The organism is Kaistella polysaccharea, assembly GCF_020410745.1.
GTDB classification, from domain to species: Bacteria; Bacteroidota; Bacteroidia; order Flavobacteriales; family Weeksellaceae; genus Kaistella; species Kaistella polysaccharea.
Map to the genome: position 1 here is coordinate 1,787,817 of NZ_CP084528.1, position 57,671 is coordinate 1,845,487.

Annotated in this window: 58 protein-coding genes and 4 tRNA genes (2 of these 62 cut by a window edge); 36 read left to right on the top strand and 26 right to left on the bottom strand. The window is 36.4% G+C overall.

The features are described from left to right. Together scpA and LC814_RS08365 are read left to right on the top strand one after the other, a co-directional pair. Positions 1–710, top strand: the 3' portion of a protein-coding gene (gene scpA / locus LC814_RS08360; RefSeq protein ID WP_226063486.1) for a methylmalonyl-CoA mutase. Its footprint begins 1,408 nt before the window's first position; 710 of the gene's 2,118 nt are visible here — the last part of the coding sequence; its start codon lies beyond the left edge, outside the window; the stop codon is at positions 708–710. Between the two features lie 17 nt (positions 711–727). Beyond that, positions 728–1,351, top strand: coding sequence for a hypothetical protein (locus LC814_RS08365; protein ID WP_226063487.1), 624 nt, complete (start codon positions 728–730; stop codon positions 1,349–1,351). Here the strand turns inward: LC814_RS08365 and LC814_RS08370 are convergent. From LC814_RS08370 to LC814_RS08395, 6 genes are all read right to left on the bottom strand, one after another. After that, positions 1,331–1,852, bottom strand: a complete 522-nt coding sequence (locus LC814_RS08370) for a hypothetical protein (protein ID WP_226063488.1) — start codon at positions 1,850–1,852, stop codon at positions 1,331–1,333. The two genes, LC814_RS08365 and LC814_RS08370, sit on opposite strands and share 21 nt — an antisense overlap. Positions 1,853–2,287: 435 nt before the next feature. Further along, positions 2,288–3,607, bottom strand: coding sequence for a Fe-S cluster assembly protein SufD (sufD, locus tag LC814_RS08375; protein ID WP_226063489.1), 1,320 nt, complete (start codon positions 3,605–3,607; stop codon positions 2,288–2,290). A gap of 51 nt (positions 3,608–3,658) precedes the next feature. Next, positions 3,659–4,063, bottom strand: a complete 405-nt coding sequence (locus LC814_RS08380; protein WP_226065792.1) for a four helix bundle protein — start codon at positions 4,061–4,063, stop codon at positions 3,659–3,661. A gap of 30 nt (positions 4,064–4,093) precedes the next feature. Continuing rightward, entirely contained in the window at positions 4,094–4,837 is a 744-nt protein-coding gene (sufC, locus tag LC814_RS08385; RefSeq protein ID WP_226063490.1) for a Fe-S cluster assembly ATPase SufC, read from the bottom strand. 124 nt (positions 4,838–4,961) lie between these two features. After that, positions 4,962–6,413 (bottom strand): Fe-S cluster assembly protein SufB, encoded by a 1,452-nt coding sequence (gene sufB / locus LC814_RS08390; RefSeq protein ID WP_226063491.1) that lies wholly within the window; start codon positions 6,411–6,413, stop codon positions 4,962–4,964. 18 nt (positions 6,414–6,431) lie between these two features. After that, the gene (locus LC814_RS08395; RefSeq protein WP_226063492.1) at positions 6,432–6,761 is read right to left on the bottom strand and encodes a HesB/IscA family protein; all 330 of its coding nucleotides are present in this window, start codon (positions 6,759–6,761) and stop codon (positions 6,432–6,434) included. A gap of 146 nt (positions 6,762–6,907) precedes the next feature. Here LC814_RS08395 and LC814_RS08400 point away from each other — a divergent pair, with 146 nt between their 5' ends. Next, positions 6,908–7,708, top strand: a complete 801-nt coding sequence (locus LC814_RS08400) for a GLPGLI family protein (protein WP_226063493.1) — start codon at positions 6,908–6,910, stop codon at positions 7,706–7,708. A 48-nt stretch (positions 7,709–7,756) separates the two neighbouring features. Here LC814_RS08400 and LC814_RS08405 read toward each other — a convergent pair whose 3' ends face one another. Further along, positions 7,757–8,521: a murein L,D-transpeptidase catalytic domain family protein gene (locus LC814_RS08405; protein ID WP_226063494.1), complete on the bottom strand. Its 765-nt coding sequence runs from the start codon at positions 8,519–8,521 to the stop codon at positions 7,757–7,759. Between the two features lie 142 nt (positions 8,522–8,663). On the opposite strand from LC814_RS08405, the gene LC814_RS08410 reads away from it, so the two are divergent. The 3 genes from LC814_RS08410 to LC814_RS08420 all read left to right on the top strand — a co-directional run bounded on the left by LC814_RS08410 (position 8,664) and on the right by LC814_RS08420 (position 12,271). Next, on the top strand, positions 8,664–9,035 hold the full coding sequence (locus tag LC814_RS08410; RefSeq protein WP_226063495.1) for a hypothetical protein: 372 nt from the start codon (positions 8,664–8,666) through the stop codon (positions 9,033–9,035). A 68-nt stretch (positions 9,036–9,103) separates the two neighbouring features. After that, positions 9,104–11,761 carry a TonB-dependent receptor domain-containing protein gene (locus LC814_RS08415; RefSeq protein WP_226063496.1) on the top strand — a complete coding sequence of 886 codons (2,658 nt, stop codon included), beginning with the start codon at positions 9,104–9,106 and terminating at the stop codon, positions 11,759–11,761. A 33-nt stretch (positions 11,762–11,794) separates the two neighbouring features. Next, a complete protein-coding gene (locus tag LC814_RS08420; protein WP_226063497.1) occupies positions 11,795–12,271 on the top strand; it encodes a hypothetical protein in 477 nt (158 codons plus the stop codon). Between the two features lie 198 nt (positions 12,272–12,469). On the opposite strand, the gene LC814_RS08425 is transcribed toward LC814_RS08420, so the two are convergent. Beyond that, complete coding sequence (locus LC814_RS08425; RefSeq protein WP_226063498.1) at positions 12,470–12,652, bottom strand: CPXCG motif-containing cysteine-rich protein; 183 nt, start codon at positions 12,650–12,652, stop codon at positions 12,470–12,472. A 168-nt stretch (positions 12,653–12,820) separates the two neighbouring features. Continuing rightward, a complete protein-coding gene (gene msrB, locus LC814_RS08430; protein ID WP_375373391.1) occupies positions 12,821–13,279 on the bottom strand; it encodes a peptide-methionine (R)-S-oxide reductase MsrB in 459 nt (152 codons plus the stop codon). 175 nt (positions 13,280–13,454) lie between these two features. On the opposite strand from msrB, the gene LC814_RS08435 reads away from it, so the two are divergent. Further along, positions 13,455–14,699: a DUF445 domain-containing protein gene (locus tag LC814_RS08435; RefSeq protein WP_226063499.1), complete on the top strand. Its 1,245-nt coding sequence runs from the start codon at positions 13,455–13,457 to the stop codon at positions 14,697–14,699. A gap of 178 nt (positions 14,700–14,877) precedes the next feature. Here LC814_RS08435 and LC814_RS08440 read toward each other — a convergent pair whose 3' ends face one another. Beyond that, positions 14,878–15,885: a quinone-dependent dihydroorotate dehydrogenase gene (locus LC814_RS08440; RefSeq protein ID WP_226063500.1), complete on the bottom strand. Its 1,008-nt coding sequence runs from the start codon at positions 15,883–15,885 to the stop codon at positions 14,878–14,880. 223 nt (positions 15,886–16,108) lie between these two features. Here LC814_RS08440 and LC814_RS08445 point away from each other — a divergent pair, with 223 nt between their 5' ends. The 6 genes from LC814_RS08445 to LC814_RS08470 all read left to right on the top strand — a co-directional run bounded on the left by LC814_RS08445 (position 16,109) and on the right by LC814_RS08470 (position 23,564). Further along, positions 16,109–17,800 (top strand): TrkH family potassium uptake protein, encoded by a 1,692-nt coding sequence (locus LC814_RS08445; RefSeq protein ID WP_226063501.1) that lies wholly within the window; start codon positions 16,109–16,111, stop codon positions 17,798–17,800. Positions 17,801–17,812: 12 nt separating this feature from the next. Then, the gene (locus LC814_RS08450; protein ID WP_226063502.1) at positions 17,813–18,499 is read left to right on the top strand and encodes a potassium channel family protein; all 687 of its coding nucleotides are present in this window, start codon (positions 17,813–17,815) and stop codon (positions 18,497–18,499) included. A 61-nt stretch (positions 18,500–18,560) separates the two neighbouring features. Then, positions 18,561–19,052 carry a hypothetical protein gene (locus LC814_RS08455; protein WP_226063503.1) on the top strand — a complete coding sequence of 164 codons (492 nt, stop codon included), beginning with the start codon at positions 18,561–18,563 and terminating at the stop codon, positions 19,050–19,052. A gap of 216 nt (positions 19,053–19,268) precedes the next feature. Further along, the gene (locus tag LC814_RS08460; RefSeq protein WP_226063504.1) at positions 19,269–20,810 is read left to right on the top strand and encodes a glycine--tRNA ligase; all 1,542 of its coding nucleotides are present in this window, start codon (positions 19,269–19,271) and stop codon (positions 20,808–20,810) included. 103 nt (positions 20,811–20,913) lie between these two features. Next, a complete protein-coding gene (locus LC814_RS08465) occupies positions 20,914–22,053 on the top strand; it encodes a serine hydrolase domain-containing protein (RefSeq protein WP_226063505.1) in 1,140 nt (379 codons plus the stop codon). A 290-nt stretch (positions 22,054–22,343) separates the two neighbouring features. Further along, a complete protein-coding gene (locus tag LC814_RS08470) occupies positions 22,344–23,564 on the top strand; it encodes an aminotransferase class V-fold PLP-dependent enzyme (RefSeq protein ID WP_226063506.1) in 1,221 nt (406 codons plus the stop codon). Between the two features lie 4 nt (positions 23,565–23,568). Here the strand turns inward: LC814_RS08470 and bcp are convergent, their stop codons facing one another. Further along, positions 23,569–24,021 carry a thioredoxin-dependent thiol peroxidase gene (gene bcp / locus LC814_RS08475; protein ID WP_226063507.1) on the bottom strand — a complete coding sequence of 151 codons (453 nt, stop codon included), beginning with the start codon at positions 24,019–24,021 and terminating at the stop codon, positions 23,569–23,571. Positions 24,022–24,053: 32 nt separating this feature from the next. On the opposite strand from bcp, the gene nth reads away from it, so the two are divergent. Continuing rightward, a complete protein-coding gene (gene nth, locus LC814_RS08480; protein WP_226063508.1) occupies positions 24,054–24,671 on the top strand; it encodes an endonuclease III in 618 nt (205 codons plus the stop codon). Positions 24,672–24,674: 3 nt separating this feature from the next. On the opposite strand, the gene LC814_RS08485 is transcribed toward nth, so the two are convergent. The 3 genes from LC814_RS08485 to LC814_RS08495 form a co-directional block, all read right to left on the bottom strand. After that, complete coding sequence (locus LC814_RS08485) at positions 24,675–25,064, bottom strand: response regulator (protein WP_226063509.1); 390 nt, start codon at positions 25,062–25,064, stop codon at positions 24,675–24,677. Between the two features lie 7 nt (positions 25,065–25,071). After that, the gene (locus LC814_RS08490) at positions 25,072–27,321 is read right to left on the bottom strand and encodes a PAS domain S-box protein (RefSeq protein ID WP_226063510.1); all 2,250 of its coding nucleotides are present in this window, start codon (positions 27,319–27,321) and stop codon (positions 25,072–25,074) included. Positions 27,322–27,517: 196 nt separating this feature from the next. Next, on the bottom strand, positions 27,518–29,311 hold the full coding sequence (locus LC814_RS08495) for a DUF885 domain-containing protein (RefSeq protein WP_226063511.1): 1,794 nt from the start codon (positions 29,309–29,311) through the stop codon (positions 27,518–27,520). Between the two features lie 177 nt (positions 29,312–29,488). On the opposite strand from LC814_RS08495, the gene LC814_RS08500 reads away from it, so the two are divergent. The 12 genes from LC814_RS08500 to LC814_RS08555 all read left to right on the top strand — a co-directional run bounded on the left by LC814_RS08500 (position 29,489) and on the right by LC814_RS08555 (position 36,227). After that, the gene (locus tag LC814_RS08500; protein WP_226063512.1) at positions 29,489–29,950 is read left to right on the top strand and encodes a hypothetical protein; all 462 of its coding nucleotides are present in this window, start codon (positions 29,489–29,491) and stop codon (positions 29,948–29,950) included. 90 nt (positions 29,951–30,040) lie between these two features. Beyond that, positions 30,041–30,721 (top strand): MotA/TolQ/ExbB proton channel family protein, encoded by a 681-nt coding sequence (locus tag LC814_RS08505; protein ID WP_226063513.1) that lies wholly within the window; start codon positions 30,041–30,043, stop codon positions 30,719–30,721. After that, entirely contained in the window at positions 30,721–31,119 is a 399-nt protein-coding gene (locus LC814_RS08510) for an ExbD/TolR family protein (protein ID WP_226063514.1), read from the top strand. Before LC814_RS08505 ends, LC814_RS08510 begins: the two co-directional genes overlap by 1 nt. A gap of 32 nt (positions 31,120–31,151) precedes the next feature. Beyond that, positions 31,152–31,991: a ferric siderophore ABC transporter substrate-binding protein gene (locus LC814_RS08515; protein ID WP_226063515.1), complete on the top strand. Its 840-nt coding sequence runs from the start codon at positions 31,152–31,154 to the stop codon at positions 31,989–31,991. A gap of 30 nt (positions 31,992–32,021) precedes the next feature. Next, on the top strand, positions 32,022–33,260 hold the full coding sequence (locus LC814_RS08520) for a bifunctional folylpolyglutamate synthase/dihydrofolate synthase (protein ID WP_226063516.1): 1,239 nt from the start codon (positions 32,022–32,024) through the stop codon (positions 33,258–33,260). A 49-nt stretch (positions 33,261–33,309) separates the two neighbouring features. Next, positions 33,310–33,384, top strand: a tRNA-Val gene (locus LC814_RS08525). Positions 33,385–33,429: 45 nt separating this feature from the next. After that, positions 33,430–33,504: transfer RNA gene (locus LC814_RS08530), tRNA-Val, on the top strand. 41 nt (positions 33,505–33,545) lie between these two features. Then, positions 33,546–33,788 carry a GIY-YIG nuclease family protein gene (locus LC814_RS08535; RefSeq protein WP_226063517.1) on the top strand — a complete coding sequence of 81 codons (243 nt, stop codon included), beginning with the start codon at positions 33,546–33,548 and terminating at the stop codon, positions 33,786–33,788. A gap of 112 nt (positions 33,789–33,900) precedes the next feature. After that, positions 33,901–33,975 (top strand) — tRNA-Val (locus tag LC814_RS08540). A 41-nt stretch (positions 33,976–34,016) separates the two neighbouring features. Further along, entirely contained in the window at positions 34,017–34,259 is a 243-nt protein-coding gene (locus LC814_RS08545) for a GIY-YIG nuclease family protein (protein WP_226063517.1), read from the top strand. A gap of 112 nt (positions 34,260–34,371) precedes the next feature. Then, a tRNA-Val gene (locus LC814_RS08550) sits at positions 34,372–34,446 on the top strand. Positions 34,447–34,691: 245 nt separating this feature from the next. Beyond that, entirely contained in the window at positions 34,692–36,227 is a 1,536-nt protein-coding gene (locus tag LC814_RS08555) for a YifB family Mg chelatase-like AAA ATPase (protein ID WP_226063518.1), read from the top strand. Between the two features lie 42 nt (positions 36,228–36,269). On the opposite strand, the gene LC814_RS08560 is transcribed toward LC814_RS08555, so the two are convergent. After that, on the bottom strand, positions 36,270–37,046 hold the full coding sequence (locus LC814_RS08560) for a DUF4382 domain-containing protein (protein WP_226063519.1): 777 nt from the start codon (positions 37,044–37,046) through the stop codon (positions 36,270–36,272). A 158-nt stretch (positions 37,047–37,204) separates the two neighbouring features. Next, entirely contained in the window at positions 37,205–38,314 is a 1,110-nt protein-coding gene (locus LC814_RS08565; RefSeq protein WP_226063520.1) for a DUF3078 domain-containing protein, read from the bottom strand. Between the two features lie 149 nt (positions 38,315–38,463). Here LC814_RS08565 and LC814_RS08570 point away from each other — a divergent pair, with 149 nt between their 5' ends. From LC814_RS08570 to gdhA, 3 genes are all read left to right on the top strand, one after another. Continuing rightward, positions 38,464–39,234, top strand: a complete 771-nt coding sequence (locus LC814_RS08570) for a rhomboid family intramembrane serine protease (protein WP_226063521.1) — start codon at positions 38,464–38,466, stop codon at positions 39,232–39,234. Positions 39,235–39,262: 28 nt separating this feature from the next. After that, positions 39,263–40,372, top strand: coding sequence for a DNA-processing protein DprA (dprA, locus tag LC814_RS08575; protein WP_226063522.1), 1,110 nt, complete (start codon positions 39,263–39,265; stop codon positions 40,370–40,372). Between the two features lie 183 nt (positions 40,373–40,555). After that, positions 40,556–41,914, top strand: a complete 1,359-nt coding sequence (gdhA, locus tag LC814_RS08580) for an NADP-specific glutamate dehydrogenase (protein WP_226063523.1) — start codon at positions 40,556–40,558, stop codon at positions 41,912–41,914. A 158-nt stretch (positions 41,915–42,072) separates the two neighbouring features. On the opposite strand, the gene LC814_RS08585 is transcribed toward gdhA, so the two are convergent. After that, on the bottom strand, positions 42,073–42,567 hold the full coding sequence (locus tag LC814_RS08585; protein WP_226063524.1) for a YkgJ family cysteine cluster protein: 495 nt from the start codon (positions 42,565–42,567) through the stop codon (positions 42,073–42,075). A 216-nt stretch (positions 42,568–42,783) separates the two neighbouring features. Between LC814_RS08585 and LC814_RS08590 the strand changes: the two genes are divergently transcribed. Continuing rightward, complete coding sequence (locus tag LC814_RS08590; protein ID WP_226063525.1) at positions 42,784–43,167, top strand: group III truncated hemoglobin; 384 nt, start codon at positions 42,784–42,786, stop codon at positions 43,165–43,167. A 53-nt stretch (positions 43,168–43,220) separates the two neighbouring features. Here LC814_RS08590 and LC814_RS08595 read toward each other — a convergent pair whose 3' ends face one another. The 4 genes from LC814_RS08595 to LC814_RS08610 all read right to left on the bottom strand — a co-directional run bounded on the left by LC814_RS08595 (position 43,221) and on the right by LC814_RS08610 (position 46,648). Beyond that, entirely contained in the window at positions 43,221–43,931 is a 711-nt protein-coding gene (locus LC814_RS08595) for a DNA alkylation repair protein (RefSeq protein WP_226063526.1), read from the bottom strand. After that, complete coding sequence (locus tag LC814_RS08600) at positions 43,932–44,846, bottom strand: glutaminase (RefSeq protein ID WP_226065796.1); 915 nt, start codon at positions 44,844–44,846, stop codon at positions 43,932–43,934. A gap of 41 nt (positions 44,847–44,887) precedes the next feature. Further along, positions 44,888–46,114 carry a GTPase HflX gene (gene hflX / locus LC814_RS08605; protein WP_226063527.1) on the bottom strand — a complete coding sequence of 409 codons (1,227 nt, stop codon included), beginning with the start codon at positions 46,112–46,114 and terminating at the stop codon, positions 44,888–44,890. Positions 46,115–46,213: 99 nt separating this feature from the next. Continuing rightward, positions 46,214–46,648, bottom strand: coding sequence for an META domain-containing protein (locus LC814_RS08610; protein WP_226063528.1), 435 nt, complete (start codon positions 46,646–46,648; stop codon positions 46,214–46,216). Positions 46,649–46,736: 88 nt separating this feature from the next. Between LC814_RS08610 and LC814_RS08615 the strand changes: the two genes are divergently transcribed. Beyond that, positions 46,737–47,264, top strand: a complete 528-nt coding sequence (locus LC814_RS08615) for a GNAT family N-acetyltransferase (protein WP_226063529.1) — start codon at positions 46,737–46,739, stop codon at positions 47,262–47,264. A gap of 50 nt (positions 47,265–47,314) precedes the next feature. Here LC814_RS08615 and hemE read toward each other — a convergent pair whose 3' ends face one another. From hemE to hemA, 4 genes are read right to left on the bottom strand one after another with little or no spacing between them, the layout of a single operon-like run. Further along, positions 47,315–48,343, bottom strand: a complete 1,029-nt coding sequence (gene hemE, locus LC814_RS08620) for a uroporphyrinogen decarboxylase (RefSeq protein ID WP_226063530.1) — start codon at positions 48,341–48,343, stop codon at positions 47,315–47,317. 36 nt (positions 48,344–48,379) lie between these two features. Then, positions 48,380–49,066, bottom strand: coding sequence for a uroporphyrinogen-III synthase (locus LC814_RS08625; RefSeq protein ID WP_226063531.1), 687 nt, complete (start codon positions 49,064–49,066; stop codon positions 48,380–48,382). Between the two features lie 39 nt (positions 49,067–49,105). Further along, on the bottom strand, positions 49,106–50,029 hold the full coding sequence (gene hemC, locus LC814_RS08630; protein ID WP_375373392.1) for a hydroxymethylbilane synthase: 924 nt from the start codon (positions 50,027–50,029) through the stop codon (positions 49,106–49,108). Then, on the bottom strand, positions 50,007–51,281 hold the full coding sequence (hemA, locus tag LC814_RS08635; RefSeq protein ID WP_226063533.1) for a glutamyl-tRNA reductase: 1,275 nt from the start codon (positions 51,279–51,281) through the stop codon (positions 50,007–50,009). The genes hemC and hemA overlap by 23 nt, the downstream gene beginning before the upstream one ends. Positions 51,282–51,532: 251 nt before the next feature. Here hemA and LC814_RS08640 point away from each other — a divergent pair, with 251 nt between their 5' ends. From LC814_RS08640 to rodA, 5 genes are read left to right on the top strand one after another with little or no spacing between them, the layout of a single operon-like run. Continuing rightward, complete coding sequence (locus tag LC814_RS08640) at positions 51,533–52,558, top strand: rod shape-determining protein (RefSeq protein ID WP_039342263.1); 1,026 nt, start codon at positions 51,533–51,535, stop codon at positions 52,556–52,558. Positions 52,559–52,581: 23 nt separating this feature from the next. Next, positions 52,582–53,433 (top strand): rod shape-determining protein MreC, encoded by an 852-nt coding sequence (gene mreC, locus LC814_RS08645; RefSeq protein ID WP_226063534.1) that lies wholly within the window; start codon positions 52,582–52,584, stop codon positions 53,431–53,433. After that, entirely contained in the window at positions 53,430–53,936 is a 507-nt protein-coding gene (locus tag LC814_RS08650) for a rod shape-determining protein MreD (protein ID WP_226063535.1), read from the top strand. The genes mreC and LC814_RS08650 overlap by 4 nt, the downstream gene beginning before the upstream one ends. After that, positions 53,933–55,948: a penicillin-binding transpeptidase domain-containing protein gene (locus LC814_RS08655; RefSeq protein WP_226063536.1), complete on the top strand. Its 2,016-nt coding sequence runs from the start codon at positions 53,933–53,935 to the stop codon at positions 55,946–55,948. Before LC814_RS08650 ends, LC814_RS08655 begins: the two co-directional genes overlap by 4 nt. Next, the gene (rodA, locus tag LC814_RS08660; RefSeq protein WP_226063537.1) at positions 55,945–57,174 is read left to right on the top strand and encodes a rod shape-determining protein RodA; all 1,230 of its coding nucleotides are present in this window, start codon (positions 55,945–55,947) and stop codon (positions 57,172–57,174) included. Before LC814_RS08655 ends, rodA begins: the two co-directional genes overlap by 4 nt. A 235-nt stretch (positions 57,175–57,409) precedes the next feature. Here rodA and LC814_RS08665 read toward each other — a convergent pair whose 3' ends face one another. Further along, positions 57,410–57,671: the 3' end of a C40 family peptidase gene (locus LC814_RS08665; RefSeq protein WP_226063538.1), read on the bottom strand. The gene runs 428 nt beyond the window's last position; 262 of the gene's 690 nt are visible here — the last part of the coding sequence; its start codon lies off the right edge, out of view; it ends in the stop codon at positions 57,410–57,412.

Genomic DNA, 57,671 nt, shown 5'->3' on the forward strand with positions numbered 1-57,671 from the left:
ATAATTCTGAAGTTCGACGTAAACAAATCGAAAGATTACATCAAATTAAAAGCGAAAGAAATCCGGAAGCGGTTACAGAAATTTTAGAAAAACTAAAAGAATTCGCAAAATCCGGAGAAGGAAATCTTTTAGAAATCTGCATTGAAGCTGCTCGCAGAAGAGTGACACTTGGAGAAATGAGCGACGCAATGGAAGAAAGTTTCGGAAGGTACAAAGCCAATATCAGAACCATACAAGGAGTTTACGCCATGAATGCAAGCAAAAATGAATATTTCCCGAAAGCACTTGCTTTAACTGAAAAATTTGAAGAGCTCGAGGGAAGAAGACCAAGAATCATGGTCGTTAAAATGGGACAAGATGGTCACGATCGTGGTGCAAAAGTAGTCGCAACAGCCTTTGCAGATATGGGATTTGATGTTGACGTTGCTCCGTTATTTCAAACCCCAGAAGAAGTGGCGAAACAAGCCGTAGAAAATGACATTCACATTTTGGGCGTTTCTTCTTTAGCGGCCGGACATAAATTTTTGGTACCGCAAGTAGTTGCCGAATTGAAGAAACTCGGTGCAGATGACATTACGATTGTAGTTGGTGGCGTGATTCCAAAACAGGATTATGAGTTTCTTTATGAAAATGGAGCTCATTATATTTTTGGTCCAGGAACCAATTTACCGAAATCTGCATGTGAGATTTTGGAAGGATTTCTGAAATAACTTCAATTCCTCAACTGTTGATAAGAAGTACAATCTTTTTAATTTTAATATTTCTACTTTTTTCCTGCAAGAAAAAGGATGAGACTCTAGATTTAAAATATGAAGTTTTAAATCAACTGATTGATGAAGATATTGTAAATGACAAAGTCTTCAGAGATGCTAATAGTTATTTATATAAAATTTTAAAACCTTCTGACATAGCCTTCAAAGTAAAAGTTACCAATTACGACGAACCTCCACCTCCTGCAAGTTCTAGTGGAACTATCTATTTACCTGAAGATGGCATCTTTAGCAAGGAAGATTTAAAACATATCAAAATTCAATTAAAAACGAATTCGAATTTTGTTTTAGATACAGCTAGAATAATCTCCAAAGTTGATTTTATTAATGAAGAGAAATTATATAAAATCCGAGAGAACTATAAGTCAGCTGACGATTATTGGATGCAATTCAGAAGAGAATTTGGTAACAAATGTATAAGATCATATTCAATCCCTTATTTCAATAAAGAGAAGGATATCTGCATTGTGATTACTTCAATGTCGTGCGGACCACTGGAAGGAGGAGGGAGTACAGCTATTTTTAAAAAAATTAATGGGAAATGGAAAGTCATTCAAACACTAGATCAGTGGGTGAGTTAATGAATTAATTAAGTTCTCAACTTCAACTGTCGGATCTAAATATTTCTTTTGCAATTCAGAATCCTCACCCATTCTCTTATAATATTCCAAAGCTTTTTCACCGAAGAATTTTTTATGGAAATCTGAAACCTCGGGAACGAGCGGAAATTCTTGATGGAAAAGCATTTCGTAATAGGCCTGAAACTCTCTTTCGTTTTTATCTTCTACTAAGGTTTCCGGGGCTTTTTGCCGAACATGTAACATTTCGTGCGCAACCATGTTTGCAACCAAATTCAGATCGAAATCAAAAAGGTTTCGGGGAATCATGACCATTTGTTTTTCACCCAGTGCTCCATCAGTGGTTAATAGCATTTTGTTCGGCTCTAATTCCGGACGAAAACCGAAACCTGCGAAGTTTTCACTCTCTAATCCAAAAGTTTCAATGAGAAAATGCGCGGCATCGAAAATTTGGTCGTGTTCTTTGTAGGCGTTTAGATGGTCTTTGATATGTTTTAGATTCATATTTTAAAGATATGAGTTTTTGGTACAATCAATATTTATAGTAAATTTATTTTCACGCAAAGACGCAAAGGAATTACAAATACACTGTGAAAAAATTACGGTCGCAAAGGCGTTTCACTTAGCAAAGGCACGAGTTTATAACACACTTTTATCGTGTAAAGAAATACAGGTTTGGATTAGGCTGAATTTTGTTTCAAACAAAAAAAAACGGGCTTCAGCCCGTTTCTTTTATTGATTTGGTTTTATAACCAAATGTTGTTTTTCATTCCCAGTTGCGACCCGACTTGAGTGGAGCTCTTTTTAATTGGTGGCTGAGCTTGTCGAAGTCAGCAATTAAAAAAGCGGGAATCCTTCGACAAGCTCAGGATAAACTCCGGCGGAAAAGTCGCCAAAAAAAATAAAAAATTAACTTTCGACGTAGTCAAATTTGTCGCCCTAAAATATATCTTCAAACTCCATATCTACTTCCAATTTTTCTGCCAGAAGTTTGGAGATTTTAACTCGAAGTGGTTCAATATCGATATTTTCCATGGCATCATTTGCGAAGGCGAACAATAACATTGCCTGCGCTTCTTTCTTGGAAATTCCACGGGCGCGAAGGTAAAACAAAGCGTCTTCATTCAACTGACCAACCGTACAACCGTGCGAACATTTCACATCATCTGCGAAAATCTCCAATTGCGGCTTGCTGTCAATCGAGGCTCCTTCGTCGAGCAAAATATTGTTATTTTGCTGATAAGCATTGGTTTTCTGAGCGATTTTATCTACATAAACTTTACCGTTGAAAACCCCGTGAGATTTGCCTTTGTAAATTCCTTTGTAGTTTTGGTAACTCTCGCAATTTGGCGTTTTGTGGTGAACTGCGGTATGATGATCGACCAGTTGTTCGTCGTCGATAATCGTGATTCCGTTCATGAACGAGTTGATATTCTCGCCGTTATGAATAAAATCTAAGTTGTTACGCACCAATTTTCCACCGAACGAAAACGTGTTGACCGTCGTTAAACTGTCACGCTCCTGTTTTGCAAAAGTGTGATCCATCATATAAGACGTGTTGCTGTCATTTTGCACTTTATGCCAATCTGCTTTTGCATTTTGGTAAGTGAAAATTTCAGTAACTGAATTGGTGAACACGTAAGTTTCATCGAAGTTATGATGACTTTCAATCACTTCAATCTTAGCACCTTCTTCTGCAATCAGTAGATTACGGGTATTATAGAATGTGTTTTCGTCTTGATTTTGAGAGATGTAGAACACGTGAATTGGTTTTTCAATCACGACATTTTTTGGAACTTTCAAGAAAAATCCCATCTTGCAATAAGCCGTATTCAAATTGGTGAACGCTAAATTTTGATCAGCGAGCGTATTGAAATAATGTTCGAAAACATCTTTATGTTTTGGATCATTTAGAGCATAATTAAAAGAAAGAAGTTCTACATTTTCAATTGAAATTTTTGATAATTCTTTGTGTAACTGTCCATTAATAAAGACAATCCAGTCAAAATTTTCTTCGCCCAAATGCAGTTCTGCAATCTGTTCTTTCGAAATCGTATGCGCTTCTTTCGGGAAGAAATTATAATTCCTCTCGGTGATTTCTCTTAAGTTCGTGTATTTATATTCCTCGTCTTTTTTAGTTGGAAAGCCGAAATGAAAAAACTTTTTCAAGGCAGCATTTCGAGTCTCATCCAGAAAACGGTGTTGAAGCGTGTCTAAAAAAGCAGCGTGGTTGTTTTGTATATTTTCTAATAGAGCCATTATTATATTTGATATTTGAAGTTTGACATTTGAAATTTTTATGCTCAAACATCATTCATTTTCTTTATTCCTATTAAATTTATTCCCTTTATGTTCCGAATTTTTCAGATAATTAATAAATCCTGATAGCATCTTTGACATATTGACTGCTTCATCCTTAAGCATTAAAAAAGTACTTTCGTCTAAATAATTTCGATCAAATGCTCTAATTAATTGAGAACGAACTTCTCCTGCAGAACCTTTCGACATAGTAAGAAAATTCGCAAATTCTTTGTTTCCTTCCCTTTCAAAACCTTCAGCAATATTATCCATCACAGAAGCAGAAGAGCGATCGATTTGATTTTGATCATGTTTTTGAAATTTGTTATTTTTAAGACAATGCTTGTCTATATTTTGACAAAGTATTCTTGATTTTTGCCAAATTTCTAAATCTTCGAAGTTTTTTATCGTTGGCATAATATCAAATTTCAAACATCAAATTTCAAATTAATTAAGTAGCCAATCGTATCCTTTGTCTTCCAATTCTAAAGCAAGCGATTTATCACCGGTTTTGATGATTTTTCCGTCGGCTAAAACATGTACAAAATCTGGCTCGATATAATCTAAAAGTCTCTGGTAGTGAGTGATTAACAAAACAGCGTTTCCTTCTTTTCTGAAAGAATTTACTCCATCTGCAACAATTCTCAAAGCGTCAATATCTAATCCTGAATCGGTTTCATCAAGAATCGCCAACTTGGGATTCAACATCATCATCTGGAAGATTTCATTTCGTTTTTTCTCACCTCCAGAAAATCCTTCGTTTAATGAACGGTTCAGAAACTCTCTTTTAATGTTTAATTTTTCCGAATTTTCTTTAACCAAAGCCAACATTTCTTTTGCCGACATATTTTCTAGACCTTTTGCTTTTCGGTTTTCGTTGATGGCTGCTTTGATAAAGTTAGTTACGGTAACTCCGGGAATCTCTACCGGATACTGGAACGAAAGGAAAATTCCTTCATGTGCTCTTTCTTCGGGAGCATCTTCAACGATGTCTTTTCCTTCGAAAAGGATTTCACCATCAGTTACTTCGTATTCTTCTTTTCCTGCGATCACAGAAGCAAGAGTTGATTTTCCGGCTCCGTTTGGTCCCATGATGGCGTGAACTTCACCTGGATTTATTTGTAGGTTGATCCCTTTTAAGATCTCTGCTCCGTCTTGGATTCTAGCGTGTAAGTTGTTAATTTTTAACATAATATGAAATGAGGTAATTAGATAAATTAAAAGTTAATTACTTCCTGTTTTTTTTACTGTTATGATATATAAATTCTTTAAAAAAAGAAGTTTTGAAATGAATGTTTAAATGGAACAATCCATTTTATCCAACACTTCCTTCTAGAGATATTTCTAATAATTTCTGTGCTTCGATGGCAAATTCCATTGGTAATTTATTCAATACTTCTTTTCCGAAACCGTTGACAATCAATGCAATTGCTTTTTCTGTACTGATTCCTCTTTGGTTACAATAAAAGATTTGATCTTCACCAATTTTAGAAGTAGTTGCTTCGTGCTCTAATTGTGCCGTCGGATTTTTAACTTCGATATACGGGAAAGTATGTGCACCACATTCATTACCCATTAATAAAGAATCACATTGTGAAAAGTTACGCGCTCCTTTTGCAGAAGGCATCATTTTCACTAATCCTCTATAAGAGTTGTTTGATTTTCCAGCGGAGATTCCTTTAGAAATAATCGTTGATTTTGTATTCTTTCCGATGTGAATCATCTTAGTTCCGGTATCAGCATATTGATGATGATTAGTTACCGCGATAGAGTAAAATTCTCCAACTGAATTATCACCTTTCAAAATACAGCTTGGATATTTCCAAGTTACGGCTGAACCAGTTTCAACTTGTGTCCATGAGATTTTTGCGTTTTTCTCACAAATTCCTCTTTTTGTTACGAAATTGAAAACTCCACCCTTACCTTCTGAATCTCCAGGATACCAGTTTTGTACAGTTGAGTATTTAATTTCAGCATTATCCATAGCAAACAATTCTACCACAGCAGCATGCAATTGATTTTCATCTCTTGCCGGCGCAGTACAGCCTTCTAAGTACGATACATAACTTCCTTCATCAGCAATGAGTAAAGTTCTTTCAAACTGTCCACTTCCTGATTTGTTTATTCTAAAGTATGTTGAAAGTTCCATCGGACATTTAATGCCTTTTGGAATGTAGCAGAAACTTCCGTCTGAAAACACGGCTGAGTTTAAAGCGGCATAGTAGTTATCTCCTCTGGGAACAACTTTACCAATATATTTACGAACCAGTTCCGGATAATCTCTGATTGCTTCAGAAATGGCACAGAAAATAATTCCTTTATCTTTTAACGTTTTTTGGAACGTAGTTTTTACAGAAACTGAATCGATTACGATATCCATTGCGACTCCTGAAAGTCTTTTCTGCTCCTCGATATTAATTCCCAATTTAGCAAAGGTCTTCAATAATTCTGGATCCACCTCATCTAGACTTGCCAATTCTGGTTTTACGGTTGGTGCCGAATAATAACGAATTGATTGAAAGTCAGGCTTTTCGTAAGTAACATTGGCCCAATCAGGCTCTTCCATTTTCAGCCAGATTCTGTACGATTCCAAACGCCATTCGGTCATCCATTCCGGTTCTTCTTTTTTAGCCGAAATCATTCTTATGATTTCTTCTGATAAACCATTAGGAAAGTCGTCGTATTCAATATCCGTGGTAAAGCCGTATTCGTATTTTTGATTTTCAAGATCGACCCTAAGATCGTCTTCTGTATATTTTGTAGCCATTTTAAAAAATTAAAAATTTTACAGTGAGAAACTCTCACCGCAACCGCAAGTTCTATTTGCATTGGGATTATTAAATATAAATCCCTTTCCATTCAAACCTCCAGAGTATTCTAAGACAGTGCCTGCGAGATAGAGAATTGATTTTTTATCGATAATAATTTTAATCCCATTATCCTCGAAAACCTGGTCTGAATCGGCCTTTTCGTTATCAAATTTTAGAACATATTCTAATCCTGAACAACCGCCACTTTTTACGCCGACTCTTATATAATCCTCAAAAGGTTTAAAACCTTCTTCAGTCATTAACTGAATGGCTTTTTCTTTTGCGTGATCGCTTACTTTTATCATTGTTTTTATTTAGAATCATTTTAGATTGCAAAATTACTAATAATAAAATGAAAATCAAATTTGGTCATGTATATTTGTCTATTCATCTTATAGACTTGTGTATTTAACTATTGCAAGCCAAAAGCATCAAAAATCAAATTTCGAAAATGAAAAAATTAGGACTTCTTTTTTTGGGTTTAGCAACTCAAATAATCTTCGCCCAGGCCAACCGTTTTGTTTACCAGGTAACCATGAAGACAGACTCTACGGATAAGACCATACAAAAATCGGAACTTGCAAACCTAGATGTTTCGGCCGGGAATTCTATTTTCTATGCAGAGAATCGCTTAAAAACAGACTCTATTTTCGCTAGAATGCGCCAAACTGGAATTTATAATTTCAGTCAAGACCAAAGGCAGGCCTTGAGAAGCAATATTGATTTTATCGTAGAAAAAGATTATAAAACCGGGAAGAAAATATTCAAATCACAGATTGCAAGAGACCAATATGCTTATGAAGAAGATCGTCCCATGGACTGGAAAATCCTCCCTGAAACCTCTAAAATAGGAGACTATAAAACTCAGAAGGCAGAAACTGATTTTGCAGGAAGAATTTGGTATGCGTGGTTCACTACAGAAATTCCTTTTCAGGATGGTCCTTATAAATTTTCTGGACTTCCAGGATTAATCGTTAAAGTTGAGGATTCCCAAGGAGATTACAGTTTCGATTTGAAAGAAGCTAAAAAGATTAATGAAGTTGCGAGTTTTACACAACGAGGTTCTACAATCACCGTGAAACGAGCAGCCTTTGAAAAGCAACAGAATCAGTTTAGAAAAGATCCTACCGCAGCGCTGACGAGTAGGGGTGGTCCGTGGAGAATGCAAATGGATCCCAATCAGCGAAAGCGAATGGAAGATCGACTAAAAGAAGAATTCAATAAAAACAACAATCCTATTGAATTAAAATAAACCAATAAAAATCCCGCTTCTCATTTGAAGCGGGATTTTTGTATTTATTTAGGAATTCTGGTCAACTTTTAGCCACTTGGAAGTCGAGAGATATTGTTCATCGGGATAATAAATAAAAAGGCAATTCTTATCTTTAATAGTATTGATGATTGGTTTTGCCAATTCTCGTGGTACCGCCGGACATCCCCAACTTCTGCCCAGGCGCTTCTGACTTTTTATAAAGTTTTCACTTACATAATCTGCACCATGCATAACGATCGCACGCTGAAACGCGGCATCGTTATATCCGTTATCCATGCCGATAAGTTTAAGAGAATACCCATTTGAACCATTATAGGAACCTTCTGTGATATAAAACCCAAGGCTGCTTTGGTAAGAACTTTCAGTATTAGAGAAATTTTGCGCGAATTCTTCACCCGTATTTTTTCCATGTGCGACTAAGGAGTTATAGAGGACCTTCTTTTCAGCTACGTCGATTACCCAAAGACGCTTTTCTGAGGAAGAAAGAGAAAAATCACAAATGGTTAGTAAATTTGAATCTTGATTGAGTTTACCTTCTTTTTTTAAATTTTCAAATCCAAGATATGCTTTAGAAAAGACTTCCGATTTTAGAGTGCTCATGTCGGTGAATGATATCGAATTATAAATTTCCTCAGCTACTGCTGCAGAATTTTTAAAACTTGCTTTCGGTATTAAATTTTGAGGGTTCGTTTTTAGAATTTCGGGTGTTTGTTTTTCCTTATTACTCTCGATCTTGTAGAACGAAGTACTCAAAAAGAGAACAGTTAGTAAGGATAAAAGAACTTTCTGCATATGATATAAATTTAATTAATTGAAGCGGCAAAAATACAATTAATTAACTATCAGGATCTTGAATCATTTTTTTTTAACTTTAATTAAGAAGATTTAACATGATTCTTTACGATTAATATTATTTATGTAATTTTGCAAAATCATGTTGAAGACTTTGAAAATACTTTTTATTGTTTTGGGATTGGGTATTTTTACCTTGCCCACACAAATGGTGTTTGCCCAAAGTCCTGTCGAACATTGCGAGCAGAAAGCAGATAGCAAAGACTGTTGCTCTTCCAAAAAACCATCTAACTGTCATTCGAAAACGACAAAAGATCCTAAAAAAGAAGATTGCGGAAATGATTGCAACGATTGTAAGTCTTGCACTGTAAATTTTGTAATGAATTTTCTTTCACCGGAATTTAAAAATTCTACGGAGAAGAATTTGTTTGTGCCAAAAAGCAATTTCGATTACAGCACTTCCTACTTTTCATCAGCTATTCAGAACATCTGGCAACCGCCTAAAATTAGTTAACACCTTCATTTACAACCAAAGGATCGTTCTTTTGGTAAATCTTTCTGTTAATTAATTTACTTTAAAAAATGAAAACTTTATTAAAAAGTCTCTTCGTATTTTCTCTTCTATTCTCGTCATTTATATTCGCTCAAACCATTACAAAATCAACTTTTATGGTCAAAGGAGAATGCGATATGTGTAAGGAAAGAATTGAAACTGCTGCTCAAAAATCCGGCGCCACTACAGCGGTTTGGAATGCAGAATCTCAAAAATTAGAATTAGAATTTGATCCCACAAAAACTTCCGCAGATTTAATCTTAAAAAATATTGCTGACGTCGGTCACGATAATGAAAAATATACTGCTTCTGCCGAAGTTTATGAAAAACTTCCCGGATGCTGTCATTATGAAAGAAGTCCTTCTTTCTTGTCCGCAGAAACTAAAACCGAGGAACCTAACGAGGAATATTTTGTGCGCGGAAATTGTGACATGTGTAAAGCCAGAATTGAAACTGCCGCAAAAGATGCAGGCGCAACGGAAGCATTTTGGAATGCAGAAACACAAAAAGTTTCTCTAGAATTTGATCCTGCACAAACTTCCGCTGATGTCATTCTGAAAAAAATTGCAGATGTCGGACACGATAACGAGAAATTCTCCGCGACAGATAATATGTATAAAAAATTGCCAGGTTGTTGCCTTTATGACCGTGACGTGGCGCTCGGCGTTAAAGGAAGTGGCGTACATTCCGATTCGCCAAAACCTAAAAAAGATTTCAGCAATTATGAAGATCATTTTCAAAAATCGCTGGAGGAAGTTCGCGTTGTTAAACTCGCTGATGCTACTGCATTAAGTAAAAAAGAAACGGGATTGACCTTTAATATAGGAACCAAAGAATTGCTCAAAGCTGCTTGCTGTAATTTATCTGAAAGTTTCGAAACCAATGCAACCGTCGATGTTTCTTTCAGCAATGCAGTAACCGGAACGAAGCAGTTGAAAATGCTTGGTTTAGATCAGAAATATACATCGTTGACTAAAGAACTTTTGCCATCCATTCGTGGATTGGCGGCGCCTTATGGTTTAAATTTAATTCCGGGACGATGGATTGGGGGAATTCAGTTAACTAAAGGTGGCAGTACCGTCGTCAACGGTTATGAAAGTATTACCGGTCAAATTAATACCGAACTTTTAAAATTTAATGAAAAACCCGAAACTGCCCTCAATGTTTTTGCAGATGCTAATGGAAGGTTAGAAACAAACATCACTTCGACCACGCAATTAAACGAAAAATGGAATCAGTCTGTATTACTTCATGGCAATGCAACCATAGGCAAAATTGACTCTAATGACGATGGTTTTCTCGATCAGCCAACCGGTAATCAAATTAACGCCGCTTATTTGCTAAATTATAATGATTTAGAAAATTCTGGATGGGGAACCCATTTCGGAATTAGTTTTGTGAAAGATGAACGTTTTGGAGGACAAACCGATTTTAATAAAAAAATAGACCGTTCTCAGCAAAACGCTTACGGCGTTGGGATTGATCTTTCCCGTTTTGAAATCTGGAATAAAACTGGTTATATTTTTAAAGATAAACCCTACCAAAGTATTGGTTGGATGAACCAATTTACAACCCATCAACAAGATAGTTTTTTTGGAAAAAGAAATTACTGGGGCAAACAGAATACTTTTTACTCTAATCTGGTTTTTGAAAGTATTATTGGCAATTCCAACAACAAATTTAAAACCGGTGCGAGTTTTCTATATGACCAGTTTGATGAACATTATTTAACGCAAAATTATCAAAGAACAGAAACGGTTCCTGGATTATTTTTCGAATATACGCTTACGGGCTTGAAATATACTTTGGTTGCGGGTGCGAGAACAGATTTCCACAATTTAGCTGGCACGCAGTTTACCCCAAGACTTAACTTTAAATATGATCTTTCGCCGCAGACAATTCTACGCCTATCAGCCGGAAGAGGTTTCAGAACGGCTAATATTTTTGCGGAAAGTCAGCAGTATTTTGCTTCTAACCGACAAATTGAAATCTTAGGAAATGGTGGAAAAATCTATGATTTAAAACCTGAAATTGCCTGGAATTACGGCGCAAGTGTTCAGCAGGAATTTAAATTATTTAACAGAAAAGCATCCTTAGTTGCCGATTTCTTCAGAACAGATTTTCAGAATCAAGTGCTTACAGATTTAGACATTTCACCGCAGAAAATTGTTTTTTACAACCTAGAAGGAAATTCCTTTGCAAACAGTTTTCAAACGCAGCTTGATTTCACACCAGCCAGAAATTTAGAAATAAGACTCGCGTACAAATACTACGATGTACAGGCAGATTTCGCGGGTGGTAAAAGACAGGTTCCGTTTATGGCAAAAAACCGTGGATTTTTTAACGCTTCCTACTCTACAGATAAAAATGAAAAAGATGCTTTCTGGAATATTGATGCAACCTTACAGTTGGTTGGTCAACAGAAATTACCAAACCTTGATTCTAATCCAGCGGCGTATAGAATTCCGGAGTTTTCTGCGAGCTACGCAACACTAAACGCTCAAATTTCACGAAACTTTAATAAAAAAATTCGTGCATATATTGGTGGGGAGAACTTGACAAGTTATACCCAGAACAATCCAATTATAGATGTGCAAAATCCTTTCGGAAGTTATTTTGATGCAGGAATGATTTACGCGCCAATTATGCCCGCGAATGTATATGTAGGTTTGGATTTTAAATTTTAATTAAATTCCCTACTTTTGATAAAAATAGAAAATATGCGAATAATACCCTTAATCATAGCCAGCGCTGCACTTTTTTATTCATGTGATAAAAACGCTCCCGCAACCCAACAAACTAATTCGGCGACAGCACCGCAAAATGATGCAATGAGCGTCGTTGATACTTTGACTGCAAATACAACGCTTGACGACGCTACTTTAAATTCTGAAGTTGACGGCACCACAGTAGCTTCTGATGCAAAACCCGCATTGAATCCAGAACATGGGCAGCCATATCACCGTTGCGATATCCAGGTAGGAGCACCGATTGACAGCGCGCCACAAAGTGCCGCACCTCAAGTGCTTTCTCCTCAAACAACAGTTGCTCCAGGTTTTAATACATCACCAATTACACCGGGAGTTTCTACGTCAGCAGCGCCTTCACAGGTTAGCGGAGCAAAACCTGCATTTAATCCTGCGCACGGCGAACCACATCACCGTTGTGATTTGCAGGTCGGTGCACCTTTGACTTAATATTTAGAAATATGACATAAAAAATGCAGCGGTATAATTGCTGCATTTTTTTTTATTTTCGAGCTATAATATCAATCTTCATGTATTCATTAATTAACTCGGAATTATAGCTTATATCTTGGTTTCCTTTAAAGTTTTTCAAAAAATACCAACATAAAGTGATAATTTCCCAGACCTTTATATCTGTTTTGTAAAAATCTATTGCTCAATATCTCTGGCTTCAAATCCCGTTAATTCTTCATTATCAAAACTTACCTGCAATTCTATGGGGTTGCAACAAACTTCGCAGTCTTCGATATAGGTCTGATTAGAAATGGAAGGGTCTAAAAGGGCAGATATTTCCTCCCAACAGTAGGGACAAGTAAAAAAGTGTTCTAACATGGTCTACTAGTTTATTATTATAAATTTCTAATTTACAGATAAGCTTTGTAAAATGATTTGATAAGGACTACACAACTTTGTAAGTTAGGAAACTTTCACAAAATATAAATAAAAATTGCTCAAATGATCATTCATCTTTGAGCAATTAATATTTTCGTAATGTGATCCTTATTTTGTGGCTACTGCCTGATCTGGTACAAATTCCAAACTTACTGAATTCATACAGAATCGCGTTCCAGTCGGTGGTGGACCATCATTGAAAACATGTCCCAAATGTGAGTCACAACGTTTACAAAGAACTTCTGTTCTTTCCATGCCGTAGGTTGAATCTCTTTTATAAGAAACTCCTTCTTTATCAGCTTCAAAAAAACTTGGCCAACCACAGGTTGAAGAGAATTTTGAATCTGAACGGAACAAATGATTTCCGCATACTACGCAATAATATTCTCCCAACTGATCAAACTGGTTATATTTCCCGGTTCCAGGTCTTTCAGTGTCAGCTTCCCGCGAAACGGCGTAAACTTCTGGGGACAGAATTTTTTTCCATTCGGAATTTGGGACATTTAGTTTCGTACGGTCGGTTCTGGAATAATAAGGATTTTCTTTTGGGGTTGTAGTGTTTTCCATAGAGGTTGATGTTTTAGTCGATTGAGGTATTTCGGGTTGTTTAACTTGAGAACACATCTGCAAAGAGATGCAGAATAGAATAAAAAGAATATATTTCATAAGCTTTAAAACTAAAATTTAGGTAAAATAGTATGATTAAAAAAAATTGCGAATCAAATTTAGTACATTTGAAACAATGAATGATATAGAGAAAAAAGCGCAATTAAGGAAGTACAAAATGTTTGCCACAGGACTTTTCGTTTTGATGGCAGTCATCTTCGTCATTACGACCATTTTAGCAAAAGAAAATCCCGCACATTGGATTGGTTACATCCGTGCTTTCTCAGAAGCAGCAATGGTTGGTGCGTTGGCAGATTGGTTTGCGGTGACCGCACTTTTTAATTACCCACTCGGAATAAAAATTCCACACACCAATTTAATTGAAAACAGTAAAGAGCGCATCGGCGATAATCTAGGGAATTTCGTAGTTGATAATTTTCTATCGCCTCAAAATATTCGTCCATACATTCAAAAAATAAAAATTTCGCATTTCGTGGGCGATTGGCTTTCCAAAGAACGCAATCAGGAAAATCTGATGAAAGAAGTTTCTAATATCGTATTAGACATTCTGAATAAATTAGACGATACTGAAGTCGTGAACTTTATTGGTAAAAAAGCCAAAGAAATGACAAATGATGTAAAAATTAACCTCATCATTGGCAATGGACTGGAATATGTTTTGGATAAAAAAGACCATCAACGGTTTATCACCAATCTATCCAAACAGATTAAAGAATATGTCATCAACAATCAGCAACTTGTTAAAGATCGTGTAAAAAGTGAAAGTTTTTTTCTCGTTCCCAAATTTGTAGATGATGGTATTGCCGATAAAATAACGAAAGGTCTATCAAAATATTTTGAAGAAGTTGAATTGAACGAAAGTCATTCTCTACGAAATGAAATTACAAAGAAATTGTATGATTTTTCTGCCGAAATTAAGACCGAAGAAAAATGGGTTGAGGAATTTCGGAACATTAAAAATGATTTCCTGACCTCTGAAAAAATCACCCAATATTCCACCGATATTTGGAATTCTATCAAGAAATCTCTTTCTAAGGAATTAGAGGAAGAAAATTCTGGCTTAAAGAACTATATTCAGAAAAATCTGGCTGAACTTTCCGAGAACTTAAAAACCGATGAAAAGTTTCAAAACAAAATTGACCATTGGGTTCGTGTCACCGCTTATAAATATATTCTGAAAAATACGCATCAATTTGGCGGATTAATAAGCTCTACCGTCGGAAATTGGGAAGGAAAACAACTGAGCGAAAAAATGGAACTTGAAGTTGGAAAAGATTTGCAGTTTATTCGTGTCAACGGAACTTTAGTTGGCGGCTTGGTAGGTTTAATTATTTATACGGTGACTGAGTTTTTTATTTAGAGCCGGAAGTCGGAGGTCGGGAGTCGGAAAATTACTGCAAACTGTTTTTAAGTGCAACAATCTGATTCATTAATTGAAAGGCTTCCTGGCATGATATAATTATTAATATTGTAATAATTACTTCCTGCATTACGAACTCCACACTTCCGTCGCCCGACTTCTAACTTCTGACTTCTGACTACAAACTTTCCAATATCTTCTTATTAATCTCCCGAATCAATTCCGGTCCTTCATAAATAAATCCTGTATACAATTGTATTAAACTTGCGCCCGCTTCTAATTTTTCTATAGCATCCTCGGCAGAATGAATTCCACCAATACCGATAATTGGAAAAGCTTTTCCACTCTTTTCCGCCAGAAAGCGAATGACTTCTGTGGAACGTTTGGTTAACGGTTTCCCAGAAAGTCCACCTGTTTCTTTTTTGTTTTCTGAATTTAAATTTTCTCGCGAAAGTGTTGTGTTTGTCGCGATGACGCCAGCAATTTGGGTTTCTTTTACAATATCAATAATATCTAAAAGTTGAGTGTCCGTTAAATCAGGTGCAATTTTTAATAGAATTGGTTTCGGTTTTTTCTTTGTCAAATTTAGTTCTTGCAAAGTTCCCAGCAGTTTTGTTAATGGTTCTTTATCCTGAAGTTCACGCAGATTTGGAGTATTTGGCGAACTGACATTGACCACAAAATAATCAACATGATCGAACAGTTTTTCAAAACAGATGATGTAATCATTAACAGCGTCTTCATTCGGAGTCACTTTATTTTTACCGATATTTCCCCCGATCAAAACATTTTTATTTTTCTTCAAACGTTCTACCGCGGCATCAACTCCGCCATTATTAAATCCCATTCGGTTGATAATTGCAGAATCTTCTTTTAAGCGGAATAATCTTTTTTTAGGATTTCCGTCTTGCGCTTTCGGCGTTAATGTTCCGATTTCTATAAAGCCAAAACCTAAATTAGATAGTTCGTCGAACATTTTCGCATCCTTATCAAAACCTGCGGCTAAACCGACAGGATTTTTAAATTTCAAACCGAAAACCTCTCTTTCCAATCTTTTATCTTCGAGAGGTTTGGGAAGGAAATTCTTTGTTAAAAAAGGGAAATTCTTTAATAATGAAAAAGTAAAATAATGAACTTCTTCAGGATCAAATTTGAATAAAATCGGACGAATTAGGGATTTATACATGGAAATAAAAGTTGGACACAAAAATAAGCAAATTAGGATGGAGGCCGAAAAGCTTTCTAGAATTTCTCTTAATAAAAAGCTTTTTTAGGCGTTTTATTTTGAAATTTATTTACATTCGTAGTAATTAAATTGCAAAAAATCTTTTATCGCTTACTTTTGATCCATGTGGAATAAAAACCTAAACCTCTTTTCTTTTTATACGAGTCTTTTCGCGGTATCAATAATGATTGTCACCGCGGGTTTCTACGATGAATTTCTGTTTCGCAGTCAAATAATTTATTTCTACGATTTCAGCTTTTTACTTACCCTTATCAATATTTTATATTATAATATTTATAAGAAAAGCCCTGCTACCAAAAAGATTTGGCCGTTAGAGATTATAGTAACGATTTTGATTTTGGTGTATTATCTGGCACGTTTTGAATATAATTTTTCTGCAACCCGTACTTTTCAGTTTTTTAATCTTCGACTGCTATATGTTGTGATTGTACTTTGTTTTGTTCGGGATTTTTCAAGTTTAAATATTAATTTTAAAAGAACCTACATTAATCCAGCGCAGCTTTTTATATTGAGTTTTCTTGCTATTATTTTATTTGGAACCGCGCTGCTCATGATGCCAAATGCGACGGTTAACGGAATTAAACCTTTAGATGCGCTTTTCACCGCTACCAGTGCGGTATGTGTTACAGGATTAATTGTTTTAGATACTTCAAAAGATTTTACATTGTTTGGCAAAATTATTATCATTTCACTCATTCAAATAGGAGGACTTGGAATCATGACTTTTGCGAGTTATTTCAGTTATTTCTTTCGTGGCGGTGCGTCTTACGAAAACCAGATTAGCCTGGGCGAAATGACGAGTTCTGATAAATTAGGAGAAGTTTTTAATACACTGAAAAGAATTATAATCATCACCGTTTTTGTAGAAGCGCTAGGTGCGATTTTCATCTATTCAACTCTAGATTTATCTTTGCTGGATAATTCAGTTAATAAAGGAATCTTCTTTTCTGTATTTCACGCAATTTCTGCGTTTTGTAATGCTGGATTTTCTACACTAAGCGGCAATTTATATGAACCTGGTTACGAATTTAATTACGGTCTGCATTTTACAGTAGCATCTTTGTTTATTTTCGGCGGGCTAGGATTTCCGATTGTTTATAATGTGTACAAATACGTAAAACATCTCCTCAAAAACTTCTTTCGTTCTCTTTTAACCAGAGAAAAATTTCACCATACTCCTTGGGTGATCAATTTAAATTCCCGAATAATTTTAGCTACAACAGCTATTTTACTTATTTTCGGGACCTTGTCGATTTATATGTTAGAATATGATGGAGCTTTAAAAGATCACTCCACTTTTGGCGCATGGATCGAAGCTTTTTTCATCTCAGCAAACAATCGAACGGCAGGATTTAATACGATCGATGTAAATTTGATTTCCGCGCCAACCTTGATGATTTGTATCTTTTTAATGTGGATTGGTGCTTCACCCGCTTCCACCGGTGGTGGTATTAAAACCAGTACTTTTGCGATAGCCACTTTAAATATCATCAGTCTTGCAAAAGGAAAAAAAAGGACAGAAATATTTCGTCGGGAAATTGGAGAACATTCTATCAGAAGATCTTTTGCAATTATTGCACTCTCCTTAATCGTTTTAGGAATTGGGATTTTCCTGCTTGTTATTGTAGAACCCGATAAAGATTTAATGACTTTATCATTTGAAGCATTTTCGGCCTACTCCACGGTTGGTCAAAGTATAAATGTTACACCGACACTTTCTCCTGCTGGTAAAACCATCATTATTGCGATGATGTTTATTGGTAGAGTAAGTATGTTTTCTTTATTAATCGCCATGATGAAAAGAGAGAAATACTACAATTACCAATATCCGAAAGAAGAAATTTTAATCAATTAAATTAATGAAAACATGAAATATATAGTCATCGGTTTAGGGAATTTTGGACTTTCTCTCGCGGAAAAATTAACAAAATTAGGCAACGAAGTGATCGGTGTGGATAATAGCATTTCTAAAGTTGAAGCCGTAAAAGAAAAAATATCTTATGCGATTTGCCTGAATGCAACCGATGAATTTACGATGTCTGGACTTCCTTGGAAAGATACCGATATTGTAATTATCGCCATCGGCGAAGACACTGGGGCAAATATTATGGCTACAGCGATGGTGAAAAAATTACATCCGAACCGCATTATCAGTCGTGCCATTACCCCAATTCATGAAACCATTTTAGAAGCCATGGACGTGGAAACGATTATTCACCCCGAGGATGAAAGTGCGGAACGATGGGCGAAAAAATTATCACTTAAAGGAATGGTAGATTCCTTTGAACTCAGTATCAATTATAGTATTGCGGAGATTGCCATTCCTGATAAACTCATTGGAAAAACCATTGAAGAAGTTGGATTTAGAAATAATTATAACCTGGTTTGTGTTACAATTATTAAAAAAATCGCCGATAAAAACTTGTTCGGAAAAGTAAAGCGGATAAATCAGATACAAGGCGTTGTAACTACTGATACCGTTTTAGAAAGTGCAGACATCTTGGTTATTTATGGGGAAAATAATGATATCAACGGTTTTATTAAACAGAATTAAATTCATCATAAAAAACGACGCTTGTAATCAAAAAAAAATCTATTTTAGCAAAAAAAATTCTATGAAAAAAATTCTATTATTTGGATTGCTATTTTGTTTTCAAATTATCTTTTCTCAAGTAAGTTTGTCCGGTAACAAATTGGTAAAAGACGGGCAGTCTTATAAATTTTCGCAATACCAAAAAGTATTCGCAAATCCTATCGCAAGTGACTTTTTTAAAAAAGGAAGAACCAATAAAACAGCTGGCGACGTTATTTCCTCAATTGGCGGTTTCGGAATGGGTTTTAGTTTAGGGATGATCATCGGATCTCCAAAAGAGCAAACATTTAATACTCCCTATGGTTCAAGCAGTGTTAAAACGGACAATAGTGCGAGATGGACCGTTTTTGGAGTAAGTGCCGGAATTGCTCTGGCTTCGATTCCGTTTTATTTGGGTGCGAAGAAAAACTTTGACAAAGCGATTGAAGCTGAAAACAGCGAACCAACAGCTTTTCAACCGTATTTCAAATTAGAAAGTGCGGGAAATGGTTTGGCTTTGAGTTATCATTTTTAAATAGTTTTTTAAATTATATATTAAAATAGGCGGAAATTACTTTCCGTCTTTTCCTTTTTTAAAATAGACCCTTCTTTATATCCTGGTCGTAACTAGCCCTGATCGCAACGACATCCTTTTGCGTAACGGAGTGAAGCAAAAGATACAGTGGAGAGCAGGATTCAGCTCCTAAAAATCACAATAAAATTCCCTATTTTTGCACAAATTCAAAAGACGATGGCTAAACAAGAAGATGTTTTCAAAAAATTGATTTCGCACGCGAAAGAGTATGGTTTTATTTTTCCATCCAGTGAGATTTATGACGGACTTTCGGCGATTTACGATTATGGACAAAATGGAGCGGAACTGAAAAATAACATCAAACAATATTGGTGGAAAGCAATGGTGCAGCTGAATGACAACATTGTGGGAATTGATACGGCGATTTTCATGCATCCAACCATTTGGAAAGCTTCTGGTCACGTTGATGCATTTAATGATCCTTTGATTGACAATAAAGATTCGAAAAAACGTTTCAGAGCCGATGTTTTAATTGAAGATTACTGTGCAAAAATCGAAGATAAAGCACAAAAAGAAATAGATAAAGCAGCGAAGAGATTTGGGGAAGCTTTTGATAAAAATGAATTTGAAAGTACGAATCCACGTGTTTTAGAATATAGAGAAAAGCAGAAAACAATTCTTTCCCGAATGGCGCAATCTCTTGAAAAAGAAGATCTTGCCGATGTGAAAGCTTTGATTGAAGAGTTGGAAATTGCTGATCCTGATACCGGCTCTAAGAACTGGACAGATGTTCGTCAATTTAACTTAATGTTCGGAACTAAATTGGGCGCTTCTGCAGATTCGGCGACTGATTTATATTTGAGACCGGAAACCGCGCAGGGAATTTTTGTAAACTTTTTAAATGTTCAAAAAACGTCCCGTCTGAAATTACCTTTTGGAATTGCTCAAATCGGGAAAGCCTTTAGAAATGAGATTGTTGCGAGACAGTTTATTTTCAGAATGCGGGAATTCGAACAGATGGAAATGCAGTATTTTGTACCTCCGGGAACGGAATTGGGTTTCTATGAAACTTGGAAAGAGAAACGTTTGAACTGGCATTTGGCTTTAGGTTTAGGTGCAGAAAATTATAAATTCCACGATCACGAAAAACTGGCGCATTACGCAAATGCTGCGGCTGATATTGAGTTTAAGTTCCCATTTGGATTTAAAGAATTAGAAGGAATTCATTCCAGAACCGATTTCGATTTAAGTGCACACGAAAAACATTCCGGACGAAAATTACAGTATTTCGACGCGGAAAGAAATGAAAATTATGTTCCTTATGTGGTAGAAACTTCGGTTGGTTTAGACCGATTATTTCTAGCAATTTTCTCTAACTGCTTGAAAGATGAAGTCTTAGAAGATGGTTCCGAAAGAACTGTTCTTTCATTACCTCCAGCTTTGGCTCCGGTAAAAGCGGCGATTTTACCTTTAATGAAAAAAGACGGTTTAGGAGAATATGGGGAAAAAATCTTCAATGATTTGAAGTATGATTTCAACATGATTTACGAAGATAAAGACAGTATTGGAAAACGGTACAGACGTCAGGATGCAATCGGAACGCCTTTCTGTATTACGATCGATCACGATTCTTTGACCGACAACACCGTGACTTTAAGAGATCGAGATACCATGAAACAAGAAAGAGTTGCAGTTGCAGATTTGCGCAGAATCATCGACGAGAAAACGAATTTTAGAAATTTACTTTCTAAAATTTAAGATTACAAAAAATATTTTTTATGAAAAGTTCCGGAGAAATCCGGGACTTTTTTATTTAATAGATTTCCATTAATAACACTAAATTTGTTTAAACAATTAGAGCATGGTGCAAAAATTACTAAAAGGATTTCTGGTCGCGGTTGCCGGAGCAATAGCGTTATCATACACTTTTGGATTCAGTTATTTATTCAAAGGAATACGCGAAACTTACTTACGTGGAACCAATGGTTCCTCTATTGACGACGGCACCTATTTTCCAGCTCATACGATCGCAAAAGGAATTTCGATTCCCTGGGAGAAAGATTCTCTATATAACAAAGAACCTTTACCGAAAAATCTCGTTGAAGATTTAAAACAATCCAATTCCGCTTCTTTTCTCATCATCAAAGATGGAAAATTATTGCATGAACAATATTGGGACGGCTACAACCAAAACTCCAAAACCAATTCTTTTTCAATTGCAAAAACGATAACGGTTCTGCTTGTGGGTAAAGCCATCGAAGAAGGAAAAATAAAAAGCTTTGATCAGAAGTTTTCAGATTTTTTTGAAAACTATAAAAATGTTGAATTTGGTAAAAACCTAACCCTTGCCAATTTAGCTGAAATGGAAGCGGGTTTAAATTGGAAAGAAGACTATAATAATCCCTTTCTTCCCAATGCGAAAGCTTATTACGGGAAATCTCTGGAAGAGGCAGTTTTACTTCGGGGATTTAAAATGCAACCCGGGACCCAATTCGAATATCAGTCTGGTGCGACGCAACTTCTGGGATTTGCCCTTCGAAAATCTCTAAATAAAACGGTTGCCGAATATGCATCAGAAACTTTGTGGAAACCTTTGGGAATGGAAGAAAATGCAGAATGGAATACTGATAATCACGGCATGGAAAAAACTTTTTGCTGTATAAATTCGACTTCCAGAGATTTTGCAAAACTCGGTCAATTAATTTTGCAAGATGGATTTTTTAATGGTCACCAGATTCTAAAACCAACCTTGGTTCAGGAGATGAGAACACCCACTAAATTATCAAATGGGGCTTACGGAATGGGACTTTGGATTAATAATGACGCAGTCGTAAAACATTATTATTTCCGAGGGTTATATGGTCAATATATTATCGTGATTCCCGAGAAAAATATGGTTATTGTTCGAACAGGAATGGATAAAAGAGAAACTTTTGATGAGAAAGGACGACCAAAAGAAGTGGAAGAATATGTAAATGAAGTGGTGAAAAACTTTGATTAAACAGTAGAATTCTTTAACGCAAAGACGCACAGGTTTTAACCTGACTCACTCTTAAATTAATTACGGCGCAAAGGCGCTTCGCCTAGCAAGGAGGGATTTCAGATTTACTTTTTTGATCTTGAAAATAACTTTAAAATCATCATTCTTTTGTGTCTTTTGTGGTTAAATTAAAAATGCGTTAAAACGTATTTTGAATATTTCGTCTCTAATCTTTTGTCTTTAAATCCCTAATCTAATAACGATTATTCAATTTAATATTCCGTAAATTTGAAGCATTCTAAATAAGCAATATGTTCGACCTACAAAATATTCGCAGTCAGTTTCCTATTCTTACCCAAACCGTAAACGGAAAGCCTTTGGTTTATCTCGATAACGCGGCAACTTCTCAAAAACCTCTTTCTGTTATTGAAAGTTGGGAGAAATATTATAAGGAAATTAACGCCAATGTTCATCGTGGAATTCACACTTTGAGTCAGTTAGCAACTGAAGAAATGGAAGTTTCGCGTAGAAAAGTTCAGAAGTTCATCAATGCTAAAAATGATTTCGAAGTTATTTTTACCAAAGGCACAACAGAAGGGATCAACCTCATCGCTTATTCAGTAACGAATTTGATTAAGAAAGATGATGAGATTATTATTTCTTATTTAGAACACCACTCGAATATTGTGCCGTGGCAAATGCTTTGTGAAAGAACTGGGGCGAAACTGAAAGTAATTCCGATGGATGAAAACGGAATTCTTCAACTCGATTTTTTAGATCAAAATTTAAATGAAAGAACGAAAATAGTTTCTCTGAATCAGGTTTCAAATGCTATTGGCGTAATTAATCCGATTGAAGAAATTATTGAGAAAACCAGAGCTCATTCAAATGCCATGATCGTGATTGATGGAGCGCAATCTGTTCCACACTTTAAAATTGATGTTCAGAAAATGGATTGTGATTTCTTCGTGTTTTCCGGACATAAAATGTACGCTCCGATGGGAACAGGAATACTTTATGGTAAAGAAGAAATCCTTCGGAGAATTCAACCTTTTCACGGTGGGGGCGAAATGATTGCAACCTGTTCTTTTGAAGAAACAACTTATGCAGATTTACCTTTTAAATTTGAAGCTGGAACTCCAAATGTCGGCGGAAATATCGCCTTGGGAGCAGCGATTGATTTTATGGAGAGCATTGGTCAGGAAAATATTCAAACGCATGAAAGCGCTTTGCTGGATTATGCACAAAATAAATTACTGGAAATTGAAAATCTAAAAATCTATGGTGAAAAAGCCCGTAGAACAGGCGTAGTTTCTTTCAACCTGGAAGGAGTAGGAATCGCATCTGACGTCGGAATGATTCTCGATAAACTCGGAATCGCAGTGAGAACTGGTCATCACTGTACACAACCTATTATGCAATTTTTTAATATTGCAGGAACTGTTCGCGCAAGTTTTGCCGTTTACAATACGTTTGAAGAAATTGATATTTTAGCAGAAGGCGTAAAAAAAGCCCAACGGATGCTGGGCTAATTATTTAAGATTCTTTTAGAATCTGTCTTGCTGCTGTTTTATTTTTCACCTTATCGATAACGCGGGTACAAATCCCTTTTTCATCGAAAATGAAAGTGGTTCGCATGACACCCATGTATTCTCGACCCATGAAGTTTTTCATTTGCCATACTCCAAATTTTTCTAAAGTCTCTTTAGACTCATCAGAAAGAAGAGGAAATTGAAATTCATTCTTTTCATGAAATTTTCTTTGAGCAGACACAGGATCAGCAGAAATGCCAATTAATTCATAACCTTCTTTAGTTAATTCAGCAAGATTATCGTTTAAATTACACGCTTCGGTTGTACAACCAGGTGTGCTCGCTTTTGGGTAAAAGAATATAATCAATTTCTTTCCTAAGAAGCTCTTTGACTGTACTTTATCTCCATCTTGGTTTAAAAGTTCAAATTCAGGTATTTTATCTCCTACTTGTAGCATATTGTTTAATTTTGTTCAAATTTAGAATTAAAATGTTAAAAAAACAAAGGGCAGAAATTGTGAGTACGGAATTGGAGAAATTATATCCCACAGTTCCCATTCCACTTGACCATAATGATCCCTTTACGTTATTGGTGGCAGTCGCACTTTCCGCCCAAACTACGGATAAAAAAGTGAATCAGATTACGCCAAAACTTTTCGAAGTTGCAGGTGATCCTTTTAAAATGAAAGAATTAGAAGTTGACGAAATTAAATATTTAATTAAAGAAATCGGCCTCGCCAATACCAAAGCCAAAAATTTAAAACGAATGGCGGAACTCTTAGTAGAAAGACATAATGGAATTGTACCACAGACTTTCGAAGAACTGGAGGATCTTCCGGGCGTTGGTCATAAAACGGCTTCTGTGGTGATGAGTCAAGCGTTTGGAGTACCAGCTTTTCCGGTTGATACCCATATTCACCGACTGATGATTCAGTGGAAATTGACTTCAGGAAAAAATGTAGTGGAAACTGAAAAAGATGCGAAGAAATTATTTCCGAGAGAAACATGGAATAAACTGCATCTACAAATTATTTTCTACGGTAGAGAATATTCACCTGCAAGAGGAAATAAAGACAAGGACTTTATTACGAAAATGTTATTTGATTAAAATTTAATTTGCAGATTTTAATAAATTAGATTGCAAGTTTTCATTTAAAAGATGCTCTACTTTATCTACTAGATCATCAATTTCAAAGGGTTTTGCAAGAAAATCATCTGCACCGATATCTTCACAAATTCGCGCGGCATCTGGGTGAGCCGACATTAACATTACTTTAATATCAGCAGTTTCAGAATTGCTTTTTACTTCTTTTGTTAAAGTTCGCCCGTCAAAACCAGACATGAGCATATCGGTAATAATCAATTTCGGTTTGGCTTTTTCCAGTTTTTCCTTGTATTCTGCAGGATTGCAACAAGATTCAACATCGTAACCATCAGCAAGCAAAATGCTTTCGATGAGCATACAAATATCTTTGTTGTCATCAACAACCAATATCTTCATAATTTTATTAATTTTTTTTCAGTGGAAGGGAAAAACAGAATTTGCTTCCTTTATTCTTCTCACTTTCTACCCAGATTTTTCCGTTATGGCGGTCCATAATATCTTTAACAATGTATAATCCAATTCCGAAACCTGGGAAAGTGACTTCATCTTCACCGGAAACGCGGTAAAAACGATCAAATATTTTAGTGAGTTCTTCAGAATCCATACCGATCCCATAATCCCGAACCGAAACGATCGCAGATTCTTCATCAACCAATAATTCAACATCAACCTCTGTCGAATGTGGCGAATATTTAATTGCGTTCGTTAATAAATTATTGAGAACTTGCGTAACACGATCTTTATCGGCAAAAACTTCAATATCTGAAATATGTCTTAACTCAAAATTAATGTGATGCGTTTGGTGCGCAGCTTTAATATCTTCTATGGTTTCTGTGACAAGTTTTACAAGAGAAAAATTGTTTTTATGCAACGGCAGTTTTCCAGATTCCATGCGTGAAATATCCAAAAGCTCACCCATCAAACCATTTAATTTATTGATTTGATTCTCAATGGTATTTAAAGAATTTACTAAAAACTTATCTTCTGAATGACCACGCATCTTCTTCAGCAACTGCACATAGCCTTTGATGGTGGTCACTGGAGTTTTTAATTCATGATTTGCAATTTTTATAAAATCATTTTTATGCTGATCTTGCCTTTTCATGTCGTCAATATCAGTACTTGTACCCACCCATTTTTTAACATTTCCGAATTCATCTAACTGAGGAAAAGCACGGCTCAGAAACCAGCGGTATTCGTTATTCTTATTGCGGAATCGGTGTTCATACGAAAATGGTGTTTTATTTATAATACTTTCATTCCAGCGACGCTTATTTTCTTCTTTTTCGTCCGGATGCACAATATCAATCCAGCCCTCTTCTTTCAAAAAAGTATTATAGTCTTTCCCGGAATAATCGATGGTGGCTTGATTAAAGTACGTAAGTTGGCCATCACTTTCGCCAATCCAAACAATCTGCGGAATTGCATCTGCCAGGAAACGGTATTTTTTTTCGCTCTCTTTAATGCTTTGTTCAAAGTTTTTCAGATCTGTAATATCGCGAATGGTTCCAGAGATATACGGTCTGCTGCCTTCCAAGCCTTCTAAAAGTCGACCATAAATTTCGATCCAGCGCACCTCTCCATTTCGAAGAATCATTTTCGTTTGATAGAAAAGATCGCCAGTTTTTTTTGCTTTTTTCAAAGCTTCGTTACGAACTTCAACAAATTTAGGATGAATATGATTTTCAAAAACCTTAGAATCTATGGTTTCTGTATCTGCATCATAGCCTAATATCGATAAAAACCGGGGCGAAAAATTATATTTTAGCTGCGTGTCATAATCCATATCAAACCTGCCCAATTTGGTAGCATCTAGGGCAGTGTTTAGTTGATGATGACTTTGCTGCAAAAGTATTTCGTTGGTTTTCCTTTCGGTAATATCTTGCATTACTCCAACCATTCTGCTGGGTTCACCCTTTTCGTCCAGAAATATTTTACCATTGGTGAATATCCACTTTAGATTTCCTTTCTTATCAACTATTCTGGCTTCGTATTGATATTTTCCAGTTTTTAAAGCAGTTTCAAAAGCTTTCTCTACTATATTAACGCGATCAAATTCGATCAAATGATTTCGTAATTGTTGATGGCTCATTTTATCATCCTTTTCATACCCGAAAATACTGGTAAGATAAGAAGAATGCACAATATCCGAGTTTTTCAGGTTTAAATCCCAAGTTGCTGTATGAGAACTTTCGGTGGCCAAACGAAGTCTTTCCTCCTCATCTCTAATTTTAGTTCTCGCACCTACAAGATCTGTAACTTCAATTACAACGGTAGCGAAATAAAGCAAGTCGCCACTGTCGTTATAAATTGGCTGGTAAACAAAATTAAAGAAAACGTCCTGCAGAATGCCATCTCTTTTCAACTTTACACTGTGTTCTGGTGCATAAAAAGGTTCCTTCGTCCTTTTTACATTCTCGAAAATAGACAGCAATTGATCTTCGGTTTCGGGGAATATTTCGAACATATTCTTGCCCAAGACTTCATCTTTTGTTTTTTGAACAATAGAAAGCCATGCATCGTTTGCGAATTCAAAGATATAATCTTCGTTCACAAGCGAAAATCCGAAAGGGGATTTTTGCATTACATTATCCAAAACATTCTCACTGAGAGCGAATGGAATATGAGGAAAGTTGGCCTCCATATAGAACATTGATTTTTGAGGCGTAAAAATACAGATTTATTTAATAGTTTCCTAAAATAATTTTAACATGGCAAATAAATTTACAATCATATCTACAATGCTACGACAATACTCCTAAAAGATTAACATATTTACTAATTATAATAAAAAATGACAAATCCGTTGAATTATTCAACGGATTTGAAGTAAATATGATTGCAATTTTCTACTGTTTTTTTGCCCACAAACTCATTTTACGGTCTAAAACATCCAACGGCAAACAACCTTGATTTAAAATTTCCTGATGAAACTTTGCTAAATTGAATCTACTACCCAATTCTTTTTCATATAAAGTACGGAGTTCCCGAATTTTCAGCGACCCAATTTTATAACTTAAAGCTTGACCAGGCATTGCCATATAACGTTCAACTTCAGCAACCGCACTTCCTTCATCATAAGAAATATTACTGAGGAAATATTTAATGGCTTCTTCCCTGTTCATTGTCCCCGTGTGTATTCCAGTATCAATTACCAGACGAACTGCCCGTAACATTTGATCGCTTAAATATCCCATCTTTTGATAGGGATCGGTGTACAATCCAAACTCAGGACCTAAAGTTTCGCAATAATGTGCCCAACCTTCGCCATATGCGCCGAACCAGCCGAATCGCATGAATTTAGGAAGATCAGTATTTTCTTGCTGAAGGGAAATCTGATAATGGTGGCCGGGAATTGCTTCATGTAAAAACAAAGACTCCATTCCCGAAGTTACATTGAACTTTTTGGGATCGGGAATCGGAATGTAAAAAATTCCGGGTCTTTTACCATCTGGTGTTCCCTGCATATACTCAGCGCTGGCGGTAGCTTCGCGGAATTTTTCGGTTTGACGGATTTCAAAAGGTGTTTTCGGACTAACTCCAAACATGGTTTTCAGCTTGGGCGTGATTTTTTCTAAAATACCATTGAAAGCATTCAAAATTTCTTTTTCGGTTTTATAAGGCATCGCTTTCGGATCTGATTTTACGAAGGTGATAAATTCCTCCACCGATCCATTAAAACCAACTTCCTGCTTTACCTTTTCCATTTCGCCGCGTAACATGGCAACTTGCTCCAATCCTAATTTATTAATTTCTTCCGGTGTTTTTCCTGTTGTACTCCAACTCTTAACATAGTAGGCATAGATTTCATTTCCTTTCGGTAAACCATTAAGGCCGTCAGTCGTACGCGCTTTTGGAAGATATTCATTTTCTAAAAAAGCACCCATTTCGGTATAGGCAGGAATAATTTTTTTTGATATTACATCGCTGTATGCCGTGGTTAACTTCTGTTTTTCAGCACTGCTAAATTTTTTCGGAAAGTTCCGAATCGGACCGAAAAATATATTTTTTTCTAAAGATGGATCTGTTAATTCCGATGCATTCATCTGCACAATCATTTTCGCAACGAGAGATTTCGGTAAAACGATACCATTTTTAATTCCCATTCGAAAGTTTTCAGAAGCAGTTTGCATCCATTCTGGGAATTTTTCCATTCTTTTTAACCAATCTTCATAATCTTTCACGGTTTTGAAAGGTTGATTACCCTCTCCACTTCCCAATAAAGGAAAATCTAACGGCAAACCGCCAAACTGCGTGAACGGAATATATTCAGGATGATAAGCGTAACGTTCAATTTTATCTTTTAAGGTGTAATCTAAAACATCATAAACGGTCTTGTCATCATCGCTTAAACCTTTATAATCAACTTTATTGAGCTGACTTTGCACGGAAGTATAAAAAGAAATTTCCCCGGATATAAAATCTTTGTCAATATTAATAGGCAACTGATCGTTATATCGCGGATCTCCCTGCGCAGTCGCTTCCAGCGGATAAAGTTTTAGATATTGCTCGTAATAATCTGCAGCAATAGAATCTATGGAAACCGGTGTAACCTTGGTAAGCGGTGAATCTGACTTTTTACAGCTGGTGACAAAAGTTAAAATTCCGAGCGAGAAAAAAACGGCGTAAAAAATATTTTTCATGTAGAAGTATTTATGAAATGCTAAATTAATTGTTTTTGAACAAAGTTGCATACTATACAAAATTGCAGCCTCAATACGGTGTAAATGAAAATAAACGATAATAATTTTGCGCAATGGATCTATTTTTTATCTTTGTTCGATCAGTATCACATTAATTAACTCTATTTTTCTTTAGCAATGAAAGGGATTTTAAAAATCTACCATCCGGATGAAACCTTGAAATACCACATCCAAAGCACCTATTGCAAAGCGGTTTACAGCAACACGAAACATTTGTTAGAAGTAGAAATTATTACCAATGATTCTTTGGATCATGTTGATGACGACTCGCTGCAGTACCACTTCCCTCAAATTGCCCTAAATATTTCTGATTTCCCAGTTGAGGATGAAGAACTCCACGGAAAATCTTTTACTGTAACAGACGATGTTGATGAAGAGTATACTGCTGTAGATCTTTTCGATGATGAAGACGCATATTTATCAAACAATAAATTATCTTTTCTGAAAGACGCCGACGGCGAACTTGAACTTTTCTGGGAAGGTAATATTGATGATTTTTATACGGGTTCTTCAGATTCTATTCCTTTTAAACTTAAATGTAATTTCAAGCAGGATGAAATTTTAGTTGATGAAGATTAACTCTTAATTTCCTGCTCCTTATATTTTTCGCCTTAAAATCTGTAATATTAAGGTAATTTTGCCGTTCCATTTTTAATCTAAAACAAACTCATGTTCTTACAAACTCCAACACAAATCACCACAACTACTACCGAGAAGCACGTATTTTCCCTTTGGGAAATTCTTTTTGGCGGCGGCCTGGTCGGAAATGTAATTATGATCGCTATATTTCTGTTGGGAATTTTGGCCCTTTATATCTTCCTCGAAAGATATTTTTTCATTAAAAGAGCCTCTAAACAAACGCCAAATTTTTTAGAAAATATAAAAGATTTCGTGCAGGAAGGTAAAATTACAACTGCAATTGATTATTGTAAAACCATCGATTCTCCAGAAGCCAGAATGATTGAAAAAGGTCTTGCAAGAATTGGCCGTCCGATTTCTGATATTTCCAATGCGATGCAAAACCAGGGTCAGCTGGAAGTTTCCAAGCTGGAAAAAAATCTCAATATTTTAGCATCTGCATCCGGAGCGGCGCCTATGCTGGGTTTTTTGGGTACCGTAGTCGGCATGATCATGGCGTTCTTCGAAATTTCTAATGTTACGGGCGCTGTAAGTCCAAAACTGTTAGCCTCGGGAATTTATACTGCAATGGCGACAACCGCAGTCGGTTTATTTATAGGAATACCTGCTTATTTTTTCTATAATATTTTGGTGACGAATGTTGACCGGTTAGTTTTAAAAATTCAAACCCATGTGAATGAATTTCTAGACACTTTAAATACGCCGCTATAATGGAGTTGAAAAGAAAAAACAGAGTAAACGCAGAGTTCAGCATGGCTTCAATGACAGACATTATTTTTCTGTTGCTGATCTTTTTTATGATTACGAGTTCTGCCATCAGCCAAAGCTCCATTGAAGTTAAATTACCGACAGCTGATACGTTGAACCCAAGTGTTCAGGATCCCGCCGTCGTAACCATTAAAGAAGATGGGAAATATTTTGTTAATGATAAGCAGATTGCAAAAGAGGAATTGGAGCAGTATCTTGTTACCACTTTGAAAGGGGAAGAAAAACCATCTTTCACCATTCGTGCTGATGAAAACACGAAGCATAAAGACGTGGTTTATGTCATGGCAATCGCAGAAACTCATAAATTTAATTTAGCCATCGCTACAACTCAAGAAAAATAAACGATCAATTCTTGATAAAAGAATTCCGTACTATGGATTATATTATTCAACATAAAAGAAACGAAGAAAAAGACCGCACAAAGAGCGTTATTATAACGATTCTTCTTTCTCTGCTAATTTTTCTGGGGATTTTCTTTTATACTTTCACCAAAGAAATTCAAAAACCCGAAGAGTTTACCACAATGCTCATTAATTTTGGTGATAATAATAATGGCGCAGAAGTAGAAGAACCTGCCAATCAGGAAGGAAGTTTGGCTTCCTCCGCAAATGTTGAACAACCACAACCCGTGGAAGAAGTTGCCAAACCGGTCGCTCAGGAAAAAATTATAACGGGTACGAATCCTGTAGTAAAAAGACCAAAAGCTGAAAAAGTAAAAACGGAAAAAGCACCCGTTAAAGCAGTTGCCCAAAAAACAACTCCCACTAAAAAAGCTGCTACAAAATCTGCAATACCGAATTCAAAAACCGGCAGTGGTGACGGAAAAGGAAACGCAGCTATCGGAAATCTGTTAAAAGGACGCGGCACGAAAACGGGCACCCAAGGAACGAGCGCAACGACAGGAAATTCTGGAGATCCATTAGGCGGTGAAGGTAACGGCGATAGTAAGATTGGTATTGACAGGAAATTGATCGGTTTTATACCCGGAACAATGGGGCGAGGTGGCTCGCAACCTACGCACGCCTGTACTGCAAGCGGGACAATTAATGTCGCGTACACGGTTGACAAGGCGGGTAATGTGGTTTCTGCACGTCGATTAAGTGGAGTTTCAGATGGTTGCGTCTCGTCAACTTCTGTGAGCTGGGTTAAAAAATATGTAAAGGCAGAGCGGTCAAACTCTTCTTCTACTGGAACTTACAGTATTACTTTTTAAATTTCCTGAGCTAAACCAAGATTTTCTCTAATGACTAATCAACAATATCAGGAAGCGCTCAACTGGCTCTTTCAGCAATTACCCAATTACCAAACCGACGGTAAAAAAGCCTACAAACCCGGTTTTGACAATATTATAAAATTGTGTGAAATTTTTGGAAATCCTCAGGAAAATCTAAAATTGATTCACATTGGCGGAACCAACGGCAAAGGTTCTACGAGCAATATACTTGCTTCAGTTTTACAAGAAGCAGGTTATAAAATTGGGTTGTATAATTCACCACATCTTTTTGATTTTACGGAAAGAATTAAAATAAATGGGGAGAATTGCGATAAAGAATTTGTTTACCATTTCATTCAAAAACTCAGAAATTTACCCGAAGAAATTCAACCCTCTTTTTTTGAATTTACGACAGTTATGGCTTTCGAATACTACTATCACAATAAAGTTGATTTTGCAATTATAGAAGTAGGCTTAGGTGGCCGAGTAGATTCCACCAATATCATTACGCCGATTGTTACTGCGATAACAAACGTGGCATTAGATCATCAGGATCTTTTAGGAGAAACCCTGGAGGAAATTGCTGCTGAAAAAGCGGGAATCATTAAACATAATATTCCTGTGATTTCCGGCGATGAAACGGAGGTCGTAAAAAACATCATTAAAGATAAAGCTGCGTTAGAAAATGCACCTTTCATTGACGCTACAACAATTGAAACCAATTTAAAATCAGACTTAGAAGGCAATTATCAACTTAAAAATATTAAGGTTGTTTTGGCTTTAATTCAAGAATTACAAAAGCAAGGTTTACAAATTAACGATCACCAAATACAAGATGGACTTCTAAATGTGCAGAAAAATACCAATTTTATGGGTCGGTGGTTTCAATTCTCGAAAGAACCGCTCGTCATCTGCGATACCGCTCATAATCAAGCAGGTTTAGAACTTGTTTTCGATCAACTTAATGAAATACCGCGATTTAAATATGTTATTTTAGGCTTTGTTAATGAGAAGAAAATTGAGGATGTTTTAAAGATTTTACCAGAAAATTCGGTGTCCTATTTTGTTAAACCCAATAACAATAGAGGTCGGCATCCAAGAGATTATGAACATTTACTTAAAAATTTAAAAATAAATTATAAAATTTTTGATAAAATTCAGGAAGCCTATCTTTTTGCCAGACAGCAACTTAAAAATGAAGAAATGATTTTTATTGGCGGCAGCAACTTTGTAGTGGGAGAATTTTTAGAAAATAATTTGGAGAAATAAAAAAACATTGTATATTTGCCGAACGAAAATTTGGAACACCAAATAAGTCGGGCTCTTAGCTCAGTTGGTTCAGAGCATCTGGTTTACACCCAGAGGGTCGGGGGTTCGAATCCCTCAGGGCCCACAGAAAAAACCTCAGTATTATTCTGAGGTTTTTTTCTTTTTTTAGGGGCGGTTAGCTCAGTTGGTTTAGAGCGTTGCGTTGACATCGCAGAGGTCGCTGGTTCGAACCCAGTACTGCCCACAAAACTTTATCAAGAAATTGAAAAGTTTTTTTCTTTAAATATGTTTTATCTCTATATTCTTTATTCTGAAAATATAGACTCTTATTATGTAGGAGTTTCAGCAAATGTGGAGGAAAGGTTAAAAAGACATTTGTCTAATCACAAAGGTTATACTGCAAAAACAAAAGATTGGATCATTATTTACACCGAAATTTTTGATACAAAAACAGAAGCATTACGCAGAGAAATTGAAATTAAAAACTGGAAAAGTAAAATTATGATTGAAAAATTAATTCAAAAATAAGCTCGGTTTATTCAGAGCATCCCGATTTAAATCGGGAGCGGTCGGGGGTTCGAATCCCTCAGGGCCCACAGAAAAAACCTCAGTATTATTCTGAGGTTTTTTTCTTTTTTAGGGGCGGTTAGCTCAGTTGGTTTAGAGCGTTGCGTTGACATCGCAGAGGTCGCTGGTTCGAACCCAGTACTGCCCACAAAACTTTATCAAGAAATTGAAAAGTTTTTTTCTTTAAATATGTTTTATCTCTATATTCTTTATTCTGAAAATATAGACTCTTATTATGTAGGAGTTTCAGCAAATGTGGAGGAAAGGTTAAAAAGACATTTGTCTAATCACAAAGGTTATACTGCAAAAACAAAAGATTGGATCATTATTTACACCGAAATTTTTGATACAAAAACAGAAGCATTACGCAGAGAAATTGAAATTAAAAACTGGAAAAGTAAAATTATGATTGAAAAATTAATTCAAAAATAAGCTCGGTTTATTCAGAGCATCCCGATTTAAATCGGGAGCGGTCGGGGGTTCGAATCCCTCAGGGCCCACAGAAAAAACCTCAGTATTATTCTGAGGTTTTTTTCTTTTTTAGGGGCGGTTAGCTCAGTTGGTTTAGAGCGTTGCGTTGACATCGCAGAGGTCGCTGGTTCGAACCCAGTACTGCCCACAAAACTTTATCAAGAAATTGAAAAGTTTTTTTCTTTAAAAATGTTTTATCTCTATATTCTTTATTCTGAAAATATAGACTCTTATTATGTAGGAGTTTAGAACCGAATACTGCCAGATAAATTCAACCATAAATCTTGTTTCAGCAACGATTATTTTTATTAATGGTAATCAATTCAGCACATTAGCTTTCAAATCATTTTGTGAGTGATAATTATTTATTACTTTTATCTCAAATCACAGCCGATGTTAGTAAAAATTTACGGTAGCGCAATCCACGGAGTTTCAGCACAAACTATTATTATTGAAGTTAATGTTGATACTGGCGGCGTGGGCTATCATTTGGTTGGACTTCCCGATAATGCCATCAAAGAAAGCAGTTACCGTATTTCTGCAGCATTAAAAAACATTGGTTTTAAAATTCCGGGTAAAAAGATTACCATTAATATGGCGCCGGCAGATCTCAGGAAAGAAGGATCATCTTATGATTTAAGTATTGCACTCGGAATTCTGGCTGCATCAGAGCAAATAAAAGCCGAAAACATAAGCCAGTATATAATCATGGGTGAACTATCCTTAGACGGCGGATTATTGCCTATAAAAGGAGTTTTACCAATAGCTATCAAAGCGAAAGAAGAAGGTTTTAAAGGTATTATCTTACCGAAATTAAATATCAGAGAAGCTGCAATTGTCAGCGAATTGGAAGTTTATGGAGTTGACAACATCAAAGAAGTCGTAGATTTTTTTAATGAAGGAATTACTTTGGAAAGAACAACCATCGATATCCGAAAAGAATTTCAGGAGAAAATTCATTATTTCCCTAATGATTTCTCTGAAGTAAAAGGGCAGGAAACCGCAAAACGAGCCATGGAAGTTGCAGCAGCAGGTGGTCATAACATTATTCTCATCGGTCCACCGGGAAGCGGAAAAACCATGCTCGCGAAACGAGTGCCGACCATCTTACCACCCCTAACTTTAAGAGAAGCTTTAGAAACTACTAAAATACATTCTGTCGCAGGGAAAATTGGAACTGAAACTTCGTTAATGACCGTTCGTCCTTTCAGAAGTCCGCACCATACGATTTCAGATGTTGCTTTGGTTGGCGGTGGAAGCTATCCGCAACCTGGCGAAATTTCGCTGGCACACAACGGAGTTCTTTTTCTAGACGAAATGCCGGAATTTAAAAGAACAGTCCTGGAAGTTATGCGACAACCTCTCGAAGACCGCGAAGTCACCATTTCGCGTGCAAAATTCACCGTAAATTATCCCGCTAGTTTTATGCTTGTAGCAAGTATGAATCCCAGTCCAAGTGGATTTTTTCCTGATGACCCAAACAACACGTCTTCTCAATTTGAAATGCAGCGCTATATGAATAAACTTTCTGGTCCTTTGCTCGACCGTATAGATATTCATATCGAAGTACAGAAAGTAGAATTTGAGCAGCTTGCAGACCGCCGGAAAGGTGAAAAAAGTGATGAGATCCGACAGCGTGTTTTGTTGGCCAGGGAAATTCAGACCAATCGGTACAGCGATTGCGAAATTCACTATAATGCGCAGATGGGACCCAAGGAAATAGAAAAATATTGCGAACTTGACGAAGCTTCTCAGCTCTTGATTAAAACAGCGATGGATAAATTAAATCTTTCAGCACGAGCCTATGACAGGATATTAAAAGTTGCACGAACGATCGCTGATTTAGAAGGCACGGAATTATTAAATCCTTCGCATATTTCAGAAGCCATACAATATAGAAGTCTGGATCGGGAATTCTGGAATGTGTAAAAAAAAACCTGCAAAGCAGGTTTTATAATATAAATTTAAATTTTATTTGACTAAGGTTGCTGTCCCCAAATCCAAAACTTTTCCGTAAGTCACCGTTACATCCTTAGTTACATCAATGTATTTGGTACTTTCTAAGGCGTCATACATTAATTTATAAGATCCTTCCGGGATACCTCTCAGCATAAAATATCCGTTAGCTTCTGGAATTGCAGTCATAAGAACCTCATTTGTGGTTGCATTTAAGAGCTTCACTGTTGTTTGCGCTTCTGCAGGAGCAACATATCCCTTGATTTGACCATCGGTTAATTTGCTGAAAATACGGATCACAGGTTTCAGCAAGTAAGAACCGTTTCCTTGTTTTACGACTGATTTATCAGCATCGAAATCCAGCCATATTTCATAAGCACCATCTGGTTGAAGTGTTTCCATCCAATTAAGTTTTAATCCGGATTGCTGTGCAGAGGGTGTTGCAAGCGGATGACGCACGCCATCTACAGTTACATAGTTCTCAGACCCTAAAATCATTCTCAACTGAGTAACAGCACCAGCAGGCAATACGGTTTCGCCCAAGAGAACATCAACTCCATTATTTAAATCCAAAAGATTGTAAATTCCAGCTTTCGCAAGATTTAATGTTGTCCATGCCGCATCAGATTTTCCAAGTTCCAGTTTCTGAATATCGACTTCTACTTTTTCATATTGACCAGGAGCATCAGTGAGGTGAACTTTTAAAGTTGCATTTCCATCGGTGCTGCTGTCGTTTTGACACGAGGTAAATGCCAGAAGCATCGCGCTAAGCGCTAAAAAAATGTTTTTCATTTGTAATGGTTTTTATCAATTAACATTAAAGCTGTTAATATTCGACTTATCCTTCAAACGTAAAAAATCTCTAAATATTTTTAAACTACCGTTTAAATTATAATTAGTAAATAACAGATATAGTTTTACTAATCATGCGCTCAAATAATATGACTTTTTTAATTTGCCACAAAAGGCTTGATTTGTTTCTTATTTTTTTCCTTAAACTCGTATCCCAAGTTGTAAGAGAATCCTACACCTAATGTTTGCTTTAACTGCAATTTCTGCATTTGATCGTGATCGTAAAGCAGATCAAGACTAATTACCGTGGTAATAAATTTATTAAATCTAATGTTTAGTGCTCCATTATAAGCGATATCAACCCGTTCCGGATGAGAAATATAATTACTAAAGAAGTTCACCTGATTGACAAGATTTATGTCTTTATAAATTTTCAAACGATAGAGAATATTTACCAAAGCACCTAACTCTGCTCGAACCGATTGCCCATCTTTGTCTAGACCATACTTACCCGCTTTTTGAAGAAATGGGTCGTTTACAAAGGTAAATTTACCATTTACAGGCCGGAAAATTATTTGAAAGTTTTCACTTGGATTATATAAAATCCCGACCCCAGCGTACAGATAACCAGGTGACATAAATCTCGAGATTCGGTCTGCAAAACCTGGATTGGGGGTCAACGAATAATTGTAACCAGGCGCAAACTGGGAAAGAAACTGAAAACCCGTAGAGAGGTAAAAATTTTTCCCCACGTCGTAACCGTAGTTACTCATAATATTGATGTAATCTTCCGTTTTTCTGGAGGATTCCCCTTGCGACGCTACAAACCCATAACCGAGCTGAATATTATTGTCTAAAAAATGACGTCGGTTTTTATAACTGAGATTATAGTTAATCTTTCCAATAATACCAATATTGTTATTCCCACCAGAATTCCAGTTCGAAAAAGAAGATTGGTTGAATACCAAATTATTTTGTCCGTAATAGAACCATTTTATAGGATCTTTCAACTGCAAAAGATTGTAAGGTGTTACGGGAATTTCTTCTTCTACAGAAATCAAAGCATTTCTGTCTTTAATGACTAAAGTATCCTTAAAACGCACTTCAAATTTCTCAAATTTAGGATTAGATAAACTGTCTAAGTCAAGTGCACGGGCTTTCCATCGATTTTGGGAAATCGAATCAATCTCTGCGAGAATACCTTTATCCTGTTGGGAAAATACCGTAATCGCAAGAAACAACGATAAAAAAAACAATAATTTTCTCATAGGTGGCAAAAATAAGACAAACTATTTTAATTTAAAAAACGAGAAACGAGATTGTTGGTACTATTTGGCTGATTTTCTTTAAATTTAAAAAAGTATTAGCCATAATTTCTTCATTAAAATTTTGGTAACAGTTTTGACAAAAATATTGAATGTTCAATAAATCTCTTAATTACGACGCTGTTTTATACGCTGCCCTAATGGTAGTGGCAATGTGGGTGGGATTTTTTTTACAGAATTTAGGTTGGTTCAGCGGTTGTTCGGGCGCGATTATTCCCTTAAGTCCGTACGGTTTAAAAGGAATTTTTTTATCTCCTTTTCTGCATGGCAGTCTTGAGCATATTTTTGGAAACTCAGTTCCCATTTTTGTACTTATTTTTTTGCTCATCCAATTTTATCCTTTTATCGCGAAAAAAGTTTTTTTTCTGGGTTGGATTTTAACAGGCCTTTTGGTCTGGCTTCTGCCGCCTATTGATATTTATACGGGACAATTTACAGAGGTCTGCATCATTGGAGCCAGTGGAATTGTGTACGTTCTGGCATTTTTTCTATTCTTCAGTGGTGTTTTTCGATGGAACATGAAATTCCTAACGGTTTCTATGGTTGTTGCACTTTATTATGGAAGTTTAATTTGGGGCGTATTACCGGAAGAGCTTTTTTCTAATTTAGCAGAACCGAGCAGAATTTCCTGGCAATCCCACTTATCAGGAGCCGTCATCGGAATTATAATGGCCTTTATTTTCCGGAAATCTGGCGAGCAGAAAGTGAGATTTATTTGGCAGTTTCCAAATTATTATAGTGAGAAAGACGACAAACTCTGGCAAGAATACAAAGAAACACATCCCGATGATTTTTTAGAACTGCCTCAGAAAAAGAGAGATAATATTTGGGAGCATCTGGACGAGATCCGGAGAAATGAATAAATTTTGATACTTTTGAAAAAACTTCTGCATGCACTCCGAAGAGATTTTTTATTCCATTGCGTTACGACGTTGCCCACTTATTGGCGATGTCGTTTTCCAGAAGCTGATTAATGAAGCTGGATCGGCGAAACAGGTTTGGGAATTATCAAAATCAGGTCTGCAGAATATTTTTGGTATCGGCCGTAAAATTGCGCTGGAAATAGGAAATAAGGAACATCTGGATTTTGCCGAAAACGAAATTAAATTCTGCGAGAAACACAACATCAAAATAAATCTTCGTCATTTAGGCGATTTACCCGCGCTGCTAAACACCTGTGAAGACGCGCCGGCAATTCTCTATCAGAAAGGAAATATTCCAACTACGCAGAACAATCTGAGTATTGTGGGAACCCGAAATATTTCTTCGTACGGCAAAAACTTTATCCAAGATTTTTTAGAGAATATCAATTCTCAAAGTGTAACCACGGTTAGTGGTTTAGCTTTAGGTGCTGATTCCGAAGTTCACCAGGCGTCGCTTGTAAATTCTCTTCCGACTATTGCAGTACTCGCACATGGCTTTCACACACTTTACCCCTCTAAAAACCGAAAATTGGCAGATAAAATTTTATCTGAAAACGGAATGCTTTTAACAGAATTTAATTCTTCACAGAAACCAGACAGGGAAAATTTTATTCAACGTAATCGAGTTATTGCAGGCTTGTCTCCCGCTACAATTGTCGTAGAAACTGCCTTTGGTGGTGGTTCCATCAGCACGGCAACATTTGCCAATAATTACAATCGCGATGTTTATGCGTTGCCGGGCAGAATCGACGAAAAGTATAGCCAGGGCTGCAACCAACTCATCCTTCAAAATAAAGCGACAGCGATATCTACAATTTCTGGATTGATTAAGGAGCTTGGCTATGACAAAGAAAAGGAGAAGACGGGCGAATTATTTCCCTCCTCAGAAATAAAATTACTTTTACCTCAAAATCAACAGGATATTTTGAGCCTACTTCATAAAACCATTCCGCTTTCTTTGGATGAAATATCAGAGAATTTAAACTTGCCATCTTATAAAATTTTACCAGATCTTCTTCAACTTGAAATTTCGGGTTACATCCGAGCACTTTCGGGAAGACAATATTTAATTTTATGATTTTAGGCGTTTTAATAAACGTAGGATTATCTGCGATACGTTATGTTTTCCATATCTAAATAGCGCTTTCATTAATGCAAAATTACAGTTGTAGAGGTTTGTTTGAATTTACCAAAACATTAAAATTTCTACCTAAAGTTTTCAAAAAAAAATTAAATTTGTTAGTATAAATAACATCTTTTTATGGAACACTATAATGTAGAGCAAAAAATCCAGGACTTTGTCGCAAACATTGAAGCGAGGAATCCAAACGAACCAGAATTCCTTCAAGCTGTAAAAGAAGTTGCTGTTACGGTGATTCCATTTATTGCCACTCATAAACAATATGATGGCAAAAAACTTTTGGAAAGAATGGCTGAGCCCGAAAGAACTATCATCTTCCGTGTGCCTTGGGTAGATGACTCAGGAGAAATTCAGGTGAACAGAGGTTTTAGAATTCAGATGAATTCTGCTATTGGTCCCTACAAAGGTGGAATTCGTTTTCATCCAACCGTAAATTTATCAGTACTTAAATTTTTAGCTTTCGAACAGACTTTTAAAAACTCGCTGACTACTTTGCCAATGGGGGGTGGAAAAGGAGGAGCTGATTTTGATCCACAGGGAAAAAGTGATATGGAGGTGATGCGTTTCTGCCAGGCTTTTATGACAGAACTTTGCAAGCATATTGGTCCCGAAACTGATGTTCCTGCCGGTGATATTGGCGTTGGCGCGCGTGAAATCGGGTATTTATTTGGTCAATATAAAAAGATTAGAAATGAATTTACAGGAGTTCTTACTGGGAAAGGTCTTGCCTACGGTGGTTCTCTTATCAGACCGGAAGCTACCGGTTATGGTGTCGTTTATTTCTGTGAGCAAATGCTTAAAACAATAGGACAAGATATTAAAGGAAAAACTTTTGCAGTTTCCGGTTTCGGAAATGTAGCATGGGGAGTTGTTAAAAAAGTTACAGAACTTGGTGGTAAAGTGTTAACGATCAGCGGACCAGATGGTTACGTATATGATGAAGATGGTATCTCTGGTGAAAAAATAGATTATTTATTGCAACTTCGAGCTTCTGGAAATAACAGAGCTGAAGATTTTGTAAAGAAATTCCCAAGTGCTAAATTCTTTGCAGGAAAACGTCCGTGGGATGTTAAATGTGATGTCGCAATTCCTGCCGCAACTCAAAATGAACTTTTTCTGGAAGATGCAGAAGCATTAGTTGCCAACGGAGTAATCTGTGTAACTGAAGCTGCAAATATGCCTTCAACTTTAGACGCGATTAATTATTTCTTGGATAATAAAGTTCTATTCTCCCCTGGAAAAGCATCTAACGCTGGCGGTGTAGCAACATCGGGATTAGAGATGACGCAAAACTCAATTCGACTGAACTGGTCATCTGAAGAAGTTGATACAAGATTGAAAGAAATCATGATCGGTATTCACAAAGCATGCAGTGCTTATGGCAAAGACGAAAGCGGTTATGTAAACTACGTAAAAGGCGCAAACATCGCGGGCTTTGTAAAAGTAGCCGAAGCAATGCTAGCACAAGGTGTCGTATAAATAAAATATAAAAGCCGGTTTGCCGGATTTTTCATAAACCTGTCCCGGGAAAATGGGAAAAAGTAAAGTGAAAGGATAAAAAGCATTGAGATTTCAATGCTTTTTGTTATTTAGAGATTTCTGTTTTTTGTTTTTTTTAAGAGAAGAAACGAGTCTGATCATTTACTCTTATTGATTTTATCTTGCATTCTTTCTACAAATTCAAATGCTGCCGGGCAGATTAAGGTATTCTTAATGGTTAAATGATTAATTTGATAAATCTTTTTCCGGTCGGTGTGGGGAAACTCGCGACAAGCCTTTGGGCGAACATCATAAATTGAACACGTATTATCTTGATTTAAAAACCAACAAGGCAAATTCTGCAAAACTTTGTCCTGATCTTCGTCAGTCTGTAAAAACTTGGCTTCGAAATCTGACAATTTCATTTTCAGATGCTTGGCGATTCTCTCAATATCTTTCTCGGTGAAAAGTGGCCCAGTCGTTTTGCAGCAGTTCGCACATTGCAAACAATCAATCTTCTCAAAAACTTCTTCATGGGTTTCCTGCACGAGATAATCCAGATTTCTGGGCGGTTTTTTCTTCAGACTTTCCAGAAATTTTTGGTGTTCTTTATTTTTGAGCAAGCCTTGCTTTTTGTAAAACTCTAAATCCATTCTGCAAAAATACGGGTAAATGGTTTATTAATTATATTTTCGGGAAAATACGTTGACTGCGGCCGCGATAGTAGCGGCTACCCCGCAGGGAAGCGGCGGAACGAAGTGAAGCCGCTGACCGAGGAGTAATAGCGGATAGCGCGAATTGTCTGCCCAAAAAAATACAGTTGACTTCAGTCATATGTACAACGACAAAATTTTAAGTAATTTTGCAGCATGAAGAAGTTAGAAACCCGACAGGATATCGAAGATTTAGTCAATTTTTTTTATGACAAAGTTCAGAAAGATGAAACCATCGGATTCTTTTTTAATGACGTAGCGAAGGTTGACTGGTCGCATCATTTACCGAAAATGTATTCTTTTTGGGAAACGCTTTTATTCGGTCAAATGTCTTACAAAGGAAATCCTATGGCGGTACATTTCCCAATCAATGCTGAAGTTCCGATGGAGAAATTTCATTTTCAACATTGGGTAAAATTGTGGACGGCAACGGTGGAAGAAAATTTCACGGGTGAAACCGCGGATTTGGCCATTTACAAAGCTACCAATATCGCGAATTTAATGGGTCACAAAATGGAGGTTGCGCGAAAATTATCTTAATTAAAATGCAATAAAATCCGCAAATTAATTTAAGAATCGCTACAATCGTAGGATTAAATTCTGGATTTTAAATAGTCTTGTCGTAGATTCTCGTCCAGCTTTTCTATAGAATATCGCAATGTTGTTCTGGGCATTTTTTTATAATGCCGATTAAGAAAATCTAAAAGTTCACGCTCATTTTTCTTTCCCATTTCTCTCAAAAGCCAACCATTTGCTTTCTGCATTAAATCATGTTCGTGATTTAAATTCTTGATTACCAAATCTTTAAGCAGATCAAATGATCCTTTTTTCACGTGAAACATAGTTGAAACTACGGCTATTCTTTGGCTCCACAAATTGTCTTCGTCGGATAAATCGAGGAGAATAGAATCGTCTTTATTTTCAAAACGGTACTGACCTAAAATTTTATAACAGGAACTGTCCACCAAATCCCAATTGTTGATGTGCTGCCTGTTCTTTACATAGAAGTCTGCGATTTCTCTTCGTTGATTTGAAGTCTTTGATTTCTCAAACTTCGCAACCAACATTAACAATGCACAATGCCGATATTCATGAATTTCAGAAGCTAAAAGATCTTTTAATTCCGGGAAAGAAATTTTAGGGAAATATGCCTTCGCGATTTTTCGCTGGTCTGGAACGGAAACGCCAATAAATTGATCACCTTCTGCATACTGACCTTTCCCAGTTTTAAAAAACTTCCGATAAAATACAGCTTTTTCCGGCTTTGAAAGCTCCTGTAAAGCTGCTGTAATCTTGGCAATCATTTAAAATATACTTTCCCCGGTTTGGGTCGTAAATTCTTCAAGAAGCTTCATACCGCGGTACGAATTTCCTTTTGCATTAAGTTTCGGACTCCAAACGGCAATGCAATAGTGATGTGGATAAATAGCGATTATTCCGCCGCCTACACCACTTTTCCCAGGCAAACCTACGCGAAAAGAAAATTCCCCAGATTCGTCGTAAAAACCACATGTCAGCAGAATTGCATTTACCCTTTTTACTTTGCTAGGAGACAGAATCTGAGCCATATTTGAGGGTTTTTCACCTTCATTCGCTAAGTATAAAAAGCTTTTGCTCAGTTGTTTACACGTCATTTCTATAGCACAGAGATGACAATAAAGTTCAATAACCGCATCGGGTTTATTTCTGATATTTCCGAAGGATTTCATGAAATTGCACATCGCTGTATTTCGGAAACTATTTTGCATCTCACTTGCGGCCACTTTTTCATTGAAGTTAATGTCTTCTTCTTCCGAAAGGTTTCGAATATAAGAAAGCAGTTCTTCTTTTGGATTTGAACAAATTTCTAACAAAATGTCGCAAATGACCAACGCGCCCGCATTAATAAAAGGATTTCGTGGGATTCCTTTATCGGCTTCCAACTGTACTAACGAATTAAACGGATTCCCCGACGGCTCTACGTCTACGCGATGCCACAATTCTTCGCCCAGCTTTTCATAAACAAAAGAAAGTGCGAAAACTTTAGAAATACTTTGAATAGAAAATTTCTCCTCAAAATCGCCAAAGCCAAAACTATGATGATTTAAATCGGTAAAACTAACGCCAAATTTTTCGGCAGAAATATTGGCGATTTCCGGAATATAATCGGGAATTTTACCTTTGTTTTCCTCGGATTTTACTTCAGAATAAACCTCTGTAATAATTTTCTGATAATCAATTTTCATAAAATTAAAGAGGAATTGATATCGTATAGAATTTTTTAAAGCTCATCTTTTGATTCATCTTCATCATCAAAATATTGAAAAAGAAAATCATTATATGGGAAACGGGAAATATGAATTTTTAAAACCTCGTCGTAAATCATTTTCTTCAGTTCTGGGAAATTTTCTTTCTTTAACGCAGAAATGAAAACGGTGGGATATTTGGATTTAGACATCCACGTTTTTTTCCATTCATCTAAAGAGATATTTTCACGGGTTTCCGGGCTCAAATCATCTTCTGCTTTTTCCTCGTAGGCAAATGCATCAATTTTATTGAAAACCATGATCATCGGTTTTTGATGCGCCCCGATTTCCATTAATGTTTGGTTAACGGAATTAATGTGGTCTTCAAAACTTTCGTGAGAGATATCGACAACGTGAATTAAAAGATCAGCTTCGCGAACTTCATCTAAAGTTGATTTAAAACTTTCAACGAGCTGCGTCGGTAGTTTTCTTATAAAACCAACAGTGTCAGTAAGTAAAAAGGGTAAATTACCCATCACTACTTTTCGAACGGTCGTATCTAATGTCGCAAATAATTTATCTTCGGCGAAAACTTCTGACTTCGAAAGGGCATTCATCAAAGTTGATTTACCAACATTTGTATATCCGACCAGTGCAACGCGAACCATTTTTCCCCGATTGTTTCTCTGCGTCGCCATTTGTCTGTCTATCGTTTTGAGCTTTTCCTTTAATAATGAAATACGATCGCGAATAATCCTTCTATCCGTTTCAATCTCTGTTTCACCAGGACCACGCATTCCGATTCCACCTTGTTGTCTTTCAAGGTGAGTCCACATCCTGGTCAATCGCGGCAAGAGATATTCGTACTGTGCCAATTCTACCTGCGTTCTTGCGTAAGAAGTTTGGGCTCGTTGGGCAAAAATATCAAGAATTAAATTAGTTCTGTCGAGGATTTTAACTTCTATTTCCTTTTCCAGATTTTTGAGTTGTGAAGGAGAAAGTTCATCATCGAAAACTACAGTCCCGATGCCATGTTCTTTTACGTAATCTCGAATTTCCTGCGCTTTTCCACTTCCGATAAATGTTTTGGAGTCGGGTTTTGTCAACCGTTGGGTAAATCTTTTGTCAACAGTTGCACCTGCTGTAAAAGCCAAAAACTCGAGTTCGTCGAGGTATTCAGTTAATTTATCTTCGCTTTGATTTTGAGTAATTAAACCGACTAAGACGGCTTTTTCGTATTGATGATCGTTTTTTTCTAACATAAATTGCTACGGCATTTACACAAAGATACTACTTTGCATTTTTCTATTAAAAGTTCTCAGGCAATTAAACTTGAGATTATTTTGATTAATACTATTTATTTAATCCCAGTCTGAAGCTACGAATTTCATACGTTCTCCGCTTGGAGCGGTAAGCGTAAGATAATGACCTTCTACTTTATACTGTGTCATTTTAGGCAGATCTTTTGCGAAAGCAGTTTCCAGATCCATGCTTTGATCACAATACATCATCGTACTTCCAATTTCTGAAAATTTTACAATTCCACTTGAATTAAATGTTGCCTGCCCAAACATATTGTTGCAACCCATATTTGCAGAAAATTTTCCGGGATCATTATTTTCATCAATTAAACTAAGATGTGCCTTACTATTGACCATCAATTCCCTATTAAAATTCTGGAATTCTACCAACATCCAATCTCTTTTAATATTTTCAGGAACCTTGGATTGAGTACTACAGTTTGCTAACAACAAAAGTGAGAAGAGGGCAACAAAGCCGGATATTAATTTTTTCATTTTCAAAATTTCAACTTAGCATCCCATATCTGTGCCATGAATTTTGCTAAATTTGGGGATTCTCGCTAAGAAAAAATCATTCATTAACATGCATAATAAAATGGAAACCGAAAGATTGTTTTTAAAACCGATCGATCTTCAAGACGCAGAATTTTTATTTGGTCTATATAATTCACCGCGATTTATTGAATTCATCGGTGACCGAAATATTAAAACAATTGAAGATGCAGCCGATTATATTAAATTAAAATTTCTTCCGCAGCTGGAACGGTTAGGTTACGGAAATTATGTCATCATCAGAAAATTGGATGATAAAAAATTGGGAGCCGTAGGTATTTTCGACAGAGAAGGTTTGGATGTCCACGATATCGGCTTTTCTTTTCTTCCGGAATTTGAAGGAAAAGGGTACGCTTTTGAAGCTGCATCTCATTTATTATCAACCATATTTCGGAATTTTAAACTTAAAAAGATCTCTGATATTACTGCTAAAGCTAATCTATCTTCACAAAAACTTATTAAGAAACTGGGATTAAAATATATCAAAACCATACATTTACCTCATGATGATGAGGAATTGTTATATTACGAAATCGAGAAAACGGACAATATTCTTTAAAAAAAAAGACACATCGAAAAGAGGTGTCCTTATAATATGGTCAATAAATTTTAGTTCGGTTTCCAATCCACCACGGCGCGGATAAATGCTTCTGCATTTTCTAAAGGTATATTCGGTAAGATTCCGTGACCTAAATTTGCAATATACCGGTCTTTTCCAAAACGGTTGATCATTTCATTCACCATTTTTTTGATAGTTTCCGGCGAAGAATTTAATCTATTTGGATCAAAATTCCCCTGCAAAGTCATGGTATGATTTGTTAAGGTTCTTGCTAATTCCGGTCTGATCGTCCAATCGACACCCAAAGCAGAAACTTTCGATAACGTCATTTCTTCTAATGCGAACCAGCAACCTTTCCCAAAAACAACAACATGTGTGAGCGGGCTCAGTGCTTCTACAATCTGATTGATATAGGGCCAGGAAAAAATTTGATAATCCTCCGGCGACAAAGTCCCGCCCCAAGAATCAAATACCTGCACCGCTGAAACTCCTTTTTCTACTTTTCTCTTCAGATACGCGATAGTGGTATCGGTGATTTTCTGTAATAATAAGTGCGCAGCTTCTGGATTTTTAAAACAAAAACTTTTTGCAACGTCCCAGGCTTTTGAGCCTTTTCCTTCGATACAATAGCATAAAATCGTCCACGGAGAGCCGGCGAAACCGATCAAAGGAATATCGTTATCTAATTTATGTAAAGTCATTTCGATGGCATCGAAAACATAACCCAAAGTTTCATTCACATCTGGAACTGGAATATTTTGAACATCTTCCAAAGTTCGAATTGGTTTTTCTAACCAAGGTCCAACACCTTCGCGCATTTCAAAATCAATACCCATCGCTTGTGGAACCACCAATATATCTGAGAAAAGAATTGCAGCATCTAGCGGATATCTTCGAATCGGCATCATGGTAATTTCTGACGCAAGTTCCGGCGTACGACATCTCGTAAAGAAATCATAATCATCACGCATTGCCCGAAATTCTGGTAAAAATCTACCTGCCTGTCGCATCATCCAAACGGGTGGACGTTCTACAGTTTCCCCTCTTAAAGCCTTTAGATATAAATCGTTTTTTATCATAATCATGTAACATAATCCAGAATTTTACATTCCCAATTATGGTTGAATTTTATTTGTTTCTTGTTTGATCAGTTGCAGTAAATTGTGCAAATCGTTCTGTTTGCCTGTAACTATTTTCTTATCTGTATGTTTGCTGATTTCCGCACTTGTAGTTTCACCAATCGAAAAAATATGCGAAAAGTCTAAAGAATTATTTTTGATGAAACTGCGCACTCCACTTGGGGAAAAAAAAGCAACAGCATCATATTTTGCCTCGGTTGTAGGATATAAAAGTTCCGTTTCATAAACGACAACTTTTCGATATCCGATATTTTGTAGCGGTAATTTTTTCTGAAGAATATCCAATGCTAAATCTCCACAGAAATGAATGAAACTTTCTTTATTGCAATTGTCAATAATAAATTCTGAAAGTTCTTTCGCATTCTTTTTCATTTTAAAAACACCGAAACCGTACTTTCTAAGTTGTTGTTTGGTTTTTTTTCCAACACAGTAAATTTTATTAAAATTACGTTCGGCAAAATTTTCATGAGGTTTAAAACCGTTATTAAAACAAGCTTCTACACCGTTAACACTGGTGAAAATAAGCGATTTATTATCGAGTGGAAAAGGTGGTGTTTTCTTAAAATTAATTTTAATAACTTCTAAAAATGAAGATGAGATTTCTATTCCCAATACATCGGAAACTTCTTTTTCATCAAGCATTTTTGTAAACAGAATATTCATTACACACCAATAAATTTCAGATTAAGCAAGAGAAACTAATTAGTGAAGTTCTCGTTTTATATGCTGCATAATTTCAGCTCCGCCATTTTCGATAATTTTCTGTGCCATCATTTCGCCGAAATTATCTTCCGCATTCCACTGGAATATTTCATCAGTTTCAATACAATCTTTTCCATCTAGAGAACAAAGACGGCCAACGAATCGGACCTCATCTAAATCATTTATTACAGCGAAAGCCCCAATTGGCGCAGTACATCCACCTTCTAAAGCGCTTAGAAATTCGCGTTCGATTTCTATACAGATTCTGGTGTTGCGGTGATTTACTTCTTTGAAAATTTCTTTAATTTCATTATCATCAGCACGACCGCATACAGCGACAACTCCTTGTGCTGGTGCAGAAATCATCATAGGAAGGTGTTCATAATTAACATCTAAACCCATTCTTTCAATCGCAGCTAAAGAAAATAAAGTAGCGTCAAAATCTTGTTCTTCAAGCTTTTGCAAACGTGTTTGAACATTACCACGAATATCTGAAAATTCAGTTTCGGGATAGGTCTTTAACCAAAAAGCCCGACGACGCAAACTGCTGGTTGCTATTTTCAGATCGTGCAACTCTTTGTGCTGAGACGAGTTTTTTCTCACCAACACATCTTGAGGATAATCGCGTTCTAAAACGGCGATGATCTCTATATTTTCTGGCAGTTGGGTGGGAATATCTTTTAAAGAATGTACAGCGATATCAACTTCTTTATTTAAAAGGGCCATATCCAGATCTTTGGTGAAGATACCTGTAATGCCCATTGCATATAAAGGTTCCGTCAAATTTTTATCTCCGGAAGATAGAATCGGTGTAATATCTGTTTTATAATTTCTATTCTGCAGATTTCTGGCGACTTCCCGTGCTTGCCACAAGGCCAGCGGCGAGTTTCTCGTCCCAATTTTAATGCTTCTCATTGAACTCATTATTTGGCTGTTCTACTAAAATTTCATGCATAAGTTTACTAATTTCTTCAGCTTTCCACGGGTTGTCTATTATAAATTTCGCAAACCGGTTCGTAATTTTTTGAATCATACGATCTGAAAGCTGCATATCTGCAACGTCTACATATTTATGTTTTTTGTGAATATTGTGCATTTCATTACGTTCCATGTTTTTCAGGACTGCTTTAAAATGATGAATATTCGGTACTAATTTTCTTTTTTTCTCCCATTCCAGAAAATCCTTCGTCATTTCCTTGATGATTTCCTCGGCTTTGGGGATTTCTTTTTGGCGCTGCACCATGGTCTCGTTAATATGCAGGGACAACTGATCAACATCTACCAAACTTACGTTTTGATTCTCAACAATATCCTTTTCCACATTATTGGGAATGGATAAGTCGATAACCAAAGTTTCTTTACCATTCGGAAAATGAGATTTATTAATAATTGGATGTTGAGCCCCCGTAGCAACGATTAAAATATCGGTCTGGCTAAGTTCATCTTGGAAACTTTCGAATTCGATATAAGGGATTTTGTACTTATCTGCAATTTTTTCCGCTTTATCAGCAGATCTATTTGCAATTTTAACTCTTGGGTTATAAACATGTTTCACCAAATTCTCCACCGTATTTTGACCGATTTCGCCAACGCCGAGAAGAAGGATGTTTTTATCTGATATTTGAGTTTGATTTTTTAGAATATAATGAACCGCCGCGTACGATACCGAAGCAGCACCATGGGAAATGCCCGTTTCATTTTTAATTCTTTTTGAGATTTGAATAGCAGAATTAATTGCTCTCTCCATAAACGGATTTGCATATTTTTTCTCTTTACGGAACCGGTGATAAGCATTTTTGATCTGCCCAATGATTTCAAAATCACCAATAATTTGACTTTCTAAACCAGCAGCGACACGAAAAAGATGATTCAGCGCTTCTTCATGTTTTAAAATATGAACGTACTGCATAAAATCGGTTAGCGTAACGCCTACGATCTTACAATACAATTCTGCGATTAAGAGATAATTTTGAGTTGTGGTATAAATTTCGGTGCGGTTGCAAGTAGACACCACAAAAGCATCACCCAGATTCAAATCATGAATTTGGTTGACAAACTTTTTTACATTGTCATCAAAAAAAGCAAATTTACCCCTTATCTCTGCATCTGCTTTCTCAAAACTGACGCTAAGGACTGCAAAATTGGCAGTTTTATGAATGTTAGTATCCTTAATCATAGACCAAGGGCAAATTTAGGGTTTTAAATTGAATTAAGGAAGAATGTTGCCTATGATGATTATCACATGAAACTATAAACGCTGCCTACAGTTTTTCACATTTTCATTAAAGATGAAATATTTTGCCAATTACAAAGTTATCTTAGAATACTGATGAATTTTAATAAAATTTTAACCAAATTTAGTGGCGATGTAATTTTTAGAACGGTTCTAAATCTATATCTTTGTACACTTAAAAAAATTAGCATAAAATGGGGTTATTTGATATGTTCACGCAAGACATTGCGATTGATTTAGGAACAGCGAACACACTTATCATACACAATAATAAAATCGTAATTGATCAACCATCAATAGTAGCGATAGAGCGTTCTTCGGGAAAACCGATTGCTGTAGGAGAGAAAGCGAAACACATGCAGGGGAAAACCCATGAAGATATTAAAACAATTAGACCATTGAAAGATGGAGTAATCGCTGATTTTCATGCTTCTGAGCATATGATAAAAGAGTTTATTAAACAAATTCCGGGTATCAAAGGGAAGCTTTTTCAACCAACGTTAAAAATTGTAATCTGTATTCCTTCTGGAATTACCGAAGTTGAAAAACGAGCGGTAAGAGATTCTGCGCAGAAAGTAAATGCAAAAGAAGTTCGTTTAATTTATGAACCAATGGCAGCTGCAATAGGAGTTGGGATTGATGTTCAGAAACCTGAAGGTAACATGATTATTGACATAGGTGGAGGAACAACCGAAATTGCGGTAGTAGCTCTCGGCGGAATTGTTTGTGATAAATCAGTGAAAATTGCGGGTGATGTTTTTACTAATGATATTGCCTATTATCTAAGAACTCATCATAATTTATACATCGGCGAACGCACTGCAGAACGGGTGAAAATTGAAGTTGGATCTGCTGTTGAAGAACTCGATGTAGATATCGAAGATATTCCAGTTCAAGGTCGAGATTTAATTACAGGTAAACCTAAAGAAATTATGGTGAACTATAAAGAAATCGCGCGTGCATTAGATAAGTCTATTATCAGAATCGAAGATGCTGTAATGGAAACCCTTTCTCTAACACCACCAGAATTGGCGGCCGATATTTATAAAACCGGAATTTATCTAGCTGGCGGCGGTGCTTTGTTAAGAGGACTTGCCGACAGACTTCACAGAAAGACGGGTCTTCCTGTTTTTGTAGCTGAAGATCCGTTAAGAGCGGTTGTTCGCGGAACAGGAATCGCATTGAAAAATATGGATAAATTCAATTTCCTGATTAAATAATTTAAACTTTTTTTAATTACTGGATGGGATTTTTGCTGAGATTATTTTCGAAGAACGGTTTATTCGTCTTCTTTATATTTCTGCAACTCATAGCTTTAGTATTGATTTTCAGCCGAAATTCAATGCAACAGTCATGGATTGCGGGACAGTCTGCGGCATTTAATTCTTGGGTTTCTGGCTATATCGACGAAGGTGCTTCTTATTTAAAATTGAAGCAAACCAACGATCAACTTGTGGCGCAAAATAAAGTTTTGATGGAGCAGGTTTATGGCAAAAACGAATCTGCAATACCACATTTCCGGAAGGTTCATGATACTATAGGAGGCGGACAGATTTATACTTTTGTGGATGGGGAGATCGTCTTTAACAGTATCAATAGAAAAGATAATTACTTTACGATTAACCGGGGGAAACGAGATGGCGTTCTTCCAAAAATGGGAGTAATGGCGCCTGGAGGAATTGCGGGAATTGTTATTAATACCACGAATTCCTATTCTCTTGTACAATCTGTTTTAAGTATAAATAAAATTAAAATAAACGCAGCCCTGAAAAATTCTGGCTATTTCGGAACATTAACCTGGCGTGGAGAAGATTCGCGCGTAATGCATCTCGCCGATATTCCAAAATATGTTCCGCTGAAAGTTGGAGATACCGTAATCACCGATGGAAAATCTGCGATATTTCCGCAAGGAATCATGATCGGTAAAGTTGCAGGTTATGAAGTTGATAGTAAAACAGGTTTCTGGGATATCTCTGTAGAACTCAGTGAGAAGATGGGGAACATCAGTAAAATATACGTGGTGAAAAATCTGAAGAAAGCCGAAGTTTCTAAAATTGAAGATACGCTTCAAGTGACCATAAATAGAGAGAAATGATAAGTCGCACCTTATTTACAGACATCATCATAATTGTTTTGCTTATTGCATTACAGGTTTTTGTGCTGAACCGGATCACCCTTTTTGGAAAATATACACCGGTAATATATCCAGTTTTTGTGATGTTTTATCCATTTTTCAGAAATAAATATCAGTTTTTACTTCTAAGTTTTCTCTTGGGATTAGGTATTGATGCTTTTCTATACACTTGGGGAATCAATGCCTTTGCAACGACGGTAATTGCCTATTTTCGAACCTTAATCTTCCGGACTTCTACCGATACATCGACTGACTTTTTTTCGTTTCAATCTTTACAATGGTCTCAGTTTATACTCTTTATTTTGATGAGTATTTTCATACATCAACTGTTGGTACAGTATATCGAAATTTTTAAATTCACCCGTTTTTTCGATATTTTCTTAAATGTTTTGGCGACAAGTGCAATTTCATTTATCTTTATCTTCATATACGCATTAGCCTTTAAAATCAAACAAAAAGTTTGAAATCACAGACCATTAAAATTTTCGTTTTCCTTTTCCTGATTGCTATTATATTTATAGCAAGGTTGGCTTATTTGCAACTTTTCACAGACCGATATGCCCTAAACGCGGCAAATACATCGATAAAAACTGAATATATTATTCCACAGCGCGGTGTTATTTTCGACCGCAATGGTAAAATTCTGGTCGGCAATCAGCCTTCTTATGAAATATCGTTTACTGAAGCATTGATGAAACCTGATTTCGACACCGTAGATTTTTGTAATTTATTACGGATCAGTAAAACAGATTTTATTAAGAATATTAATTCCATAAAAAAAGAAAAATACTATTCGAAGCTCACTCCGATGACGTTTATGAAAAATTTAAGTCGGGAGGAAATTGCACGAATTCAGGAAATTATTTTTAAATATCCGGCTTTTAGCATCGTGTCACGGCCCCAGCGACAGTATGAAGTTTCAACTTCCGGAAACCTTTTAGGCTACACCAATGAAGTGAACGATCGTGATATTAAGAGTGATTCGGTTTATTACTTGCCCGGCGATTTTATTGGAAAGACCGGCATCGAAAAGTCCTATGAAAAAGATTTACGTGGGGAAAAAGGAATTCAATACATTCAAAAAGATATTAAGTTAAGAAGTATAGGACCCTACAAAAATGGATTATTAGACCGAGATGTTGTTACTGGAAAAGACCTCACACTAACCATCGATTATGATTTGCAAAAGATCGCAGAGGAAATGATGGTGGGAAAGCAAGGTGCAATCGTGGCGATTGATCCTTCGAATGGGGAAATTTTGGTTCTTGCGACGGGACCAGACATTGATCCTAACTTATTTTCAGGCCCAGAAAAAACAAAGAATTTATATCGCTTACAAATGGATACGGTTTATAACAGCCGACCAACATTTGACCGATCTCTACAAGCTGCATATCCTCCAGGATCTACTTTTAAACTTCTTACCGCCGCAGCAGCCATGCAAATGGGTGTTATGGATGAGAATACGGTATTTCCGTGCGGTGGTGGTTTCAGTTACAATAGATTAAGAATCAAAGGTCACGGTGGCGCTGATCCATTAATACCAGCAATTCAAGTTTCAAGTAATTGCTATTTTTCTTATGCGTATATCGCAATCATGAACAAATATCCCGGCGATCCAACTCGTGGTGTAAATGAATGGAAAAAGATCATGAGCAGTTTTGGTGTAGGCGAATTTCTAAACAATGATCTGGCGGTAGGTGCCAAAGGGAGAATTCCAACGGGAGAATTTTACGAAAAAAGAAGCGGTGACAAAAAAGACTGGACCTCAGCTTATACCATGAATGGATCTATTTTTAATGGAATGGGACAAGGCGACGTTCTTTTAACACCACTTCAAATGGCAAATGCGGTTGCTGCGATCGTAAATAAAGGTTGGTATTTTACACCACATATCGTAAAATCTGTGGATGGGAAACCAAATCCCGATCCGCGATTTAAAGTAAAACACAAAACTTTAGTTGACGCAAAACATTTTGATCCCATCATTAAAGGAATGGAAGCCGTTGTACTGAATGGTACAGCGCGAGGATTAAAATCGAATGATTTTACCATGCTGGCGAAAACAGGAACGGCGCAGGTTCCTCAGGGAAAAGATAATTCGATTTTTGTTTTAGCAGCCCCAGCGGAAAATCCTAAAATCGTAATTGCTGCCGTAATGGAACATGCAGGGTTTGGGTCAACTTGGGCGGGCCCCGCAGCAACTGTTATTGCTGAAAAATATTTGACCGGGGAAATTAAAAGAGAAAATTTATACAAAAAAATGATCAACGCCAGCTTTATGCCAGAATATAAGCGCCAGTGGATTGTTGAACTAAAGCGCAAAGGCCTGTATAAAGAGCCGAGCAAAGACTCCTTATTTTTACAGACTGTAGAAACGAAGTTGGAAAATGCCAAAAACCAAGAAGAAAAAAAATTGCTTCTCTATCAAAGAGATTCAATTATTAATAAAATTAAAATTTCGCAAAAAAAATGAAGTGGGCAGAAGGAATAGATAAACTTGGATTATCACTGTACTTTCTACTGTGCGCTTTTGCCATTGCAAATATTTATAGCGTGGAGCCTGCAAGTGGTACCCGACAGGCAGTTTGGTTTGGTGTTTCAGTATTTGTAGGTATCATAATTTTTATGATGCGTACGAAGTTTTTCGAAAATATGGCAGGACCTATTTATATCGTTGGCTTGCTCTTGCTCATTGGTTTATTTCCTTTCGGTACCGAAATTTTGGGTCAAAAAAACTGGTACAAATTCGGACCCGTTAGTTTACAACCGGTCGAATTTGCGAAAATAGGTACCGCATTAATGTTGGCGAACTACGTTTCTGGTCCCGACTTTAATTTAAAGTATAAAAAATCACTGTGGACTTCTCTAGCTATTATCGGAATTCCTGGTATTGTTGTTCTATTCATACCCGATGTTGGGTCACTGCTTGTTTTTATCGCATTTTTTATCGCGTTGTTTAGAGAGGGACTTTCCGGATGGTTTTTCGGAGTAGGTTTTATTGTTGCAGCGGTTTTTCTAGTATCATTAGCGGTAAATCCACTTTATGTTGTAGGAGCAATTGTTATTATTGCAGCGATCGCAGTTTTTCTAAATTCAAATAAAATTCATTGGAACGTGATTTCTGTCGCAGCAATTGTGGGAGGTGTTGGATTATTAAGCGGTCTTGCTTACGCATCACCTAACGTCCTGGAAAAATTGCCGAAACACCAGCGAGAGCGAATTGAGGTTTTATATAAGGGAGAAAAAGCTTTCCGCGATACTTCGGGTTATAACCTACTCTATTCTAAAACCGCAATTGGATCAGGTGGATTTTTTGGAAAAGGATATCGTGAAGGTTCTGTGACCCAAGGGAAATTTGTGCCTGAACAAAGCACCGATTATATTTTCTGTACTGTAGGCGAAGAATGGGGATTTCTGGGCAGCACATTACTGGTAATTGCATATGCAGTATTTATCGGAAGAATTTATTACCTCTCGGAAAAACAGAAGTCTGCTTTCAATCGGGTTTTTGGCTACTGCTTTGCATCAATCTTGCTGATTCACTTTTCTATTAACCTGGGCATGGTTATGGGCCTTTTTCCTACTGTTGGTATTCCGCTGCCATTCTTCAGTTATGGCGGAAGTTCGCTCTTGGCTTTTTCTACAATGACGTTTATATTTTTTAAGTTGAACTACGCCGACCGTAACAGTTTGGTTTAGTTACAATCTAATTAATGAATGTAAATTGAACCATGATGTAAGGAAGAACCTATTTTCTTACAAGGTGCATTAAAAGGATAACGCACTTGATAAACGAGATGAACTCTCTGTTAATACAATCTTTTACACAGCGTTGCTGCTCATTAAGTTTCTTTGAGCAAACTGCAAGAACTTAATCTAAATAAAAAAACCACCTACAAGAGGTGGATTTTTAGTATAAATCAATTATTTACTTTTAATTTTGTGCGTAGTTGGTATTGAAAGCATCCTGAGAAAGTACCCGCTTTGCAAATCTGAATTTCGGCCCCCAATATGAATCATTCAATGAAGAAATCATAACTCCTCTGGAAGTTGCTGCGTGAATAAATTTCACTGTTCCCTCAGAATCTACACTTTCTACAATTCCTACGTGAGAGATTCTACCTCTTCCTTGATGTGAGAAGAAAACCAAGTCTCCTTTCTGTAGCTCGCTTTTTTCAATTTTTTCACCTTGTTGA

Coding starts and splice junctions, on each gene's coding strand:
- LC814_RS08370 (WP_226063488.1), bottom strand. CDS start 1,852: ATGAATCTAAAACATATCAAAGACCATCTAAACGCCTACAAAGAACAC.
- sufD (WP_226063489.1), bottom strand. CDS start 3,607: ATGGCTCTATTAGAAAATATACAAAACAACCACGCTGCTTTTTTAGAC.
- LC814_RS08380 (WP_226065792.1), bottom strand. CDS start 4,063: ATGCCAACGATAAAAAACTTCGAAGATTTAGAAATTTGGCAAAAATCA.
- sufC (WP_226063490.1), bottom strand. CDS start 4,837: ATGTTAAAAATTAACAACTTACACGCTAGAATCCAAGACGGAGCAGAG.
- sufB (WP_226063491.1), bottom strand. CDS start 6,413: ATGGCTACAAAATATACAGAAGACGATCTTAGGGTCGATCTTGAAAAT.
- LC814_RS08395 (WP_226063492.1), bottom strand. CDS start 6,761: ATGATAAAAGTAAGCGATCACGCAAAAGAAAAAGCCATTCAGTTAATG.
- LC814_RS08400 (WP_226063493.1), top strand. CDS start 6,908: ATGAAAAAATTAGGACTTCTTTTTTTGGGTTTAGCAACTCAAATAATC.
- LC814_RS08405 (WP_226063494.1), bottom strand. CDS start 8,521: ATGCAGAAAGTTCTTTTATCCTTACTAACTGTTCTCTTTTTGAGTACT.
- LC814_RS08410 (WP_226063495.1), top strand. CDS start 8,664: ATGTTGAAGACTTTGAAAATACTTTTTATTGTTTTGGGATTGGGTATT.
- LC814_RS08415 (WP_226063496.1), top strand. CDS start 9,104: ATGAAAACTTTATTAAAAAGTCTCTTCGTATTTTCTCTTCTATTCTCG.
- LC814_RS08420 (WP_226063497.1), top strand. CDS start 11,795: ATGCGAATAATACCCTTAATCATAGCCAGCGCTGCACTTTTTTATTCA.
- LC814_RS08425 (WP_226063498.1), bottom strand. CDS start 12,652: ATGTTAGAACACTTTTTTACTTGTCCCTACTGTTGGGAGGAAATATCT.
- msrB (WP_375373391.1), bottom strand. CDS start 13,279: ATGGAAAACACTACAACCCCAAAAGAAAATCCTTATTATTCCAGAACC.
- LC814_RS08435 (WP_226063499.1), top strand. CDS start 13,455: ATGAATGATATAGAGAAAAAAGCGCAATTAAGGAAGTACAAAATGTTT.
- LC814_RS08440 (WP_226063500.1), bottom strand. CDS start 15,885: ATGTATAAATCCCTAATTCGTCCGATTTTATTCAAATTTGATCCTGAA.
- LC814_RS08445 (WP_226063501.1), top strand. CDS start 16,109: ATGATTGTCACCGCGGGTTTCTACGATGAATTTCTGTTTCGCAGTCAA.
- LC814_RS08450 (WP_226063502.1), top strand. CDS start 17,813: ATGAAATATATAGTCATCGGTTTAGGGAATTTTGGACTTTCTCTCGCG.
- LC814_RS08455 (WP_226063503.1), top strand. CDS start 18,561: ATGAAAAAAATTCTATTATTTGGATTGCTATTTTGTTTTCAAATTATC.
- LC814_RS08460 (WP_226063504.1), top strand. CDS start 19,269: ATGGCTAAACAAGAAGATGTTTTCAAAAAATTGATTTCGCACGCGAAA.
- LC814_RS08465 (WP_226063505.1), top strand. CDS start 20,914: ATGGTGCAAAAATTACTAAAAGGATTTCTGGTCGCGGTTGCCGGAGCA.
- LC814_RS08470 (WP_226063506.1), top strand. CDS start 22,344: ATGTTCGACCTACAAAATATTCGCAGTCAGTTTCCTATTCTTACCCAA.
- bcp (WP_226063507.1), bottom strand. CDS start 24,021: ATGCTACAAGTAGGAGATAAAATACCTGAATTTGAACTTTTAAACCAA.
- nth (WP_226063508.1), top strand. CDS start 24,054: ATGTTAAAAAAACAAAGGGCAGAAATTGTGAGTACGGAATTGGAGAAA.
- LC814_RS08485 (WP_226063509.1), bottom strand. CDS start 25,064: ATGAAGATATTGGTTGTTGATGACAACAAAGATATTTGTATGCTCATC.
- LC814_RS08490 (WP_226063510.1), bottom strand. CDS start 27,321: ATGTTCTATATGGAGGCCAACTTTCCTCATATTCCATTCGCTCTCAGT.
- LC814_RS08495 (WP_226063511.1), bottom strand. CDS start 29,311: ATGAAAAATATTTTTTACGCCGTTTTTTTCTCGCTCGGAATTTTAACT.
- LC814_RS08500 (WP_226063512.1), top strand. CDS start 29,489: ATGAAAGGGATTTTAAAAATCTACCATCCGGATGAAACCTTGAAATAC.
- LC814_RS08505 (WP_226063513.1), top strand. CDS start 30,041: ATGTTCTTACAAACTCCAACACAAATCACCACAACTACTACCGAGAAG.
- LC814_RS08510 (WP_226063514.1), top strand. CDS start 30,721: ATGGAGTTGAAAAGAAAAAACAGAGTAAACGCAGAGTTCAGCATGGCT.
- LC814_RS08515 (WP_226063515.1), top strand. CDS start 31,152: ATGGATTATATTATTCAACATAAAAGAAACGAAGAAAAAGACCGCACA.
- LC814_RS08520 (WP_226063516.1), top strand. CDS start 32,022: ATGACTAATCAACAATATCAGGAAGCGCTCAACTGGCTCTTTCAGCAA.
- LC814_RS08535 (WP_226063517.1), top strand. CDS start 33,546: ATGTTTTATCTCTATATTCTTTATTCTGAAAATATAGACTCTTATTAT.
- LC814_RS08545 (WP_226063517.1), top strand. CDS start 34,017: ATGTTTTATCTCTATATTCTTTATTCTGAAAATATAGACTCTTATTAT.
- LC814_RS08555 (WP_226063518.1), top strand. CDS start 34,692: ATGTTAGTAAAAATTTACGGTAGCGCAATCCACGGAGTTTCAGCACAA.
- LC814_RS08560 (WP_226063519.1), bottom strand. CDS start 37,046: ATGAAAAACATTTTTTTAGCGCTTAGCGCGATGCTTCTGGCATTTACC.
- LC814_RS08565 (WP_226063520.1), bottom strand. CDS start 38,314: ATGAGAAAATTATTGTTTTTTTTATCGTTGTTTCTTGCGATTACGGTA.
- LC814_RS08570 (WP_226063521.1), top strand. CDS start 38,464: ATGTTCAATAAATCTCTTAATTACGACGCTGTTTTATACGCTGCCCTA.
- dprA (WP_226063522.1), top strand. CDS start 39,263: ATGCACTCCGAAGAGATTTTTTATTCCATTGCGTTACGACGTTGCCCA.
- gdhA (WP_226063523.1), top strand. CDS start 40,556: ATGGAACACTATAATGTAGAGCAAAAAATCCAGGACTTTGTCGCAAAC.
- LC814_RS08585 (WP_226063524.1), bottom strand. CDS start 42,567: ATGGATTTAGAGTTTTACAAAAAGCAAGGCTTGCTCAAAAATAAAGAA.
- LC814_RS08590 (WP_226063525.1), top strand. CDS start 42,784: ATGAAGAAGTTAGAAACCCGACAGGATATCGAAGATTTAGTCAATTTT.
- LC814_RS08595 (WP_226063526.1), bottom strand. CDS start 43,931: ATGATTGCCAAGATTACAGCAGCTTTACAGGAGCTTTCAAAGCCGGAA.
- hflX (WP_226063527.1), bottom strand. CDS start 46,114: ATGTTAGAAAAAAACGATCATCAATACGAAAAAGCCGTCTTAGTCGGT.
- LC814_RS08610 (WP_226063528.1), bottom strand. CDS start 46,648: ATGAAAAAATTAATATCCGGCTTTGTTGCCCTCTTCTCACTTTTGTTG.
- LC814_RS08615 (WP_226063529.1), top strand. CDS start 46,737: ATGCATAATAAAATGGAAACCGAAAGATTGTTTTTAAAACCGATCGAT.
- hemE (WP_226063530.1), bottom strand. CDS start 48,343: ATGATAAAAAACGATTTATATCTAAAGGCTTTAAGAGGGGAAACTGTA.
- LC814_RS08625 (WP_226063531.1), bottom strand. CDS start 49,066: ATGAATATTCTGTTTACAAAAATGCTTGATGAAAAAGAAGTTTCCGAT.
- hemC (WP_375373392.1), bottom strand. CDS start 50,029: ATGAGTTCAATGAGAAGCATTAAAATTGGGACGAGAAACTCGCCGCTG.
- hemA (WP_226063533.1), bottom strand. CDS start 51,281: ATGATTAAGGATACTAACATTCATAAAACTGCCAATTTTGCAGTCCTT.
- LC814_RS08640 (WP_039342263.1), top strand. CDS start 51,533: ATGGGGTTATTTGATATGTTCACGCAAGACATTGCGATTGATTTAGGA.
- mreC (WP_226063534.1), top strand. CDS start 52,582: ATGGGATTTTTGCTGAGATTATTTTCGAAGAACGGTTTATTCGTCTTC.
- LC814_RS08650 (WP_226063535.1), top strand. CDS start 53,430: ATGATAAGTCGCACCTTATTTACAGACATCATCATAATTGTTTTGCTT.
- rodA (WP_226063537.1), top strand. CDS start 55,945: ATGAAGTGGGCAGAAGGAATAGATAAACTTGGATTATCACTGTACTTT.